Raw genomic sequence first — 54,873 nt, 5'->3', positions numbered from 1 at the left:
AATCCCCAGGAATTGTTCTGCACCACTGCGCCGAGGTCGGCGGCATGGTCCGTGGCCGCCGTTAGGTGGTCCAGGATGTCGTTCCCGCCGACATCGGCCCACGAGGTGAGGTGAAGGTCGGCTTCGGGGGCGACGCCCATGATGCCAGCCCCGTCCGCCCGGCCGGCGGCAATGCCGGCAACGGAGGTGCCGTGGTCCTCCACTGCAAAATTTGCGCCGCCGGTGAAGCTGTGCAGCGTTTTTCCGGCGAATTCCCGATGAGTGAGGCGAAAGCCGTCATCCACCACGGCAATCAGCGTGCCTTGCCCGCGCAGCTTTGTACCATCGGAAAGCGTGGCCGTGTGGGCGTAGTGGATGTTCTGCAGCGCGTAATTGGAGGCGCTGGCACAGTCCGGATTGCTCGTGCTGTCGCAGACCGGCGGCAGGCCGACCTCCTGGCGCAGCCACTCCTCATAGCTGGGCGGCGGATCTACGCGGTTGAACTCCGCGCCCTCGGCATAGGCTGCTGCCGCCGTCTCGTCCAACGCCGGATAACCGGTTCCGCCAGGCGTGGAAGGTGGCGTGCCGTCATCGAGCGTGGAATCGCCTCCGCCTCCATCACTTCCGCCCCCGCACCCGGCGGCTAGAAGGCACAATATGGCAGCAGTGGAAGAATACCGGAATCCCAAGTGCTTCATCCCCTCTCGTAGCGCCCATTCCCCTCGCGAGCGCATTTTTTAATAGTGCTGCTGAATTTTCTGTAAAGCAACGGAAGTCAAGATGCAGCCGCCGAGGCCGGGCACAAAACCCCGCCTTATGCCAGTTGTCGCGCCGAAACCGGCTGACGGAAACTCGGTGGCGAAGGAACACTGTCAGCCCGGCCCATCGATGTTGGCAAGAAGCGCTCTCAATTCGCCAAGATGGGCAAGCTCGCGAAAACGGTCCTCACCCGCCGGCGCTTCCGCGTGTTCGACCTCCCACGTCAGGTCGTGCGGCACGAAGACGCCCCAGCTTCCGGCGCGGATGGCCGGAATGACGTCGGATTTGAGCGAATTGCCCACCATCATGCTCTTCTCCGGCCCGTTGCCGTGCCGGGCGAAGACCCGTGCATAGGTCTCGGGCGTCTTGTCGCTGACGATCTCGACGCCGTCGAAATAGTCTCCCAGCCCCGATTGGGCGAGCTTGCGCTCCTGGTCGAACAGATCGCCCTTGGTGATGAGGACGAGTCGGTAGTCGCCGGTGAGCGCCTGGAGCGTCTCGACCGCATGCGGCAGCGGCTCGATCGGGTGCACCAGCATTTCCCGGCCGATCTCCAGGATATGCTCGATGGTCGCCGCCGGTGCCTTTCCCTCGGTCACCTCGATGGCGGTCTCGATCATGGAGAGAATGAAGCCCTTGATGCCGAAGCCGTAGATCTTGAGGTTGCGCTTTTCCGCCGCCAGCAGGCGGGCGGAAAGGTCGTTGCGCGCGGCATGTTCGGCAAGCAACTCGGCAAAGCGTTCCTCGGTGAGACGGAAGAAGCGCTCATTGTGCCAAAGCGTGTCGTCGGCATCGAAACTGATCGTCGTCAGTCGCACGGGTTGATCCTCCATCCATAAGATGGATGGATAGCGCATCGCCGCGTGCGCGCCAACCGCCGCGGTATCTACACGTAAGGCAGCTTGCCGAGCGCGGAATAATGGCTGTTGAGGTCGTCGAGCCGGGCCATCTCCTCCTCGCCGAGCGCGAAGTCGAAGACCGCGACGTCTTCCTCCAGATGCTCGCGCTGGTTTGCCTTCGGCAGCGGCACCGTCCCATGCTGGAGGTTCCAGCGGATGAGCACCTGCGCCGGCGATTTGCCGTGGTTCTTCCCGATCGCCTCCAGCGTGTCGTCGTCCAATCGCCTGGCGCGGGTCAAGGGACTATAGGCCTGGATGACCATCTGGTTTTCATCCGCGTGCGCCTTCACCGCCATGGAATGGCCGAAGGGGCTCCACTCGATCTGGTTGACGACCGGCACTTCCCCGGTTTTCTGCACCAGAGCGTCGATGAGACCGGTAGGATAGTTGCTGACGCCGATGTCGCGCGTAAGCCCCTCTTCGCGGGCGCGGATCAGGCCTTCCCACAGCGCCTCGCCCGCGCCGCTTCTCGGCGGGCGGTGGATCAGCATCAGGTCGGCATAGTCGAGGCCGAGTTCGTCCAGGTCCTTCTTTGTCGCCGCGAAGGCGTCGTCGGTTTCCTCGACCTTGGTGACAAGATAGAAATCCGACCGTTTCGCGCCCGCCCGGCGGATGCCCTCGCCGATGCCGGGCTGGGTCCCGTAGTCGCCGGATGTGTCGATCATCGGATAGCCGAGCGCGATCGCCGCGGCGATCGTCTCGGCCGTGTCTTTCGTCAGTTGCCAGGTGCCAAGCCCGAAAAGAGGCATTTCATTGCCGGTGCGCAGCGAGATGCGGGATGCTGGATCCATGGAAGAGTCTCCGCAGGTTCGAAGCCGCTTTGTCTGTTCCAACTTCCCCGGTGCGCCCGTGTTCCAGCGCCCGCCTGCGCTCAGTTCAGCGCCACCTGCTCGCCCGGAAGATCAAGGGAAAAGGCCGGGATGTCGACCTCGAAGAGGTCGCCCTGCCTGGTGCGCATGGTGTAGCGGCCGACCATGATGCCGGAGGAGGTCGTCAGTGGACAGCCTGAGGTGTACTGGAAGCTATCGCCCGGCTCCAGCTCCGGCTGCTCGCCGATCACCCCTTCGCCACTCACCTCCTGCACCCGGCCGAGCCCGTCGGTAATGTGCCAGTAACGCGAGATCAGCTTGACGGTGTCCTGGGAGAAATTGGCGATGGTGACCTGATAGGCCCAGACGTAGCGGCTTTCCTCCGGGTCCGAGTGGTCGGGCAGGAAGAATGGCTCGACCCGCACTTCTATGTCGTGGGTTACGGCTCGGTACATCTGTCTCGCGCCACCTGCCGGCCGCCTGTCGGGGGCCTGACGATATTGTGACATCTGATATGTGTCGGGCAAGGCTATAGATCAACGCGGGACAGCCAGAACGGAGCCGGAATGTGATCGACGGGTGGGGAAAACGCAAGCTCGAGCCGCTTCTTGCCAAGGTCGCCGCATGGCTGGCGTCGTTCGGGGTGACCGCCAATGCGGTGACCGTGGCAAGCTTGGCTGCGGGACTGGCCGCCGGTGCCGCGGCCGCCGCCGGTCAGTTCTGGGTCGCGCTGGCGCTCGTCCTTTTAAGCCGCCTGGGCGACGGGCTGGACGGCGCGGTGGCGCGCGTCAAGGCGCCGACCGACTTCGGCGGCTACATCGATATCGTCTTCGATTTCGTCTATTACGGCGCCGTGCCCCTCGGCTTCATCTTCCACGATCCCGCCGCCAACGGCATCGCCGGCGCTTTCCTTCTTTTCGCCTTCTATGTCAACGGCGCGAGCTTTCTCGCCTTTGCGGCGATCGCCGAGAAGCGCGGCATGCAGACCCTGGCCCGCGGCGAGAAATCCTTCTTCTTCACCACCGGGCTCGCCGAGGCCGGCGAAACCCTGATCGCCTTCGTGCTCGCCTGCCTCTGGCCCGCCTGGTTTCCGGTCATCGCCTGGACCTTCGCCGTGATCACCCTATACACCGCCGTCGCCCGCATCGTGCTGGCGGCGCGCGCGTTCCGGTAACCGACTGGCTACACGCGTGAAAGCGCCCGGTCGAGATCGGCCAATAGGTCGCCCGTGTCTTCCAGCCCCAGCGACAGACGCAGCGTTCCCGGCTTGATACCCGCCTCCGCCTGCGCCTCCTCGGAAAGGTTCTTGTGCGTGGTGGTGGCGGGATGGGTGATCAGGCTCTTGGCATCGCCCAGATTGTTGGAGATGCCGATGATCTTCAGCGCGTTCTCGACCGCGTACGCGGCCTGCTTGCCGCCCTCGACGTCGAAGCAGACGAGCGTCGAGCCGCCCTTCATCTGCCGCGCGACGATCCCGGCCTGCGGATGGTCGCTGCGGCCGGGATAGATCACGCGCGGCACCTTCGGATGTTCGGCCAGGTAATCGGCCACGCGGGAAGCGCTCTCCATCTGCTGGCGCACCCTGAGCGGCAGGGTCTCCAGGCCTTTCAGCAGCGTCCAGGCATTGAAGGGGGAGAGGCTGGGGCCCGTGTGGCGGAAATAATCGTGCAGATGCTCGTCGATCCAGTCCTTGTCGGAGAGCACCACGCCGCCGAGACATCGCCCCTGCCCGTCGATGTGCTTGGTGGCCGAATAGACCACCACATGCGCGCCCAGTTCCAGCGGCTTTTGCAGGAGCGGTGTGGCGAAGACGTTGTCGACCACCAGCCGCGCGCCGATGCTGTCGGCAAGCTGCGCGATCGCGGCGATATCGCAGACTTCCAGAGTCGGGTTGGTCGGGCTTTCCAGGAAGAACAGCTTGGTGTTGGTGCGAACGGCACTTTCCCACGCTTCGAGCGAGGCCCCGTCCACCAGCGTCGTCTCGATGCCGTAGCGCGGCATCAGCGTCTCCACCACCCACCGGCAGGAGCCGAACAACGCGCGCGCGGCGACCACGTGGTCGCCCGCCTTCAGCGAGCACAGCAGCGCCGCCGAGACGGCCGCCATGCCGGAGGCCGTCGCACGCGCGTCCTCCGCCCCCTCCAGCGCGCACATGCGCTTTTCGAACATGTCCACCGTGGGGTTGGCATAGCGCGAATAGATGAAGCCCGGTTCCTCCCCCTTGAAGCGCGCTTCCGCCGCTTCCGCGCTGTCGTAGAGGAAGCCCTGGGTGAGGTAGAGGGCCTCGGAGGTTTCACCGAAATGCGAGCGCAGCGCGCCACCGTGCACCAGCGCGGTCTGCGGTTTCCAGTCGTCGTTGTTGTCGTCGGTCATGGTCTCTGCTCAAAATAAAACCGGCCGCGAAAGGCGCGTGCCGGTGAGCATCGAGCGCGGCCTTTTAGCGACTTTTTTTACGTGGCTGCAAGCCGACCGGCCAAATCACCACGGGATAAAGCCTCTTTAGGCGCAGCATGTCCTTGCGTCAAGCGCATGGCGCAGTAAACCTCCCCGGTCAAGCTTTTGATGGAGTTTCGCGTGGCCATGACGGGCATTCTGCCGGATAGCGAGATCGCCGCGCTGTTCAAGGACGGCGCACTTGCCGCCGCGCGCCCGCTCGATACGGACCAGATCCAGCCGGCAAGCCTCGACCTGCGCCTGGGAGAGGTTGCCTATCGTGTGCGCGCCAGCTTCCTGCCCGGCCCCGGCCACCGCGTGGCCGACAAGCTGGAGCGGCTGAAGCTGCACCAGTTCCGGCTCGAAGAGGGCGCGGTGCTGGAGGTTGGCTGCGTCTACATCGTGCCCTTGATGGAGCACCTGGCGCTTCCCGATGACATATCGGCCTCGGCCAACCCGAAGAGCTCGACCGGCCGGCTCGACATCTTCACCCGCGTCATGACGGACAACGGCCAGGAGTTCGACAAGATCGCCGCCGGCTATTCCGGCCCGCTCTATCTCGAGGTCAGCCCGCGGACCTTCCCGATCGTCGTGCGCCCCGGCTCGCGCCTTTCGCAGATACGCTTCCGCAGGGGCAATGCGCTGCTCACCGAGGACGATCTCGCCGCGCTGCACGAGCGCGAGACGCTGGTGGCCTCCGAAAGGCCCAACATCTCGGGCGGCGGCATCGCCCTTTCGATCGACCTGCGCGGCGCCGACGGTGGCCTGATCGGCTACCGCGCCAAGCATCACACGGGCCTTGTCGACGTCGACCGCAAGGCGGCCTACGCGGTGCCGGAATTCTGGGAGCCGCTTTACAATCACGGCACGAACGACCTCGTGCTCGACCCGGACGAGTTCTACATCCTCGTCTCGCGCGAAGCCGTCCATGTGCCGCCGGCCTATGCCGCGGAGATGACGCCCTTCGACCCGCTGGTGGGGGAGTTCCGCGTCCACTACGCCGGCTTCTTCGATCCCGGTTTCGGCCATTCCGCCGCCGGCGGTACGGGCAGCCGCGCCGTGCTTGAGGTGCGCAGCCACGAGGTGCCCTTCATCCTCGAGCACGGCCAGATCGTCGGCCGGCTGGTCTATGAGCGCATGAGTACGCTCCCGGAAACGCTTTACGGCACCGGACTCAAATCCCACTACCAGGGCCAGGCGCTGAAGCTTTCAAAGCACTTCCTTCCGGGCTGAGTTTACGACTGCCTCTCCTTGCTGAGTGCCCGCACCTCTTCGCGCAGCGCCCGGACCTCATGCAGGATCGCCTCCTGCTCCTCCTGCAGCGCGCTGCGCTCGGCCGAGGCCTCGGCGTCGTGCTCGGCCTGCATGGCCGAGACGATGATGCCGATGAACAAGTTGAGCACGGTGAAGGTGGTCGAGACGATGAAGGGGATGAAGAAAAGCCAGGCCCACGGAAAAACCTCCATCACCGGCCGCACGATACCCATGGACCAGCTTTCCAGTGTCATGATCTGGAAGAGCGAATAGGCCGAGCGTCCGATCGTGCCGAACCAGTCGGGGAAGGCCGCACCGAAGAGCTTCGTCGCCATCACCGAGAAGACGTAGTAGACGAGACCGAGCAGGAGCATGATCGAGCCCATGCCCGGTAGCGCAGCCACCAGGCCGCCGACGACGCGCCTGAGCGACGGCACGATGCTGACGAGCCGCAGCACGCGCAGGATGCGCAAGGCCCGGAGCACCGACAGGTTGCCGGTCGCCGGAACGAGCGCGATGCCCACCACGAAAAGGTCGAAGATGCGCCAGGGATCGTGGAAGAAGCGCTGCCGGTAGACGGCCATCTTGACCGAGAGCTCGACTACGAAGACGCCGAGGATGAAGCGGTCGATCGCCAGGAGAAGGGGCCCGGCGGCTTCCACGGCCGTGGGCGAGGTCTCCAGCCCGAGCGTGATGGCGTTGATGACGATGAGGACGGTGATCGCCGCCTCGAAACGGCGGGATTCGATAAATTCTCTGAGCGCGGTCACGGGCGGCATCGTCGCTTGTTGTGGGACTGCGCACAGGTGGTACGTGATCGCGCTCGCGTCAAGCCGGATCAACGTCACGGGCGAGAAAGGGCGGCCGGTCCGCCCGCCCCTTCAGGCAGTCTGGTGCCGCCCTGCATCTTGAGGGCGGTCGCATCCCTCTCAGGCGAAGAAGGGCATCAAGAGGTTTGGAGCGGCTGAGCCTGCGCCATCGGTGCCGCCGTTTTCAGCCGCAGAGCCGGCTTTTCCACCAGGTGCCAGGAAAGATAGGCGAGGAGCGCCGTCGCCGGCAGCGCCAGAGCCGTCATCTCATAGCCCGACAATCCGTCTCCGACGAACGCCCGGATGACCTGCGTGACCGGCCAGCCGTAGAGATAGACGCCATACGAAATGTCGCTCCGGGTCCTGAGCCAGGTAAACGGTTTGAACTCGACAGCACCGAGCCAGATGAGCGGATACGCCGCGAGATAGCAGAAGGTCTCCGGCAGGACCTGGAAATGGACGGCCGGGACAAATCCGAGTGCAAACAGCGCGGCGATCCATCCCCGCGGTTTGTGAAACTGTACCACCCAATTCATGATGATGCCGCAGCACAGCGACGGAAGGACGAACAGCAGTGCGCCGAGCCATTCGACGGAGACGGTCTTGCCGTAGGCGACCGAAAGCCCGATCACACCGCAGGCGATCAGGAGAGCGATGATCTGCCGCCGTCCGTTCAAGAGTGACATCACCATCAATACCGCGATCAGGGCGTAGCCGATCACTTCCAGCCGGATCGTCCAGGCCACCCCGTTGGCGATGCCCGGCAGATAGTCCTCCTCGCCGGACGGCGAGTAGAACGCGACATTGGTGAAATACAGGTTGTCGGTGTGCAGGAAGATCACCTGCATTGCCCGGCTCAGGATTTCCGGGTCCAGTACGAATGCTACCGCGCCGTCGGTCGCGAAAGGCGGGCAGATCACATAGACGAGGAGAAGCGTGCCACGGCCAGAGCCGGTGCGATCCTCAAGAAGCGCTTTCGGAAATAGTCGGCGAGCCCTGCCGAGCGCTTCGCGCTTTCTGTCACCAGAAAACCGCTGAGAATGAAGAAGATGAAGACGCCGTAGACGCCGGCGACCAGTCCGGTTCCGTGCAGCGGCTCGGTTTCCTCCGATCCGGTGGCGATCAGGAATGCATGGGAGAACACGACGGAAGAAGCCGCGACAAGCCTGAGCGTGTCGAAATTGGGATACCGAACGGAGGACATCGTGTCTTCTCAAGCTCAACAGTTTACTATCACAGATAGAGGTGAATAGTTGAAGACACCTAAAAATATATGAAAAGCAACTGCAACAATGCTGTTTGGCGTCGCTGTAGCGCGTTCCTGCCGGGGAAGGGACGTGATTGCTTCCGCGCACCAACCTGCGGGGAGGGAAGTGCGGGAGATCGGGGTTGTCAGGGACTTGGAGCGGGTAGCGGGAATCGAACCCGCGCGTTCAGCTTGGGAAGCTGACAGGCTACCATTACATCATACCCGCAGTGCCGGTCTTGGTAGCCGAATCTGTCCGCCTTCGTCAATTCGATTCAAGACGTGCCGTTGCCGTTCCCGCCGCCCCGCTTCCGGCCTTCGCCGAAGCGCAAAGGGGCGGCGGGAAGAAACTGCCGGGCGCCCCCGCCCGGCGCAGCGAAGGCCTATTCGGCGTTCATGGCGCGGTTCATCACGTGAAAGATGAAATTCTGCTCGACCGAGCCGGCCATGAGATGCGCCCATGGGCCTTTCGACCAGGCGGCCACGTCGGCGCCCGAATGGGTTTCGGCCTCCATGGGAATCAGCGCCTGCTGGTGGAAGTCGGGATCGACCGCTTCCTCCTGGGAAAGCACCGCGCGGGTGCCGAAATAGGCGTGGTCGGCCTGTTCGGTGAGCACAGAACCGGCACCGTTGAGGTAGCCGATCACCGTATAGGGCTTCCCGTCGGCCGCCAGTTCCGGCTCTCCCGTATGTTCCACCTGGCCCGAGGCGATGCCCATGCACAGGCCGGTGATCGGCGTGCCGCGGCCACAATATCCGTTGAAGGAGATGCCGTGGTCGTGATCGGCGGTGACGATGATCAGCGTGTCGGCATCGTCGGTCATCCGGTCGGCTATGGCGACGGCCTCGGCGAAGGCCTCGCCATCCTTGAGTGCGCGATGGGCGTTGCCGGCGTGGTTGGCCTGGTCGACGCGCCCGCCTTCGACCATGAGATAGAAACCCTCCTCGTCGTCCTTGAGGCGGGTGATCGCGGCTTCGGTCATCTGCGCCAGTGAAGGCTCGCTGTCGGGGCGGTCCTCCTCGAAATTCATGTGGCTGTCGGTAAAGAGGCCGAGGAGCGGGGTAGCGCCGACGCTTTCAAGGGAGGATGCGTCGGTGACCACGGTTGCGCCGGGACCAGGGCCGTGTACGGGAAGCCCTCGTGGTGCAGGATGTGCTCCTCGCCGAGCTTGCCCTTTCGCTGTCCCTCGAACAGGCGAATGGCATAGTTCGTGCCCACTCCCATGCCGTCGGCGATGAAAAGAATGACGTTCCGCGCCCGCCCGGTGTTGGGCTGCTCGGCCATCTTGGCCGCGAGCGCGGCCTCGCCGGCGGCGTACCATGCACTGCCGGCCTGGACGACATCCTGCGCCGGGGCGGGTGACATGAGAAGAAGCATGGCCGTACCGGCCGAAATCAACGTGGCAATACGATTCATCTTTGAAAACCTGCGCTGTATAACTTATCTGACGCCGCTTAAAAAATGCGCGACGACGCCATTCTATGCCGGCGGGTGCCAGGCAACAAGGGCGAACTGCTGCCGTGGTCCGGGCGTTATGCCTGTTAAGCGGTGATCCGGGGCTGTCCGCCGTCCTTACAATCCGCAGGAACGGATCTGGCGCGCGTAGGAGTCGGCCATGGCCGCCGCCTTTTGTGCCGCCCTTCTGGTGCCGGAACCGAAGTTGCCTCGGGCGTAGCCGCCATGGCCGGCATAGTAGGCCAGGTAGAGATTGTAGGTGTCGTTGAGCGCGATGCCGTTTTTCTGGTTGCTGCGGTAATGGTACCAGCCGACGAAGTCGACGGCGTCGGCGAAGCTGCGGCGTGTCGCCATCGGTTTCCCGGTTGCACGCTTGTACTCCGCCCAGGTGCCGTCGAGAGCCTGGGAGTAGCCATAGGCGCTCGATGGCCGTTTCCACGGGATGAAGCCCAGCAGCTTCTTGCGCGGCGGGCGCGCATTGGCCTTGAAGCCCGATTCCACGCGGATCGTCGCCATGAGCACGGGAACGGGAACCCCGTAGGTGCGCTCGGTGCGCTTGGCGGCGCTGTACCAGTCGTTGAACCAGCCATCCCTCTGCTGGAAGACGGAGCAGGCGTTGTTGATGTTGTCGGGTGTGCTGGCACAGCCCGCAAGCACCAGCAACAGAAACAAAACCGCAGCACGCATGACCTGACCCTTCGCTCTCCTGCGGTCGTAGTGCGGAAAATCCTAAGATTTCGCATAAAGGGCCGTTAACGGTTGCGCCCGTCCGCTGCCGTTCCGGTTCGCGTCCGCAGGCTTGCGCTGTCGGCGCGCGATCAATATGCACGGGTTGAAAGAGCAGTCGAAGGTGAAGGCCGTGTCGGCACTGACAAGATTCCTGGGCGACAGCCCGCTGCGCGTGATCGTGAAGCTCCTGGTGGTCTCCTTCATCGTCGGCTTCCTCATGAGCGCGTTTCACTGGTCTCCCTGGGATATTTTCGATGCGTTGCGGGACATGGTCCTGCGCATCTGGAATATGGGCTTTGCCGCGCTCGGAAACTTCTTCGGCTACATCGTCCTCGGCGCGGTCATCGTCGTGCCGGCATTCCTCGTCCTGCGGCTGCTGAGCTATCGGCGCTAGACCATTTTGCAGCCAAGTGGGAATCACTTGGCATGGCACGAATGCGGCGAAAACAAACAGATAGAGCAGCCAAGCGAACGAATGTGAGCGCACACTGCTTTGGGCGGCTTCCTGGCTCATTGCAAAGGTGCCGTGAGCATCTTGCAAGCCGGCGCGAAGCAGGCCCTCATGCCGTCGCATGACAGATTCGGGAGAGGCAGTGGACCAGGCGACCTTGCATACGCGGCGCGGCCGCCCCTTCGAGGTGACGAACAGGCTCGTTCTCGCCATCGCCGTTCCGATGACGCTCGCCTATCTGACGACGCCGCTCCTCGGCATCGTCGATACGGCCGTCGTCGGGCAATTGGGCGATGCGGCACTGCTCGGCGGGTTGGCGGCCGGCGCGATCGTCTTCGACGTCGTCTTCAACACCTTCAATTCCTTGCGGTCGAGCACGACCGGGCTGGTCGCGCAGGCGCACGGGCGCGGCGACGTGCAGGAGGAGCAGGCGATTCTCCTGCGCTCCCTCGCCGTGGCCGCGGGCGTCGGCGTCGCACTCATCCTCCTGACGGCGGCGATCGCCTGGCTCGGCGTCCGGTTCATCGATCCGGAACCGGAGGTGGCGCGCGCCATGCATCTTTATATCGAGATCCGCATGCTTGCCGCGCCCCTCACCCTCATCAATTTCTCCATCCTCGGCTATGTGCTGGGGCGCGGGGAGGGCGGTATCGGCCTCATCCTGCAGGTTTTCCTGAACGGCTCAAACATCGTCCTGTCGATTCTGCTCGGTCTCCATCTCGGCTGGGGCCTTGAGGGCGTGGCCTGGGGCACCGTCGGCGGCGAGCTCGTCGGCGCGGCGGCCGGTCTTGTGATCCTGCTTCGGCGCTTTCGCGAGAGCCCGCGCCCGGTCCTTTCGCGCATATTCGACATGTCCAGCATGCTGGACATGCTCGCGCTCAACCGCGATATCATGGTCCGTTCCTTTGCGCTGCTCGCCACCTTCGCGCTCTTCACCCGGCAGGGTGCGCAGCTCGGCACGGTCACGCTCGCCGCCAATGCGGTTCTGCTGAATTTCTATCTCGTCGCCGGCTATTTCCTCGACGGTTTTGCCACCGCCGCCGAACAGCTGGCCGGCCGTGCCATCGGCGCGCGCCACGCGCCGGCCTTCCGCAAGGCTGTATGGCTCAGCACGCTTTGGGGCTTTGCGCTCGCCGTGGCGGCGACGGCGACTTTCCTGCTCTTCGGCGAGACCTTCATCCACCTGATGACCACGGCGCCGGAGGTGCGCGCGGCCGCCGGCGCCTATCTGCCGTGGGCCGCCTTCATCGCCGTCAGCGGCGTGCTCGCCTTCGCCATGGACGGTGTCTTCATCGGCGCCACCTGGTCGCGCGACATGCGCAACATGATGCTCTTGTCGCTGGCGGTCTATGTGGCGTGCCTGTTCTCGCTGGGTGCGGTCTTCGGCAATCCCGGCCTGTGGGCGGCGCTGCACATCTTCATGATCGCGCGCGGCCTCACCCTCGTCTCCATCCTGCCGAGAAGGGCGCGGGAGGCCTTCCGCTGAAGGCCTCCGCCAAGCTTCAGTCGAGCCGCCGTGCGGCCCATTCCTCCACGCGGCTGTCGCGGATCTCCGCGATGGAGGAGAGCCCCTCACGCTCGGCATAGGTGTCCAGGCCGCGCAAGATGCGGGCGGCAAGCCCCGGCCCTTGATAGATCATGCCGGTGTAAAGCTGCACCAGGTCGGCACCGGCCCGCATCTTCTCCAGCGCCGTTTCCGCAGAGCGCACGCCGCCGACCCCGATGATGGGGAGCCAAGGGCCGATCAGCTTCCGCATCCGCGCCAGGACGATGGTCGAGCGTTCGAAGAGCGGCGCGCCGGAAAGCCCGCCCGTTTCGTGCGCGGCCGCCGATTTCAGCCCGGCGCGTGCAAGCGTGGTGTTGGAGACGATGAGCCCGTCCACCCGCTTGTCCAGCACTTCGGCGGAGATGTCGGCCATGGCCTCATCGGATAGGTCGGGGGCGATCTTCAGGAAGACGGGTGTGCCTGTGTCGAGCCCCGCCGCCTGAGCGTTGCGCGCCCGCATCACCCGCTCGAGCAGCTCCGCGAGGCTTTCGCGGTCCTGCAAGGCGCGCAGGCCGGCCGTGTTGGGCGAGGAGATGTTGATGGTCAGATAGGACGCCACCCCGGCGAAGAGGCGCACGCCTTCCTCGTAGTCGGCCATGCGGTCGGCGCTGTCGCGGTTGGCGCCGATGTTGACACCGACGACGCCGCCCTGCGGGGCGCGCGCGAGCAGTCGCGCCAGCGCGCTTTGATGGCCTTCGTTGTTGAAGCCCAGCCGGTTGATCACCGCCTCGTCCTCGGCGAGGCGGAAGATGCGTGGCTTCGGGTTGCCCGCTTGCGGCCGCGGCGTGATGGTGCCGCACTCGGCGAAACCGAAGCCGAGCTTGAGCAGCGCGTCGGGAACCTCGGCGTTCTTGTCGTAGCCGGCGGCGACCCCCAGCGGATTGGGAAAGTCGAGTCCGGCCAGCGTTAGGGAAAGCTTGCGCGAAACCGGCGGCGGATCGGAAAGCCGAACGCCGGACTTCAGGGCGGCGATGGAAAGCCCGTGTGCCCGCTCCGGGTCGAGCCTGAAGAGCAGAGGGCGCGCGGCGAGGTCCAAGAGGCGCTTCATGGTTCGAGCGGCGGAAATGCATGCCGCCCGTCGGCGTCAAGCGGCAGCGGCTTCACCCAATGCACGGCGCCGAGCGGCAGCGGTGCGTAAAGATGCGGAAAGGGCTGGCCCCCACGCGAAATCTCGTATCTCAGCTTTTTACCGAGTTTTTCTTCGTCGACCGCGACGAGGAGGAGATCGTCCTGCCCGGAAAAATGCTTCGCGGCCGTCTCGCGCACCTGGGCGCCGGTGGAGAAGTGGATGAAACCATCGGCCAGGTCCACCGGTGCCCCGGCAAGCACGCCTTCGCGCTCGGCCTGCCGCCACAAGGATTGCGGACAGATTTTGTAGATCAGTTTTGCCATGAGCGCGCTATAGTCCCATTATCGCGCGTGCGCAAAGCGGGCGGTGCCTTTTGCACCATCCAATTTGCGGCGCAATCGTGCGCGACGATGACGGATCGACGTTCCTTGGGAGTAGAACCGATGCGAGTGACGGCTGCCGCCCTGGCGGGACTTTTCCTTCTTACGCCCGGCATCCTCGCCGCCCAGGAGGCAGGCGCCGGCGGCGAGCGCTATGTGCTGGAGAAGACGGATAACGGCTATTTGCGCATGGACGCGCGCACCGGCGCCATGGCGCTTTGCCGCGAGCGCTCGGGCGAGTTCGTGTGCACGCCGGCCGCCGACGAGCGCCGGCCCGACGACCCGCGGATCGAGGCTCTCCGTGAACGGATCGCGGCGCTCGAGGCGCGTGTCGAAGCGCTGGAAGGCGGCGCCGGTGAAGAGACGACGGGATTGCCCAGCGAAGAGGAGTTCGAGCGCACGCTCGGCCTGATGGAGCGCTTCTTCCGCCGCTTCATGGATGTCGTGCGCGGTTTCGAGGAGGAGCAACAGCAGGAGCAGAGCACCGACCAGGCGCCCGCCGAGCGGACCTGATCCTCACATTCCGAGCCCGCGCAGGACGAGCGAGGCGGCAAAGAACGAGCACGCGACGGCATAGCTGTTTCGCGCGAAACGACCGTAGACCTCGCGCAGCACCGCGGCGAAGGCCCTTCTGCCGGCCGCTGCCGCGGGTCGTGCGCGCTCGTCCAGGCAGCCCCAGACCTCCGTCTTCTTCGGGTTTTGCCATGGGGCGGCGAACGCCTTGAGGATGAGGATCTCCGCCATCACCAGCATGAGCACGGCGCCGGCGTAGAGCGCCAGCACCATGTCGAAGGAAAAGCTCAGCATCACCAGGACGACCGCAAACCCGCCGAACAGGACGGCGCGGCCGATGCACACGAATGCCGTCTCGCGTATCTTTTCCATTGCTTCGAACGTCCGCACAGTGCGCCGACTCTCGATGACGCAATGTCGTCCATCGGGATTTGTTCCGCCAGGGCCTGCCCACCACGGCGGTGCCGCCACCGCCGCGGGCGCATGTCCACGGAGTGGTGACCGATAGCGGCGATGTCGGCACGGCGTCACACTGCCCGGCCCACTATCCTGACGCACATGATCACGGTCGAGCGGCTTGTGGACCGTTGTCGCTCGGGCGCAGTCGTTGCGATAGGGTCCAGGCCGCGAAGCCAACGTCGCTCTTCCTTGCGGATTGATGTGGCGGAACTGTGCGAGCGGCAGCAGATCGTTGCTGATCTTGTGCGCGCCGCGGATCGCGCTCGCTGGACTGGCGATCCTCACCCTGGTCGGCTGAGGCGCTGTGTCCGCGACTATCAGCGCCTGAACGCACCGCCCGACCGCAACGGGCAATTGCAATGGCAGAGCTGATCATTGTAGCCATTCCGATGCTTGATCCTGGAGGAGACGCAGCATGGACCGTTTCACCGGCGGTTGCCTGTGCGGCAACGTCCGAATCGTGGCATCGGGGCTCCCATACCGGGTCGGCCTTTGTCACTGTCTCGACTGCCGCAAGCATCACGGGGCCCTTTTTCACGCTTCCGCGGTGTTCCCTCAGGATGCGGTGACGATCGATGGCGAAACGCGCGACTACGCCGGGCGGTTTTTCTGTCCCCGCTGCGGCTCGTCCGTTTTCGCACGCACCGCCGACGAAATCGAAGTGAACCTGGGATCCCTGGATATCCCTGACCAGCTGATGCCAACCTACGAACTCTGGACCGTCCGTCGCGAGTCATGGTTGCCACCGTTTCCGCTCGCGAGACGATACGACCGCGATCGTGACGCCACGTCTCGCTTTGAGGAGTAGGTCGCACGAGCGGTGCGAAGGCCTCATTAAGAGGTGGCGGAAATCTATGCCCTGATCCCTATTTGATCGCGGCGGGATACTGCCGATCGGCTCCAGCAGCGGCATCTGTTCCAAGGCATCAGGGACGAAGCCGGCATGGGCGGGCTTCATCGTACCGTCACTCAATGGTTAACGAACCGTCACCGGCCGCTGCTAGCGTCCGGACTGTTGGCCCGGCCGCGGGAGGCATCGGGGCCAGCTCACGGGTTGGGGATGGCCCGTCAGCGAATTTTTCCGGCGCCGTCGAGGGCGCATGCAGCGTGGGATGACACGTCTCGCCGGCGAAGCACATTGAGCTGAACGCATTAGGCAGGAGGGATTCTGATGGGATACGAGGGCACCTACCGAGGCCGGGGCAACGTTGACTTTTTCAAAGGCGATCCCTACCGCAGCGACGCTCCCTCCGAATACGACCGCAACGGCGAACGCGGACGCGATCATGCCCGCGACGACGATCATCGCGACCGCGGCGAACACCACCGCCGGAGTGACGACGACGGTCGTTGGGACCACGACAACTGGCGTTGGGGCAATGACGATGATCGCCATGGCCGCGGACGCGATCGCGATGGGAATGACGATCATCGCGGGGGCGGGAATGGTCGCGGCGATGATGATCGGCATGACTGGGACGATGACGATCGCGGCCCGGGCCGCGGGCGGAACGACGACTTCACGATCGAGCTGAGCGCGATCGCCACGTATGATTCAGGTCTCGGCGAAGGCGCGGCGGAGATCGTCGCCCACGATCCGCAGACCCAGCGCCTGTTCGTCGTCAACGCCGAGCAGGGCACAATCGACATCCTCGACATCTCCGATCCGAAAACGCCCACCAAGGTCGGCGCCATCGACGTGAACACGGTGAACGGGCAGCCGACCGGCGGCCCCAACAGCGTCGCGGTGGCGGGCGGCATCGTTGCAGTGGCGATCGAGGCCGATCAGGCGACCGATCCGGGTCTCGTCGGCTTCTTTGATGCGGACGGCAACTTCCTCGGCTCCGTCAAGGTGGGATCGCTGCCCGACATGCTGGTGTTCACGCCGGACGGCAACAAGCTGCTGGTCGCCAACGAGGGCGAGCCGGACGGCGACCTCGATCCGAAGGGCTCGATCAGCGTCATCGATCTGTCGGGCGGTGTCGCCGGGGCGACGGTCGCCACCGCCGGTTTCACGGCGTTCGATGCCCAGCAGGCGGCGCTCGAGGCAATGGGCCTGCGCATCTTCGAGGGCAAGGTGCTGTCGGACGACGTCGAGCCCGAGTATATCGCCATCTCCGAGAACGGCAAGAAAGCGTTCGTGACGCTGCAGGAGGCCAATGCGGTTGCCGTGGTCGACATCGAAACGGCGACGGTGACCGAGATCCAACCGCTGGGCGCCAAGGACCATTCCAAGCCCGGCAACGGTCTCGACGCTTCCGACCGGGATGGCGACACCATCGACATTGGCACCCAGCCGGTGAAGGGGCTCTACATGCCCGATGCGATCGCGTCCTACGAGGCTGGGGGCAAGACCTATTACGTGACCGCCAACGAAGGCGACTCGCGCGACGAGGAAGAGCGCATCGATGATCTGGAGCTCGATACCGATGCCTTCCCGAACGCGGCCATCCTGCAGCAGGATGGCATCCTCGGCCGTCTGGAGGTCTCCACCATCGACGGAGACACGGACGGCGACGGCGACTATGACGAGCTTTACGCCTACGGCGCCCGCTCGTTCTCGATCTGGGACGAGGACGGCAACCAGGTCTTCGACAGCGGCGACATGCTGGAGCAGATCACGGCGCAGCTGACGCCGGAACTCTTCAATGCCAACGACGCCGATCCGGACGAATTCGACAACCGCTCCGACGCCAAGGGCCCCGAGCCGGAGTCCGTCGTCATCGGCGAGATCGAGGGCCACACCTATGCCTTCGTCGGCATCGAGCGCGCCGGCGGCGGCGTGTTCGTCTTCGACATCACCAGGCCCTGGGACGTCGAGTTCACCCAATATATCCGCACAGAGGGCGACATCGCGCCCGAGGGCCTCACCTTCATCGCTGCGGAAGACAGCCCCAATGGCGTGCCCATGCTGGCGGTCTCGAACGAGGTTTCCGGCACCACGACCCTCTACCAGATTAATTTCAGCGGGGAGAAAATCAGGGGCGGCAGGCGCGACGACGAACTCACCGGCACCGCCGGCAACGACGAGATCGACGGCCGCAACGGCAATGACGAGATCATGGGCCTTGCCGGCAACGATGAACTGAAAGGCGGCAACGGGCGCGACGAAATTTTCGGCGGGGACGGCGACAATATCATCCTCGGCGGACGCGGCCGCGACGAACTGTACGGTGAGGACGGTGACGACGAGATCGACGGAGGCAACGGCCGCGACGAACTCTTCGGCGGCAACGGCGATGACGTGCTCGAAGGCGGAAAGGGCGACGACGAGCTGTTCGGCGGCGATGGCGACGATGTGCTCATCGGCGGAAAAGGCAATGACGAGCACGATGGGGGCGAGGGTCTGGACACGGTGGTCTTCACGGGCAACCGCGACGACTATCTGGTCGACACGGACCACAACATCGTCGTCGACCTGCGTGACGGGCGCCCCGACGGCGTCGACGGCATTCAGAACGTGGAGCGGCTGCAATTCGCCGATCAGACGGTGGAACTGCAGACGACCTTCACGCTGGAGTTGCTGCATTTCACCGACCAGGAAGCCGCGGTGGCGGCGATAGAGGACGCGCCGAACCTTTCGGCGGTGCTCAACGCGCTGCGCAATCAGGATCTGGGCAATGACGGCATCGCCGACAACACGCTGACCCTTTCCGCGGGCGACGCCTATATACCGGGTCTTTTTTTCGACGCCTCGGAAGCGGTGTTCGGCTCCGGCGGTATCGCCGACATCCAGATCCAGAACGAACTCGGGCTTCAGGCCGTCGCGCTCGGCAACCACGAGTTCGACTTCGGCACGGGCGTGGTCGCCGGTCTGATCAGCGGCTCGGCGCCGGGTTCGATCCTTGGCGAGGATTTCGCCGGCACGGCTTTCCCCTATCTGTCGGCCAATCTCAACTTCTCCGCCGATCCCAACCTAGCGCCGCTGGAGGTCGAAGGCGGCCAGGCGCCGCAGGGCAATGTCGTATCGTCCTCGACCGTGATCGACGTCAACGGCGAACAGGTCGGTGTGGTCGGCGCGACGACGCCGACGCTGGACGTGATCTCCGACGCCGGCGACCTCGGCATCCTGCCCGGCGATTTCGACACGACGCCGACGCCGGAACAGCTCGATGCGCTGGCCGCCGTCATCCAGGCGGAAGTCGACACGCTGCTTGCCGACAACCCCGGCCTGAACAAGGTGGTGCTGCTGGCGCACATGCAGCAGATCAGCATCGAGCTCGGGCTCGCCGAGCGACTGGAGAACGTCGACATCATCGTGGCTGGCGGCTCCAACACGCGGCTTTTCGACGATAACGACCGTCCGCGCGACGGCGACAGCGACCAGGGCCAGTACCCGCAGTTCGTCACCAATGCCGGCGGCACGACGACGGCGGTCGTTAACACCGACGGGAGCTACAAATATGTCGGCCGCCTGGTGATCGACTTCGACGCCGAGGGCAACATCATACCGGAGAGCTATGACGAGGACGTCTCCGGTGCATACGCGACCGACGACCAAGGGGTGGCCGATCTCGGAGCCGAGGATCTGGTCGATCCGGAGATCCAGCAGATCGTCGATCAGATCCAGGAACAGATCATCGCCACCGAATCCAACGTGTTCGGTGTGTCGGACGTGTTCCTGAACGGCAACCGCTCCGGCGTCGACGACCCGAATGACCCCGATGGTGTCCGCACCCAGGAGACCAATCTGGGCAACCTGACCGCCGACGCCAACCTCGCCACCGCGCAGGAGCAGGACGCCGACGTGGTGATCTCCATCAAGAACGGCGGCGGTGTCCGGGCCTCGATCGGCCAGACCGTGGTGCCGCCCGGCGGCACCGGGCCCGAGCGCCTTCCCAACGAGGCGGTTGTGGACAGCGACGGCAACATCGTGAAGCCGGAAGGCGGTATCTCGCAGAACGACATCCAGACCGCGCTGGCCTTCAACAACGGCCTCACGCTTCTCACGCTCACCAAGCAGGAGCTCGTCGGCGTGCTGGAGCACGGCGTCTCAGCGCTCCCCGAGGTGGCCGGGCAGTTCCCGCAGATTTCGGGTGTGAAGTTCTCCTATGACCCGGATTTGCCGGCCGGCGAGCGCATCGTGAACGCGGGCGTGTTCGACCAGGACGGCAACCTGATCGCCGAGCTGGTGCGTGATGGCGAGATCGTCGGGGATGCCAGCCAGACCTTCCGCATCGTGACACTGAACTTCCTGGCCGACGGCGGCGACGGCTATCCGTTCCCGACCGGGCCGCAGGCCAACCGGGTCGATCTCTACGACCTCGACGGCGACGGGACGGCCGATGGCCTCCAGACGGGCGACGCGACCTTTGCCGACGACGGCACCGAGCAGGATGCGCTGGCCGAGTACCTCGAGGACAATTTCGGCGACGCGGCCAACGCCTACGCGCAGGAGGACACCGGCCGGGCGGAGGACACGCGCATCCAGAACCTCGATTACCGCGACGACGCGGTGTTCGACGGTGCGCCGGGAGCGACTCAGCCTGCCATCAACGAGATCCGCATCGACCAGGACGGTACCGACAACGACGAATATTTCGAGCTGTTCGGTGAGGCCGGCATGTCGCTGGCAGGCTACACCTATATCGTCATCGGCGATGGCGCCGGCGGCAGCGGCGTGATCGAGGAAGCGATCGACCTTTCTTCCTTCTCGCTCGATGCCGACGGCTTCTTCGTCGGCGCGGAGAGCACGTTCTCGCTCGGCGCGGCGAATGCCACGCTTGACCTCAATTTCGAGAACTCGGACAACGTCACTCATCTGCTGGTGCAAAACTTCACCGGCGCGGAGGGTGATGATCTCGACGCTGACGACGACGGCACGCTCGACACCACGCCATGGGACGAGGTGACGGACTCGGTGGCGCTCGTGGAGGATCCTGCCGGCGGCGAGCAGGTCTACAGCGCCGCGCGGGTCGGTCCGGACGGCTCCTTTGTACCGGGCCACGTGTACCGGTCGCCAGACGGCACGGGCGACTGGCAGATCGGCTCCTTCTCGCCGCTCGGCCAGGACGATACGCCGGGCGCGGCCAACGCCGCCGGCAGCCCGGTCGAGCCGACGGATCTGACCATCTCCCAGATCCAGGGTGCCGGCCACCGTTCACCCTACGAGGGCAGCTTCGTGCGCTCCTCGGGCATCGTGACCGCCATCGCCGCCAACGGGTTCTACATGCAGGATCCGGAAGGGGACGGCGACATCGCCACCTCCGACGGCATCTTCGTGTTCGGCGACACGTCGGGGCTCAACGTGGGCGACGGCGTCACCGTCGAGGGGGATGTGACCGAGTTCCAGTTCCCGCCTGCGCTGAGCGTCACCCAGATTTCGGCGCGCAGCACCAGCGTCGAGTCCACCGGCAACGATCTGCCCGACACGGTGGTCATCGGCGACGACCGTATCCAGCCCGACAACATCATCGACGACGACGGCCTTGCGAGCTTCGATCCGACGACTGACGCCATCGACTTTCTCGAAAGCCTCGAGGGGATGCGCGTCGAGATCGACGATCCGCTGGTCGTGGCCGGTACGAACCGTTTCGGAGAGGTGGGCCTCAGAGCCAACGCGACGGCCGCGGAGTACGGTTCGCAGTCGGCCAATGCGGTGGTGCAGGAAGGTGACTTCAACCCGGAGATCCTGCTCACCGACGACACGCTGATCACCGCGCCGGACGCGACCACGGGCGACATCTTCGCCACGGACGCGGTGGGCGTGCTCGACTACACCTTCGGGGCTTACAAGCTGCAGCTGACCGAAGCCCCGATCGTGGTGCCGGGCGGCCGCACGCCGGAGAGCACGACGCTCGCCGGAGACGACACCCACGCGACCATCGCCACCTACAACACCCTCAACCTGGACCCCAATGATCTCGACGGCGACACGGATGTGGCCGACGGCCGCTTCGAGGCGATCGCCCACCAGATCGTCAACAACCTGGGTATGCCGGACATTCTCGCCCTGCAGGAAATCCAGGACGGCTCGGGCCAGACCGACAATGGCGTCACCGATGCCGCGGCCACGCTCCAGTTGCTGATCCAGGCCATCGAGGACGCGGGCGGTCCGACCTATGCTTTCGCCAGCATCGATCCCGTGGACAACGCCGACGGCGGCGCGCCGGGCGCCAACATCCAGAACGCCTTCCTCTACAATCCCGACCGGGTGACGCTGGACGCGCTGTCGCGGATCGAGGATGACGCCTTCGAGGAGAACGGCGACGGCACGCCAGCCGAGGCCCTCTACGAGGGCACCCGCAAGCCGCTCGTGGGGACGTTCACGTTCAACGCCACCGGAGAACAGGTCACCGTCGTCGGCAATCACCTGAAGTCGAAAAGCCAGGACGACGGTCTCTACGGCGAAAACCAGCCGCCGGAGGAGATCACCCTGCCGCAGCGGGTGGAACAGGCCGGTGTCATCAACGACTACGTCTCCGACCTGCTGGCCGGCGACCCCGACGCCAACGTGGTCGTGCTCGGCGATCTCAACGACTTCCAGTTCTCCGACACGCTCGACACCCTGAAGGATGGCGGCGACGGGACGGACGAACTCATCAACCTGGTCGACAGCCTGCCGACGGAGGATCAGTACTCGTTCATCTTCAACGGCAACAGCCAGGCCCTCGACCACATTCTGGTCAGCAACGGGATCGCCGACAGGGCGCCGGAAGTCGACATCGTCCATGCCAACCTCGACTACGGCTTCGAGGATGGCACGGCGAGCGATCACGACCCGATCCTGGCGCGGATCGATCTGTCCGACGATGTCGCGATCGCCTGACGCCGGCGCCGGACGGGGTCCGGCGCCATTTTCCGTGGCCCGCGGGGAGGGACCGGCTGCAAGCCGCTTCCTCCCTGTTCGGTTTGATAGCGAACGATCCCGGCAGTATCACGCGTGAGTAAACCATCCGAAGCCAATGCACTGAAAAAGGCACTTGCCTCGGCGCGGCGCCTGTTCACGGCCGTCGGCGCCTTCAGCTTCTTTATCAATCTTCTGATGCTGGTCGCGCCGCTCTATATGCTGCAGGTCTACGACCGGGTGCTCGCCTCGCGCAGCCAGGAAACGCTCGTGGCGCTCACGGTCCTTGCGGTCAGCCTGATCGGCGTCAGCGCACTTCTGGAGCTGGTCCGGTCGCGTATCCTCGTCAGGCTGGGCGCCCGGTTCGAGCGCAATTTGCAGTCCCCCATTTTCGCGGCCCTGTTCGATCACCAATTGCAGGGGCGTACCGCCAATGGCGGCCAGTATCTGCGCGACGTGGAGTCGCTGCGGGGCTTTTTGACCGGACCCGGTGTCATCGCCTTCTTCGACTGTCCGTGGACGCCGGCGTTCATTGCGCTCATTTTCTTTTTTCACCCGCTGCTCGGGGCGGTGGCGCTCACTGGCGCGCTGCTTCTGTTCATCGTCGCCGTCATCTCCGAACTTGCAACACGCGGGCCTTTGCAGCGCTCGGTCTCGCGCATGCACGCCGCGCACGAGTTCGCCAGCTCCGCCCTGCGCAACGCCGAGGCCATCCGCGTGATGGGCATGTTGGGCCACGTGCGCGATCGCTGGATAAAGCTGCAGTCCGGCGGCATGGCCCTGCAGGGCCGGGCCTCCGACTACGCCGGGTCTCTCACGGCGGTGTCGAAGTTCATCCGCCCCTGCCTGCAGATCGCCATGCTGGGCGTCGGCGCCTGGCTGGTGCTTCAGGAGGCGATCACGCCGGGCGTCATGATCGCCGGCTCCATCATCATGGGGCGGGCCCTGGCGCCGGTGGAGGCCGCCATCAACAACTGGCGCCAGTTCATCGCCGCCCGTGGTGCCCACGCCCGCCTGACGGACCTGCTGGAGACCAATCCGCCGGCGCCGGACACGCTGCCGCTGGAAGCGCCTGAAGGCCGGATCCGCTTCGACAATGTGACGGCCGTGGCACCGCAAGGCGGCAAGCCCGTCCTGCAAGGCGTCAGCTTCGATCTGGAGCCCGGCCAGATGCTTGGCGTGATAGGGCCGAGTGCGGCCGGCAAGTCTACGCTCGCCCGCCTGATGGTCGGCGTGTGGCCGCCGGCCTCGGGGCATGTGCGGCTGGATGGCGCGGACCTCGACAACTGGCACCCTGAGCAGCTCGGCGTTCATATCGGCTATCTGCCCCAGGATATCGAGCTGCTTGCCGGGACAGTGGCCGAAAACATCGCCCGCATGCGGGAGCCGGAGGCGGACAAGGTGATCGCCGCCGCCAGGCTGTGCGGCGCTCATGACATGATTTTGAAGCTGCCGAAAGGCTACGACACCCATATCGGCGAAGGTGGCAGCGTGCTGTCCGGCGGACAGCGCCAGCGCATCGCGCTTGCGCGAGCGCTCTACGGCGGGCCCACGCTGATCGTCCTCGACGAGCCCAACGCCAATCTCGACAGCGACGGCGAGGCCGCGCTTCAGGCGACGCTGATGCGCCTCAAGGACGAGGGCCGAACGGTCGTCATCGTCTCGCACCGGTCCGCCATTCTGACCGCGGTCGACCAGGTCGCCGTGCTGCGCGGCGGGCGGCTCGAGACATTCGGGCGGCGCGATGAAGTGCTGCCGCGGCTGATGAGCGGTATCCGGTCCCTGCAGGGAGCGGGGCAACAGAGGAAGGAGCGCGCATATGCCGGCGGCATCGAGCGAACATAACGGCTCCGGCGGCGACAACACGTCCGCACACACGCGCGTCTGGCCGTGGATCCTAGCCGGCGTTGCGGTGATCGCGATCGCCTTTGGCGGCGCTGGCGCATGGGGCGCCACGGTGCCGCTCGCCAGCGCCGTCGTGGCGTCCGGCCAGATCACGGTCGACACCAACCGCAAACAGGTCCAGCACCTGGAGGGGGGCATTGTCGCCGACCTGCACGTGCGCAACGGCGATACGGTCGCGGGCGGTGACATCCTCATCCATCTGGACGGAACCAAGGCGAAGGCGCAGCTCGCCATCGTGGAAACGGCCCATCGTGAGGAACTGGCCAAGGAAGCGCGCCTCGTCGCGGAGCGTGACGGCAGGGAAACCATCGACTGGCCGGAGGCGCTCGCCACGGCGGACACAGATCCGGAGGTGGTCGCGCTGCGCCGGAGCCAGACGGCCATCTTTCATTCCCGCCGGGAAACGCTGGCCGGCGAGACCGGGATCCTGCGCGAGCGGGTCGAGCAGCTCAAGCAGGAGATCGAAGGGCTTAGCGCGCAACGCGATTCCACCGACAAGCAGATCACCTTGATCAGCGACGAGCTCGAACCGCTGCGGGGTCTTTTCGAGGGTGGCCATACCACCAAGCAGCGGCTGCTTGCGCTGGAGCGCGAGGCCGCGCGGCTGCAAGGCGAGCGCGGCAAGCTGACGGCCGACATCGCCCGCGCGCGCAATTCCATCGGCGAGACCAAGCTGGCAATTCTTCAGAAGAAAAAGGCGTTCCTGAACGAGGTCGTCAGCACGTTGCGCGAGGTGCAGTCGAAAACGGTCGACCTGCGCGAAAGGATGATCGCGGCGGAAGACGTGCTGCGACGTCTCGATATCCGCGCGCCCGTCTCCGGCAAGATCGTCAATATGGCGGTGCACAGCGAAGACGCGGTCATAAAGGGCGGCGAGACCATTCTCGAGATCGTGCCGAGCGGCGACAGGCTGCTCGTGGAAGTGCGCGTGCGGCCGCAGGACATCGACAATGTGGCCATCGGCCAGCCCGCCGACGTGCGCATGTTGGCCTTCAAGCAGCGTACGACGCCGACGCTCGCCGGCAGGGTCTCCTACGTCTCGGCCGATGCGCTCACCAGTCCCGAGAACGACGCGACGTTCTATCTGGCGCGCATCCGCGTTCCCGAAGCCGAGCTGGCGCGCCTGAAAGGGCGGGAGCTTCAGCCCGGCATGCCTGCGGAGGTGATGATCCGCACCGGCGAGCGGACGGCGGTCGCCTACATGCTCCAGCCCCTCATCGACAGCATGAGCCGCGCCTGGCGCGAGGAATAATCGGCAACGGAAGCGTATGGGCAGCGACGGCGGCCGATGCGACCGCGGTCGAAACGGAGCGGCCATACATAGCCCGTTGCACGCCGCCGTTCGCAGCGATGCTCGCTACGCACGCCATGACTTCAGGTGGGTATGAACAAGGTGCGTCCCATTGAGCCGCCGGATGAAGCGCTGGCGAAGCCCACAACGTCACTACAGATTATCGACATCGGAAGTTGTTCAGGCGCTGCACCGCCATCTGGAGTGCCGTCTGGTCGACGAGATCAAGGCCGCCGGGCCTTGCTGGCGGCGGTTCGTGCAAGAAAGCCGCCGCTGGCAGAGTGCCAGCGGCGGACGTGGTTAGCCAACTATGTAGAGCCAGGATCAGACTTTGATGAAGTCGAGCACGTCGCCGTTGAAGCGCTCCGCATCGATCTGGGCGAGGCCATGGCTGCCGCCCTCGTATACCTTGAGGGTCGCGCCTTCGACGAGCTTCGCGGCCTTCTCCGCGGAAGCCTTGATCGGGACGATCTGGTCGTCGCCGCCGTGGATGATCAGGGTGGGCTTGTCGATGGCCTTGAGATCGTCGGTGTAGTCGACTTCCGAGAACTCATGGACGCAGTCGTACTGGCCCTTGATGCCGCCCGCGAGCCCCTGCAGGCGAAAACTCTCGCGGAAGCCTTCATTGACCTCGACACCATCGCGATTGAAGCCGTAGAAGGGGATGGTCAGATCATAGTAGAACTGCGCTCGGTTGGTCGCGACACCAGCCCGGATGTCATCGAACACCTCGATGGGCGTGCCCTCCGGATTGTCGGCCGTCCTCAGCATGAGCGGGGGCACCGCACCCACGAGCACGACCTTGGCGACCCGGCGCGAGCCATGCCGCCCGACATAATGGGCGACTTCTCCGCCGCCGGTGGAGTGTCCGACCAGGACGGCGTTGCTGAGGTCCAGTTTCTCGAACAGCTCGGCTAAATCGTCTGCGTACTGATCCATGTTGTTGCCGTCCCACGGCTGGTCGGAACGGCCATGCCCGCGAAGAAGAGCATCTGCGCATCCCAGGCATCTGCCGATAGCGGCCAGCCATGGGAGAAAACAATCGGCTGGCCGTCCCGGGGTCCCCAGTCCTTGTAGAAGATTTTCGTGCCGTCCTTGGTGGAGATGGTGTTCATGATCAGGTTTCCTTTCGCTTCGAGGTTTTGGGCTGCGGCGCGGAATTGCGAGGCAGCGAGGAGGAAAGTGGCGGCGCCTGCGCCAAGAGCGAGAGCGCCGCGGCGGGTGAGATCGGGGGTCAGTGACTTCATGACAGGTCCCTTTTAGACGTGCACGATTTAATCGTGCACGATCTATATGCGCCGGGATGGATGGCCTGTCAAGCGCTTGCGATTAAATCGTGTGCGATATATCTTGTTCGTAAGTGTCAACCAGGTGAAGAAGGGCGTTCCCCATGCCGGACAACCTCCAGCTCGATCAGTTCCTTTGCTTTTCGATCTATTCCGCCGAGCACACCTTCAACGAGTTCTACCGGCCCCTGCTCGCCGAACTCGGTCTGACCTATCCGCAGTACCTGGTCATGGTGAGCCTTTGGTCGCGCGACGACCGGACCGTCAGGGAGATCGGCGCGGAACTATCGCTCGAATCCAATACGCTGACGCCTCTACTGAAACGGCTGGAAGCCTTGGGCCTTGTCTCTCGAACCCGCGACGCCAAGGACGAGCGGCAGGTTCGCATCCGCCTGACCGAGAAGGGGCGGCAACTGAAGAAGCGAGCCGAACCTGTCCCGGCCTGCGTCGCCGACGCATTGGGCTTGTCCGGCGAAGAGCTCGAAGACCTGCGGCAGAAGCTTCTGCTGGTTCAACAGCGCCTGAAGGAGACCATGGAAAAGCAGGGCTGAAGCACAAGAACGGCGCGCTATGATGAGAACCACGTCTACGCTGTTGCCCTTTGAAATGCTTACCCCACCCGGTCAACCCGCGCAGCACGAGAGTTTCGCCACGTCTTTGGCGAAGCCCTGCGCGGCGAGCTTCAAGCCCTCCACCGTGGTGAGATAGGGGAAGATCGTCTCGCCAAGCTCCTTCGTCGTCATTCCGAACCTGATCGCCAGAACGATGGTCTGGATGCTGTCCGCGCCTTCCGGGGCCAAGATCTGCGCGCCGAGAAGGCGGTCGCTTTCGACATCCGCCACCAGCTTGATGAGCCCACGCGTGTCACGCGCCGCAAGCGCACGCGGCACCAGGTCCAGCGGCACGACCGAGATTTTGGTCTCGAAACCCGCAGCTCGTGCCTGGCGCTCGGACAGCCCTACACCGGCAACCTGCGGATCGGTGAAGACCACCCAGGGCATGGCGGTATCGTCGTAGACAAGGCTGTCGCCATTGAGTGCATTGGCCGACGCGAGTTTGGCGCCATAAGCTGCCATATAGACGAACTGATCGCGGCCCGTGACGTCGCCGGCCGCATAGACGCCGGCCCGCGTCGTGCGCATGCGGCTGTCGACGACGATGCCGCCATTGGCCGCGACCTCCACACCAGCTTCCGCCAGCCCAAGACCGGCGGTATTGGGCGTGCGCCCGGTCGCAACCAGTACCCTGTCAGCAGCGAGCGTCTCGGAACGGCCATCCGCGTCGATGCTCAGAAGGATTTCGCCGTCTGAATGAACGATGGAAGAATAAGAAAGCCCCGAGCGCACCGTAATGCCCTCGTCAGCAAGATATCGGGAGAGCCTCTCCGCGACCTCCGGCTCCGCCTCGGGCAACAGGCGCGAGCGCGTGACCAGCGTCACGGCGGTGCCCATACGCGCGAACATCTGCGCCAGCTCACAGCCGATATAGCCACTGCCGACAACGAGCAGGGAACGTGGCAGGTCTTCAAGTTCAAGCGCATTCTTGCTCGTGAGATAGGGCACGGTTTCGATACCGGGAATGCCGGGGATGGCAGGCGAAGCGCCGGTCGCAATGATCGTTTTGCCCGCAGGGATGGCAAGCCCATCCACCGCAACACCGGTCCCGTTCAGCCTCGCGGTCCCTTCAAGATAGCTGATGCCCTTATAGTCTCTCAGCAGGTCGACATATTTCTCCTGCCTGAGCGTCCAGACAAGATCGTCCTTGGCCGCGACGAGAGCCCGCCAGTCGCTGACGTGTGCTTCGCCGGCAAGTCCCGGAAACCGTCCCGCCCTGTCGGCACCATGCACGGCCTCGGCAGCGCGGAGCATAGTTTTGGACGGCACGCAGCCGACATTGACGCAGGTGCCGCCAATCGTGCCATGACCGATCAGCGCGACACTCGCCCCTTGTTCGGCGGCTGTAATCGCGGCGGAAAAGCCCGCTGAGCCTGCCCCGATGACGGCAAGGTCATAGCTACCTTCGGCGCGTGGCGCGCAGCTGTCACTCATCTGTGATTCCTCTCAACATGGCTGTTGCGGAGCCTCGCGCGCCAGCCGAAATGGTTGGCCAGGGCGCTGAGCGGGACGCCATCACTCGACGAGGCAGCACAGCACGATCACCGCCCCGACCAGCCCAAGGCTCCAACACGGGATGGATAGCCCATCGGATCAGCTTCCGGAGATGTGCGCCGGATAACCGGCGTTGGCGGAGGCGGCGGCGATGGCCTCGATTGTCGTCATGGAAGGATCGAACACCACGGTTGTCGTCTTGGCGTCGAAATTGACCTCGACCGATATGACGCCTGCAACGCTCTCCATCGCTTTTCGCACCGTGACGGGGCAGAGCGCACAGGTCATGCCCGGCACGTCGAAGGTCGCGACGTGCTCGGTCTCGGCCGCGTGTGCGACTGAAGCAGGGAACGGCGAAGGGACAGGCGCGATGAAGGACATGGCGGACACCGCCAGCGCAAGGAATCCGGTCGCAATGGCGCGTGTTGGTTTCATGCCGATCTTCTCCTCAGTAGAAAAACGGTGCCCACCAGTTGGTGGTCAGCACCAGGATGACCAGCGCGGTCGAAAGCCATAGGGCGGACTTGGTGATGAGAGCGGATTCGGGACGGGCGCAGCAGGAGCCGTCCTTGCAGGCTGGTTTGGCCCGGAAATAGACCTGCCGAAAGCCGAGCCCAATGGAGACGAGCGCCACGCCGGTGAAGATCGGTGTGTAAAGCTCGAGCGCGGCCAAATTGCCGATCCAGGCACCCGAAATGCCGAGCGTCAGCAGTACGAGCGGCGCGATGCAGCACGTCGAGGCGAGGACCGCACCGATGACGCCTCCGGCGGCGAACCAACTCCTTTTGCGATCTGACAACTGCGTTGGCGCATCGAGTATCGCCTTCTCCGTTTCTATATCACTCATGTGGTTCGCCCTCGATTCTCACTCGAAAGCAGGCTACGGTCTGTAGCTCCTACAGACTCAAGGGAAATTTCGAGCTATGACCGATCACGTTTCCGGGAAGCGATTGCAGCGGGCCGAATTGGCCCGGCGCACAGGCTGCAATCTGGAGACTATCCGCTATTACGAGAAAACGGGCATGATGCCCGACCCGCCGCGCACGGCATCGGGCTACAGGATCTATGATGAGACCCATGTCTCGCGGCTGCGCTTCATCCTGCGCGCCCGCGAACTCGGCTTTTCCATCGGCCAGATCCGCGGGCTGCTCGATCTCGTTGACGGTGGCACCCAGACCTGCGCCGAGGTGAAGGAACGGACCGAGAGTCATCTTGCCGAGGTGCGTACCAAGATCGCTGACCTCAAGCAGATCGAGAAAGTGCTGGCGGCGACCGCCGCGCAATGTTCCGGCGAGGATGTGCCGGAATGTCCGGTGCTGGAGGCGTTGGCGTCGTGATGGCGGCGCTCGCAATCGATACCGGCGCGGCGCTGGCGGAAATTGCCCGCCAGGATCCACAGGCCGTAGCGAAATTCGTCTGAGTTGCGTTGTTCTGGATGATGTCGGTCTTTCCCGGGGGAGCTCCCGCCCGGGCCTGCGGTCCAGGCGGGGTGGGTCTCCGGCGTCCTACTGGTCTGGCGCTGCCTTCATGTGTTCTGTCATGTCGGCCATCATCCTGGTGCACTGCTCCATCATCGGTCCCATCTGGGCCATCATCTTCATCATGCCCATCATGCCGTTCATATCGCCCATGCCGGACATTCCATCCTGACCCATCGTGCCGTTCATGCCGCCGTCTCCCATCATGGAACCCTGTCCGCTCGGGGTTTCCGGCTCCTGGGCATGAAGGGTCGTAGCGGCAGCGAAGCCGATGATCAGCATGGCGGCTATCGCGAGTGCTTTGATCGGATTACGCATCGGTTGCTCTCCTTGTCTGGGTGGTTGGGGGGTGGAAATGCGGGGATGAAGCCGTCACACGCGCGGCCATGTGTTTCCTGTGTCGTCCGGCAACCCAGGCCAGCACGATGGCAAGGCGGTGGCGACGGTCAGTGGGAGGAAGGCCAGGACACTACGGCCGCGCATTCCGGCGGTACATTGTTTCACAACGGCGCTCATGACCCATCCTCGTCGTCGGCCGTCACTCGCGCCTGTATTTCCCGTTGGCGCTCGGGCCAGGTGCTCTTGATAAAAGCGAGCACCGCGGCGATCTCATCGTCGCTCAAGATGTCTGCGAAGGCCGGCATGTCGCTCTCATAGCCCGGGACGACGCCGCCGACGCCGAGCTTGGTGATGGCGAACAGGTCCCGATCCGAGTGATGCCAGGTGTGGCCGCTTTCGTCATGCGGCGGCGCGGGCATGCGGCCATTCTCCAGCCTGCGCTTCCAATCCGGCTGACCCTCGAGATCGGCGCCGTGGCAGGAGGCGCAGCTTTGCGCATAGACCTCCTGGCCGAGGGCGATCTGCTCGCCCGTCACGGGCTGGCCAAGAAATGTCAGGCCATCAGGAGGCACCTGGTTTCCCGCGCCCCCTGCCTGTGCTGCGACCGTGGTGAGCACCACCAGGCCGGCAACTGCCATGAGCAATCGCTTTGCATTCATGCCGCGATGGCCTCACTCATCGGAATAGACGGAAACACCGCCGTCGCCGAAGGCATAGGTCTTCAGCGTGCCGGTTTTCGCCGGCGCCATACCCGGCGCATTGGCCGGCATCCCCGGCAACGTGATCCCGGTGATGTCCGGGCGTTCGCTGACCAGCCTCTCGATGATCTCGACCGGCACGAGCCCGCTCACGACATAGCCGTCGATCTTGGCCAGGTGGCATCCAATTCCCCTCTCGGGAACACCCATCTCGACCGAGCGCTTGTCGAAATCACGGTCGTCGACGCGCGTCACGGAAAAGCCGTTCGCCTCCAGATAGTCGGCATAGGCATCGCAGCATCCGCAGCCAGGATCGCGCCAGATGGTGATCGCTTTTGCTTCTGCTGCGTTCTGGCTCGTTTCTTGTGGGTCCTGGGCCGCGGTCAACGCGGTAAAGGCCACACCACCGGTAGCGGCCAAGACGGCAACGGTTGCGATGACAATGATCTTTTTCATGATGTTCTCCATTAAAGGTCCGCAAGCGCGGTCCAGGTCATACCGCCATTACGACTTTGGATGAGACCGTCCTCAGTGAGGGCGGCGACGTGATCGGCGTTTTTCGGGGAGACGGCGACCGCTTCGGCGCGGGATGTTGAGCGTTGTACCCAGACAACGCCGGCACCCTCGGAAACCCAGACACTCGAAGGCAAGGCGGCATAGAGCTTGGTCGGAAGCGATGCCGCGCTCACCAAGGCGAGGATCGGCTCTCCAGCCGGCAGCGGTTTTTCGGGTGAGGGCGCTGCCCCGGATATCAATGCGTCCATCGCATCTCCAGGCTGCACGTCCTGCCAGCGGCAGAGACAGTCGGGAACGCGGGTCAGGCCCATCTCGGTTCCGGCATAGATCCAGATGCCGCCCATGCCCGTGGCCAGGTCGACCGAGGCCAGTGCAGTCAGGTCGCGCTCGGCGCCTTCCAGCCACGGCCGGTCCATTGCCAAAATCCAGGACCGGCCGGCATCCTCGCTCTTCCACAGACCGTCGCCATGAACGGCCGCATACAAGGTGTCGAGGCTTAAAGCCGCCATCGTGACAGCCGTAACCGGAGCGTCGGGCAAACCCCGGTGCCCCACCTCCCAGCTCTGCCCGCCGTCTTCAGACAGTGCGACGCCCCCGCTCTTGAGCCCCGCCGCAATTCGACCGGCGCGATCCTTGTGCGTCGCGAGCGAGAGAATATTGCCGCCCGTCGGACCTCGCAGCGGTGTCAGAGCTCCACCGCCGTCGCGGCGGGACAGCGTATCGTGAGCCACGATCAACCCATCGCCGTCGAAGGCCATTGCGGAACTGGTTATGCCGAGACCCGATGCGGCGCGAAGTCTCGAAGGCAGGCTGATCAGCCCGGCCCCCGCGGCGACTGCGCCGAGGAAGGCGCGTCTGGAAAGCCGTGTGGAGCATCTGGACGTGATTGCCTTGTCGGTATCGTTCATGTTCAACGGGCCTCACAACGTTCCGTGACAAGGTTCGTCAGCGCCGAAAGGCTTGGGAAGATCACCGAGAATCGGTCGCCGCCCATGCCGGCCCCAAGGATCACGGCGGTTCCGGCCGGCGGACCGGTTTCGACGCTGTCGATCTTGAGCCGGATGTTCTTCTCCCAGTAGGCTGTTTCCCGGCCGTCCCCGGTGGTGATGAAATAGCTGTCGCCGCAGTGGCGAATTGCCGTGACATGTATTTCCGGCTGCGGATCGCCGATCGGTTCCGGCGCTCCGGCGCGCAGCCAGGCGGCGGGGATAAGACCTTCGCCGACGACTTTCTTGCCGCCGCCCGGCTGACCGGCGATTTCGAGGAAGGCGACGAGGTCGGCGCGTGCCTGGGGGTCATCGATCCCACGGAATGTCATGTAGGTGTCAGGGATCATGCCCGCCGGGTCTTTCAGCCAGCCGTCGAGCGCGTCCGCGTTCCAGGAAAAGCCCGCCTCCTTCAATCCCGTCGAATAGCGCACGAACCCCTCGGCCGTACCCGCCATGCGCCCCATGAACCCGTCGAGGCTCGGACCGCTAAGATGCAGGTCAGGCTCAAGCGCGTGACAAGCGACGCAGGCGCGATAAACCTGTGCGCCGCGTCTCGCGTCCCCTTCGGCAGGAGCGCCCGAACTGAACGTCAGAAGGATCAGTGCGGCGCCGAGGAGCGTGCCGGAAGCGTTCCGAAGTTTTGAGACGGGGAGTACCACCCGGGCCGCCAATGCCACGGCGGATGTGGGAAAGGCTCGACGCGTCGGCGTCGGCGGATACAAGACCATGATGTTTCAACCATCCTGAAGGGCGTTCGAGCCGCAGCGCGCGGGTAGCGCGATGCGAGGCAGGATCATGGGCGGCCAGACTGACAGCGCATGACATCAGACGCCGCTAGCCGGAACGGAGTCCGGGCAGCGTCAGCTCAGGATGATGGATCGTGGAGGGTAAGGATCTGGCAGACCGGTACGCCCGGTTACGCTGCGCGGAACCGTGCTTTCGGCAGTCGTCTCGGCCGCAGGCATTCCGGGCGGGCCGGATGGCACAAGGGCCAGAATGGGAGAAACGCAGACATCGTCGCACGCTTGCATGTCGTCACTGCCGTCAGGGCAATCCTGGCAGTCGCCCATGTCGCCGCTGTCGACGGCGGCAAGCGCCATCTTCACGCTCATGCTGGCGGCATTCGCGGCATGTACAGCCGATCCCGCTGCGAAAACGGCGAGCACCAGGATCGTTAGAACGCGGACATACCTTTCCATCTCGTAGTAAATACCCTGAACCCTGTGCCCTGTCGATATAGTTCTGTCGTTGCCATGACCAGAAACGGATCGACTGATCGCCATACTTCAAACGTTCCAAGAGGTCCGAGCGCCGATCACGGCGACGAATTTGGCCGGACGCCTCAACGTCAGCGAACGCACGATTGACCGGGATTAAGACGCTGGTCCGCCGTGATGGGTGCCACGGGCAAAGTATGGCGAAGGTCCGAAACGATACACGGCTCTTCAGGCTGCCGAGACTTTTCCCAGGCATTGAATCGCAAGGTTGATCTCGAGGTCGCGTGGGGGGAGGTATTCCGAGACATGGGCTTATCGCAACCCGATACGAAAAGACGGCGAGAAACTCGCCGTCTTCATCTTCGCACGTTCATGCATCTGGATGCGTTCTTATGGGCCCCCAACCTGGGCCGCGGACTCGCGCCACCCGACGGTCGCCCGCAGCGGCGTCGCTTCCGAGGACTCGACGAGGTCGACCATGGCCACGGCGAAGTCCGCATAGGATATCTGCGAAACGCCCTCGGCATTGGTGACGAGCGTATCTGTCCCCCACGCATAGGCGCCGGTGCGCGGCCCGTCGATCAGCATCGCGGGCGGCAGGAGGTGGCTCCAGCGCGCGCCGGTGATGGTGTCGAGCAGGGCTTGTTGCGCAGCGCAGGCCTCGGCGATGGGCCGCACGGCGTCAGGCAGAAATCCCGGCGCTGTCAGCACGGTATGTCCGCCGCCATCGGGAAGCTTGAGCGTGGCAGCCCCGCCCGTCACGAAAACCGGCACGCCGCTGGCCGCGGCGCCGTCGACCACCGCCCGCGTCAGGTCGACGAGCTGCGACTCCCGGCCCTGGGGCGGACGCAGCGCCGAGATCGCTGCGTGGTGTCCGGCGATCAGTCCGGCGGCTTTTTCAGGAGCGGCGAGAAGGTCGGCATCAACCCTCGCGATATTTTCCATGTCGGTGAGCGGTGCCGTCTCGCGGGCCACGGCGGTCACGCTATGGCCGCGTGCCAGCGCCTCGTTTACGACCGTGCGTCCGACGTCGCCGGTTGCGCCGAATATGATGAGTTTCATGCTGTTGCTCCTTCGGGATTTTCGGTTGCAGTGGCGCGCCGCCCGGCCCGCTGGCCGAACCACACGCTCAAAAGGACGATTGCCGCGCCAAGCCCTTGGAGGGGTGTCAGCGCCTGGCCGAGCACGAGCCAGCCGAGAACGACGGCGCTCAAAGGGCTGAGAAAGCTGAAGGCCGTGACGGTCGGCGGCCCGAGCCGCGCAATGCCGCGGAACCAGACGACATAAGCCAGCGCACCGCCGATCAGCCCGAGCCAGACGAGGCCCGCGAGATTGACGGCGTTGGGCATGGGGAAGCCGGGTTCGAGCAGGAGCGCGACCGGCAAGAGCAGCAATCCCCCGGCGGTCAATTGCCAGCCCGTGAAGGTCAATGGAGAAACCGGCGGCTGCCACCTGCGGGCGAGCACATTGCCCGTCGCCATGGAGAGTGCCGCGCCGAGCGCTGCGGCGATACCGATGGGATCGGGCGATGCTTCGGGTCCAAGCACCAGCAGCCCGACGCCGGCAATCCCGGCGAGCGCCGCAGCCACGCCGAGGGGCTGGACCGCCGCGCCCAGAAAGGCACGCGAGAGCATCAGTACCATCAAGGGCTGGATCGCGGTCAGTGTCGCCGCGAGCCCGCCCGGCAAGCGGTACGCGGCGACAAAGAGCAGTGTCAAAAAAATCGAGATGTTGAGGGCGCCCAGCAGCAGCACTTTTGGCACCCACTCGAGTGGCGGCAGCCGCCGCGCGATCAAAAGCAGAAGCAGCCCCGCAGGCAGCCCGCGGAGCATGGCGACGGTTATGGGAAAGCCTTCGGGCAGCATTTCGGTGGTGACGATGTAGGTGGTGCCCCAGACGGCCGGGACCATCGCCGTGGCCAAGAGATCGAGAGAGCGGATCATGCGAATCTCCATTACCTTGACATCAAGATAGTTAGAATGAATCTTGACGTCAAGATAATAATCCGCAATGATCACGGTTATGGATCAAGTCGACCGTATTCTCGCGCAATGGCGGGCCGAGCGCCCGGACCTCGATGTCGGGCCGATGGGAACGCTCGGACGGATGAGCCGGCTTGTCCGGCATTTGAGGGAGGGGATGGATCGGGTCTTTGCCGCGCATGGCCTGAACCGTGCGTCCTTCGACGTCCTCGCGACGCTGAGGCGGTCCGGTCCGCCCTTCGCGCTCAGCCCATCGGAACTGATCGAGTGGACGATGGTGACCTCGGGCACCATGACCAACCGCATCGACAGGCTTGAAGCCGCCGGGCTCGTCGAGCGCTGGCGCAACCCCGACGACAAGCGCGGTTTTCTCATCGGGCTCACGGACAAGGGGCATGCGCTGATCGAAGAGGCGGTCACCGAGCACGTCGCCAATCAGCGCCGCCTCACCGCCGCGCTCAGCGACGACGAGCGCGCGGCGCTCGACGCGCTCGTCGCCAAATGGCTTGCGGCGTTTGAGACGGACTAACCTTCCCTAGATGCTGTCAGGTTTCCCGATCCGATCTGCGGCGGCATCTCTCCGAGCATGCGGAAAGCACGCCAGGCGGGAACATGTGCGTTTGCTCAAGACGCATCCCGTGATCTGCATAAGGAACTCACCGAATGCGACTATCGCTGCAAGAAGCCGGGTTCTCGGACGTGGGCGTGTGCCTGGAAAGACTGATGACGCGACGCCTTGTTCTTCTGCACGACTTAAGCGCTGCTCCGCCATTTGAGCAGCGTTTTACCGGGGAATGGTGAGCTGGGACGAGACCGGCGCTAAGAACCTGATCTGAAGTCTAAGGTGAGTGATATCAGCGGGTTAACTTGACGGCTGTAAAGGTCGCTGATTCAGGGCAGGATTTAACCTGCGACCATCAGGTTTGAGGGTGGCGCACCCGACAGGATTCGAACCTGTGACCTCTGCCTTCGGAGCTGGTCTAAGGGCCTATCCGAATTGCACGATAGGGCACGCCAGAGCACGATAACAACCTGAAATACGTTGATTTTCAGGATCCTGTCTCCGAAGTCCCTATCCGAGAATGCGCCCGAATTTGCCGCCAAGTGCTTACGTGGTGCTTACGCGAGAATCGGGCCCGGCTGGGACTGGGACCATGGCAAAGATCACCAAACGGGTTGTCGATACGGCCGAAATAGGCAGCAAGGACTACGTCATCTGGGACGATGAACTCCCGGGATATGGTCTTCGCGTCTTCGCATCCGGAAAGCGGAGCTACGTGATCCAGTATCGTTCACGAGGGCGGTCGCGTCGTTATCCTTCCCGAAGCAGACCTCCCGCTTCCGGCCCCCAATGAGACGGAAATCGCTTTCCGTTTTGAGCGCGACCGGATCATCTGCTCGACGTCGTCGATGGTGTAAAGCGGAACGTCCGTTTTTGGACAAGTGTTCTGGGATGCTGTCGCCCGTCGAGTTCGAACGGCAACTGGAAATGTAATCCGAGGGCGTCCAAGAAACTCTGGGCTATTCACTAATCGTTGCTGGATGACACTTCAGTGGCAGGTCAGTGCAGCCAAGCTCTCCTCAAAGCGAACAAAGATGAATTACTGACTTATTTGTCCCCCCGTTGTGAGCGAATTTGGTCATCGGTGAATAAAGACCAAACGGCGAAGAACAGGGCAGCAATCAGTGGGCCGATGACAAACCCGTTCATTCCAATAATCGAGATCCCGCCGAGGGTGGAGATGAGGACTACGTAGTCGGGCAGGCGCGTACCCTTTCCAACCAGTGGTGGCCGTAACAAGTTGTCGATCATGCTGATGATCAACACGCCCACCGCAAGCAGAATGGCACCCTTCAGATACTGACCCGATATCAGCAGATAGGCTGCGACAGGTCCCCAGACTAGAAAGGCACCTATGGCCGGCAGAAGCGACAACACCGCCATGAGAACACCCCAGAGAAGCGCGGCCTCAATCCCGAGCATCCAGAACGCGATGCCTCCGATAGCTCCTTGGATAATCGCGATAATCACGTTTCCCCTGACGGTTGCCTTCACGACCTCACTGAACTTTCCCAGTATGTGATTGGTATGATGGTCGCTGAGCGGACTGGCTTTGCGGATCGTGGCCGCCAACCTAGGGCCGTCCCGAAACAGGAAGAAGAGCAGATAAAGCATTACACCGAGGCTAATGAAAAGCTGAGCTGTTCCCTGCCCAATGGACACTACTCTTGTGGCGATAGCTTGGGCGGCCTCGCCCAGGAATGAGGTCAGCCGAGTTTGAATCTCCTCAAAACTGCCGAGATTGAATACTGCGAGCCCATCCACAATGAAGGAGGGCAAAGCGCTATGAAAATTCTCCAGTATTAGGGCGAGATCCAACTCTCGCGTACTGATGCGATTATAGAGGCTGGTCGCCTCCTGGGCGAGCGACGCGAGGATCAGCGAGCCAGGGATGACCACAATGCAAATGCAGGCCAACAGAGTTAGCATAGCGGCAAGGTTTCGCCGACCACCAAGTCGTCTCTCGAGACTGCGATGCAGCGGATTGAACAGCAGCGCGAGAATTACAGCCCATAGCACTGCCCCGTAAAATGGCAGGAGCAACCAGACGAAAGCTGCAGTCACGAAGACCACTACAGTAGCAAAACTGATTCCCTGCACAGTCGGCGTCAAAATCAGATATCCCTTCCTGCGACCTAGGCCCAGTAATCCTTATCATGCCTACAACAGGCGCTGTCGTACACTCTGGAATGTAGAGGCCTCTCACGTGAAGGACGCGTGGCGGCGATGTCTGGAGAAAGTCCCACTTTTACCGTGCCGGGTTCGTTCCTCGGCGACTTTCGTACGCCTCCGGCACCCGAAACTCTTCACGCGAAACGACCGCTTGTTGCTAACTCCATCCTGATAGCGGACGGGCAGCTTTCGGCCCCCAAGGTGCTTAGCTCGAGCGCGTTACACTGCCCGTCAATGCAATTAAGGCCATGCCTGCCAAAACGAGAGTCGCGCAGAGGAACAATCCATCAAACCCAAGGCCTAAGATCATTGGCGTGCTGAGTAACGGCGAGCAGAACTGTCCAGTGAAGACCGATGCCGTCAGAACGCTGCCTGCAAGGCCTCGTCGCTGCGGTGGCGCGAGATTGAGCGTTATTGCGACGAAACTGGGCGAGACCACCGCATAACCAGCCCCGATCAACGCAGCGCCGGCGAAGCTCAGCAACGTGGCCTGCGGCAGAATCAGCAGTAGGAAACCAGCAGCCATGGCGGCATATCCCAAGGCGAAGACACGGGCATAGCCGATGGCGCGCTGAATTCGAGAGTAGAGCAGCGCGAGACACCCGCCGGTGAGCATCAGCACACTCAGGGTCAAGCCCGTCATTATGGCGCTGTCGTAGCCCCGGGCGTCGAAATAGAACGGCAGCTGCGTTGGCATGATGAAGAAGAACATGTTCGTCAGCGCCTGGAGAAAAACTAACCCGAAAAACAGTAAACGCCAGGCGGGCGGCTCTCCGGCGCCTACTGCCGGACGTTCTTCCCGATCTGACAAGACACGGTGCGGCTCGACAATCACTTTCCACATCAGCGGCAGCACCAGCAGCGCCAGCCCATAGACGGCAAAGGGGAAACGAGGCGAGATCGCCGCAACCCAGCCGGCCAGCAAGATGAACAGCAACCCGCCAAAGTTCCGCGCCGAGATCTGCAATCCGGTCAGCGCGCTTCTGGCCTCGCCGGCGAAATAGTCGCCGATCAACGCGGTCTGTGCTGTCATGATCAACGCAACAGCGACTCCAAGGATAATGCGGCTCATGAAAATCGTCGGAAGATCAGGCAGGAAAAGCCCGGCACTTCCGGCGACCACGAAAAGCATGACGCCGGCGAGCAGCAGGCGGCGCCGTCCGAACCGGTCGGCTGCCAAGCCTGCCAGCGGAGCCAGCAGGGCAATGCTCAACGACGGCGCCGGCACCAACAGGCGCGTCAGCATGGCCGCGTTGGGATCGCCCGCAAACAGGCGCTGCAGTCCGGGCAATGCCGGGCTGATTGCTGCATTCGCCATCACCGTCAATGTCGCTGCCATCAAAAGCGCGATCGCCCGGCTGTCCCGCCACACCGCCATTCCCCTCGTATCCACCACGCTCGCCATCGCCATTCCTCTTGCTGAAATCGTCATCTTGAGGGATGCTACGACTTCAAGCCAACTTGAGGTCAAGCATGAAAATGTTGGATATCGGCGAAGTCGCCGAGCGCACCGGTGTAAGGCCTTCGACCCTGCGGTATTACGAGGAAATCGGTCTCATCCGCTCCTTTGGTCGACATGGGCTTCGGCGGCAGTTCGACCCGGATGTGCTGTTGAGGCTGTCTCTCATCGCCCTGGGCAAAACAGCCGGCTTTTCGCTCGTTGAGATCGCAGCGATGTTCCGCCCGGATGGCCAAGTCGATCTTCCGCGCGCAGAGCTGCGTGCCAAAGCGGATGAGTTGCAGCGGCAGATGGTGGACCTGCGCTTATTGCGTGACGCGCTTCGTCATGTCGCCGACTGTCCGGCGCCGAGCCATCTGGAATGCCCGTCTTTCCGGAAGCTGATGAAGGCCGCAGCGCGCACCCGTAAGCTCTCGGGAACTGCCGGAAAAGCCCGCACCGAAACGAGTTCGAACTGACTTCTGCTACCCACCAGGAACGTCAGCCGCCCCGTATCAGGGCTGTGGCTTAAGACCGGATCCGGGCAGTGACTCAAACAGGACGACGGTCCGAACTGGGTCAGCTTGCGCAGCGTGTAAAGGGGCCGGATATCCGCAAAGGATCGTCAGCGGATTGGCCGCTATCCGGTGGTTTCGTCCTGATTGCGGACGGTCAGTTTCCGGCCCCCATCGCGACCGTGCACGTGAATAGAGGGCGAGGCGCAATTCGCTGCGTGGCACAGCGAAATCAATGGGCCTCATCCGGCGGTCACCTGCGTGCTTTGCGGGACGTCCGATCCGGATCCACATGAGCGACAATCTCGGGGCGATGCGCGGCCCCTTGCCGGACGAGGCGATGCGCCGGCGGATGGTGCGCCACATGGAAACAATCCCTGGCTTCGACGCCATTGGCACCATGCCCTGGTATCCAGGCAAGGATGCACTTTACCAAGGACAAATCCGGCAGGCACAGTCGCTCGCCCGCGCCAGGCTGGCGGACTGATCAGCAGCAATCTCCTGAACAGGTATCCTTCTGCCTTGAAGATCGCCTCGGTTGATCCATTCGCCGCCAGTTAGCCGACTGCAGATGGCGGCTGTCCCGGCGGTGAATCCGGGCTACCCTGCACCAATGCCGGTTACTGCTAAAGAGGTGGAGCTGACCATTCAGCGTCTCCTTCTGCTAAATACCTGCCTGAAAGCTGCCCGTCCGCTTTCACCACTTTGCGACGCCGGTGCGCAGGGGCAATTTACCTTGGCAAAAAAAGCAAAATAACTGATAGCGCCAGTATCTTACTCTTTTATTTTCAATGCGTTATGATGAGGACAGGAGCAAAAAAGCATGTCACTTAACAACAATGTTGTCGATTGCCACGATAAATTACCTTCTTGGACACTATCGTGCCCTTGAGACAACCTTACTTACCAAGTTTCCACGACCGCGCAATTGCGTTGATGCTTAGAGGAGAGGCCGAGACGGTAGAGCGTGACGTTCTGGCCGCGTGACGAAGGACAACCTCTCCTTTAGGACTTCGCCGGATCAGGCTAGCCGTGCTTTTGCTATGTCCGTCGCGGATACCCATTCATCGGGCGAGATTTCCGCGCAGGTATTGTCCGGGGAAATGGCTGAAAGCACGACATCGGGCCTTAGCGTTGCAAGTGCATCCAGGCTGGAGCGGTGCGCGGATTGTTTCGCGTCGTCCTCGAAAGTCGCGCTCGTCCAACTGCCGCGAGCGGGCCAGATCGTATCCCCTGTGAAGAGGTAGGTTCTGTCGTGGGGCGAGCGGTACAGATAGCAGGCACTGCCGACCGTGTGACCGGGCGTAGGAATCGCCTCAACACCCGCGTGAAGCATGTGACGATCCCAAAAGATTATGTCCGGCGCGACCCCGGAGTATTTCTCGACCGGCGCAGCATCACGTGCATGGACGACGATTTCTGCCCCGAAACGGCCCTTGATCTCCTTGAGAGAGGGTGACGCCTCATGCCAGTGGCCAAGGAGAACCTGGGTGATGCCGCCAAGGTCAGCGATGTGGTCGAAGTCGGCCTGCTCGTTGCTCTGGCCGATGGCTTCGCGCCCAGTGCAATAGAACAGGATATTTCCTGTTTCCTGCAACAGTAGGTAGGCGTTGGATGTCGAGTGCGGAAAGGCAGTCATCGGGTGCTCGGATGTTGTCTGCCAGAGATCGGGATAGAGCTCACGCATATCGTTTCTCCCATCGTGAAGTGATCTGTGGGTGTCGCTGTCGGCGCGAGATCGATCGCGCCGGCAGTTGCCTCGCTGATCCGAGTATCCGTTTCATGCGGTCTCAGGTCTGCGCGGGCAGCGCCCGCCAGGCGAGTGCGATCGCGGCAATCAAGACGGCAGCTACGGCGATCGCCACACTGCCCCAGCCATAGCTCGCCGCCAGTGCGCCGGCCGTGACCGGACCCGCCAGCATCCCGACATTGTTGCCCTGGATAGCGAATCCCATCGTCGCGCCGATCAAATCGGGCCGCGGTGCGAGCTTGGGCAAGCATCCCATCAACACCACCGGGACAAGCCCGGCCATGAAGGACAGGAGAACCGCGAAGCTGGCGACAAACGGCCAGGCCAGATCGACGGCCAGAACGCCAAAGCCGAAGAGCATCATGGCAAGGAACCCTGCTATCAGGACGTGAAGCGGGCGTCGCCCTGCAGAAAGGAGATGACCGGCAACGAGATTGCCAAACCCACTTGCCGCCACGGAGACAGCCGCAACCATGCTCGCGAGGTTCTGGCTTAGCCCGAAGCGTTCCGTAAGGAGTGTCGGCAAGAAACCGAAGATGGCGAAGAAGGCAGCTGAAAAGGCGGCGAACAGGAGGGCCAGAATCCAGGGGCCGGGCGCGACAGCGACACGCGCCAGTTGTTCCTTGATATTCTGGTCGTGCCCGGTCGCTGTTCTCGCAGGGGTCGAAGCAGCGAAGAATAGGCCATAGCCGAGCAGGATTGCCGCATTGAGCATCCAGAACCCGCGCCATTCGAGATAGGTGAACAAGGGTGCCGAAAGCATCACCACCGTCATGCCGACCGGCATAACGGTCGCCCAGACCGCGATCGCGCGATCCCGGAGACCCGGGGAGACTGTGGCGAAAATAATCGTGGGCGCCGCCACGAGCACTGAGACGAAGCCTAGCCCCTCGACGACACGCGACAGGATGAGCGGGCCGGCACCCCCGGCGACACCGCCGAGACCTGAGCCGAGCGCCTGCAAAAGAAGTCCGCCCACGACCATACGCTTGGCACCGATCCGGTCCACTGCCAATCCGATGGGTGCGCCGAAACCAGCACCGACTATGGCGAAGGCCGAAATGAGCCAGGACACCACGGCAAGGCTTAGACCGAGATCGCTCTGTATGGCGTTCAGCGCCATGGGCGCTTTTCCGACCTGAAAGGCGGAAACGGCGCCCGCGCCCGCGATGATGAGGACCATGGGCCAGCCTGCCGTTCTGTCTCGGCCGTCTTCAAGGCTATGTGCTACGGACATGGTGTTCGTCTCCGTCTAAGGTGGGTTGTACTGGCTGGAGAATTGCTTGGGCCGACATCATGCGGCGTCGAACGACTGCTGTTTCTCCGGAACGGCTGGCGCTTCGGTATAAGGCTCGGCGACGCGCGCGTTGCGCAGTGCGGTTGCCCACCATTTCAACTGGTGGAGCATCACGGCCGCCGCCCTTGCGCAGCCGCCGGGGCTGACGGGGCGTCCCTCATCATCGAACGCGTCCCACGGATTCTGGAAGCTGACCGTGTCCCGCATGGTCATGGCGTGCAGCTCCGCCATGACGCCGCGCAGGTGCTCGACCGCCCGCAGGCCGGCGGCAAACCCGCCATAGGAGACGAAGCCGACCGGTTTGGCTTGCCATTCCTGGTAGCCGAAATCGATGGCGTGCTTGAGAACCGCTGGAAAGCTGTGATTGTACTCGGGCACCACCATGACGAAGGCGTCCGCCGCCGCCAACCGCTCACAGAAGGACACTGCCTCGGTGCTTGGCGTTTCCGTTATAGCCGCAGGCAGGGCGACGTCTGCCAGATCGATGACATCCACCGAGAACTCGGCGTTCGACTGGACCTGCTGCGTGAACCACCGCGCGATTACCGGAGCAAAACGGCCTTCGCGATTGCTGCCGACGAGGATGGCGAGATGGATCGGCTTGTCTGACATGGTCTGTTCTCCCTTTGCATTGGTTGCTGGAAACGAGCGGAAGCATTCGCATCGCGACGTCGGTCCGATGCGTTTGGGGGCTTGATGTTCGTGGTTGTTCGAAGGCGATGCGCGTAGCGTGCGCGGTGCTAGGTCGGCGTCGGTATCTGCATGTGTCACGGCCCTTTCACTGGGATTGAGGCAAGATACATTTCCCAGTTAGATGAAATAGCGCAAAGATTCGGCTGTTATTATCGGATGGATAGATGAATTTGATCTCGTTGGAGCAGTGGCGCGCCCTGGTTGGCGTCGTCGATGCCGGAAGTTACGCCCTCGCCGCAGACGCGCTCGGCAAGAGCCAGTCCTCGGTCAGCTATGCCGTGGGACAAATCGAGGAGCGGACGGGCGTCGAACTCTTCCGAATCCAGGGGCGGAAGGCTGTCCTGACCGCCGAGGGAAAGGCGCTATATCTTCGCGCCAGGTACCTTCTGGCCGAGGCAGGGCGCATCGAGAAAGCCGCTGCCGAGATGGCCGTCGGTCATGAGGCCGAGTTGCGCCTGGCGGCGGACATCATGTTCCCACCGGCCATCCTCCTCGACGGTATCAAGAGTTTCGCCGCCGAGCGTCCGACGACTCGTCTCGAGGTCTATGAAACCGTCGTGGCCGGCTCCATGGAACTGCTTGAAGATGGGCAGGTCGATCTCGCAATCGCACCCGAAGTCCCGAACGGGCTCCTGGGCGAGCCGATCATGCGCGTCCAGTTCCTGCCGGTTGCCGCCCCGTCGCATCCCCTCCATCGCCTCGATCAGGTCTCGCTGAACGACCTTCGGGATCACCATCATCTCATCATTCGCGACAGCGGTGAGCGCCGGGTTGACCACGGCGCCTGGCAGGTCTCTCAGAACCGGATCATCTTTTCCCAGACGTCGACATCGATCGACGCTGCACGGCGCGGTTTGGGCTTCAGCTGGTATGCGGAAACGCTGATCGAGGCGGATATCAAGGCCGGCACATTAAAGGAACTGCCGATTGCGGAGCGTGCACGCAGGTCGGCCGAGCTTTTTCTTGTTTTCCGTGATGCGGTTGGCGCGAGCCCCGGTGTGCGTCTGCTGGCGGAGGTGCTGCGACGCACGGTGCGCGATGCCGATGACTAGAGTGCGTGGAATGTCCGGTATGTCCGCTTCTTGCCCGTTCCAGCAGACAAGATGAAAGGCAACTTCCACCCCTTGCCGCGAGCGGCCGCTTGCGCGGTGAATGACGCGATCGAGCCCCCTCCACGACATTATGGTGGTGCAGCAGGTCTGGCTCTGAGGCTACAGCGCCGGATACACTGGAAGGTTCATGCAACAGCCTCGTTCTGCGCCGCTGGAATTGGCGTCGGCGCTGGCCGATGGATCGCAATGCCAATCATAACCAGAGCAATGCCCAGAAGATCTTGTAGAGTTGGTATCTGAGCCAGCACGATTGCGGCAATGATTGTGGCCGTCGCGGGCAACAGCGCGAGAAGCAGCGCGAAAGAGGCCCGAGGGAGGCGTGACATCGCAAGCTGGTCGCAGACATAGGGGATCACGGAGGAACAAACGCCCACGCCGATCCCCGCCAGCACCACCAGCGGCATCCCGAATGCGCGGACGGCTTCCATGAAGCCGATGGGCATGAGGATCAGGAGGGCAATCGCCATCGCCGCGCCAAGGCGCTCCACGCCCCCGCTCGCACCGCCTTCAGAGGCCTTGTGGCCAAGAATAATGTAGCCCACGAACAGCGCAGCATTAAGCGTAGCCCAAAACAGCCCGAGCGGGTCTGACGACCATTTCACGTCGATCAGGACAAAGACGCCGATAACGGCGAGAACGAGTGCCACCACGTTCCGTTTTGTCCGCAGCCCCCAGAGCGCCACGCCGATCGTTCCAACAAACTCCATCGCGGCCACGAGGCTCATCGGCAGCTTGTCGAGTGCGAGATAAAAGGACGTGTTCATCACGGCGAGACAGACGCCCAGACCGATCAGAAGCCAGCGGGTTTTTGCATCTGCCTCACGGATCGTGCGCCAGGGTTTCGTGATAGGCGCGAACACCAAGGCTGCGGTCGCGATCCTGAACCAGGCGACACCCACCACGCCGACGACCGGAAACAGCAGAACCGCGAAGGACGGCCCGAGATAGTGGAAAATCGCGCTGACCCCGAACCAGGCATGGGGGGGCACGGCTTCGGCCGCGCGGTTGAGACCATTAGGAATGGCGACTTCAGATGACATGGCAAATCCCCTTTCATTTCTAAATTATGAAGGGTAAATTGCTGGCAATACATGGAATAACGCAGGTATATTTTGTATTATTCCTGCGCAAGAAAGGTGAATAGATATGAAGCGTCTTGGATATGAAAGTGGTCATCTGGACAGGATTGACGAGACGATTCTCACGACTCTGATGGAGAACGGCCGGACAACCACGGCAGAGCTTGCCCGCAAGGTGAAGCTGTCTTCGCCAAGCGTGGCCGAGCGCGTCAAACGGTTAGAAGAGGCAGGGATCATCACCGGCTACAGTGCGAACGTCTCCGCCGAAGCCGTCGGCCTTCCGATTGCCGTCTGGTTCCGTGTCCGACCCGTTCCCGGTGAAATGCAGCGTGTGGCGGAGATCATCCAGGGGATCCCCGAGATCACGCAATGCGACCGCGTGACCGGTGAAGATTGCTTTCTAGCACGCGCAAACCTCGCATCCATCGCAGATATGGAGCGGGTCATCGACCTGATTGTCCCCTATGCCATGACCAACACATCGATCATCCAGTCATCGCCGGTCCAACGGCGATTGCCTCCGTTGCCAATCGCTGAACAAGACTGATCGCAGTCGGGTACTTTCGGATATTCGCCCAACGGCAGAATTGTCCGCTTACTGCCCAATTCGGGCTCAGCAGCGTCAACGCGTACTTTCCACCCTGTCGCGACGTTGGCGCATCTGAGACTTTGACCCAACCGCGACGTTCCGGCCCACTCCGGTTTTCTTCTGAGCGCTCCATTTCACTTGTGAAATTGACAACTAGATTGCGGACTGAGCGTTCATCGCCAAGCCGATTGCCGAATGACGTGTTCGGGCCGGAAGCGGTCTGTCCGCTATTTGATCGAGTTTAGCAGATAATTGCCATTCCGCTGCCGACCCCCTAGTCGGTCATTCCCGTTCGTGCGGCCAACGCATATAACTGGACATAGGAAAGCAGCCGAAAGCACTCCATATGCTTATCATCGTCAGCGGATTGCCGGGTACGGGTAAGACGACCATCGGAAAGGCGTTGGCCGCCAAGCGGTCCGCCACCTACATTCGAGTCGACGAGATCGAACACACCCTCGTGCACAACGCGGACACAGGCTGCGATATCGGTCCCGCGGGATACCTTGTAGCCTTCGCCATTGCTTCCTCGAACCTCAAGCTAGGCAATCTTGTCATCGCCGATAGCGTCAATCCGGTGCCGGAAAGCCGACAGGGTTGGCGGGATGTAGCTCAAAAGGTTGGAGTAACCTTCCTTGAGGCCGAGATGATTTGCAGTGACGAGGACGAGCACAGGCGGCGTGTGGAAACACGGGCTGCAGATATAGCTGGGTTCGAGCTTCCGTCATGGGCGGCGGTGAAAGCCCGCGAATACGTCCCGTGGACCACCGACCGGTTGGTGGTTGATACTGCGCTTCTATCTGCTAGCGATGCCGTTGACGCGATCGAAGCACGCTTAAACGCTATAATTAGAAGCAGCGCTTCCGAGCTGTAGCAGGCCGTCCGCTTTCCACCAGATTGAGCCATTGGGGAACTGCGATCAGCAGTTTGGCGGCAACCGACCTCAAGTCCGTCGTTCAAAATGCACGCTGCTGCGCCGGAAGGCACACATTGCTCGCCGTGTTCATGGCGCTGCTGTTCCCAGCGCTGCGGCTAGTACGTCGGCTAGGCCGCGCCCGGCGCTGCCGTCCTCATCAAGGCGCGGATTGTAGATGGTGATCTCGAGGCCGACTGCCTTGCCGTTTGCCAAGGCAACCCGGAGCGCGGCTCTCAGCTCGTCCCACGACAACCCGCCCGGCACGCGGAAATCGACAGCCGGCATGATGACGTCGTCGAGGCAGTCGGCGTCGAGGTGGATGAAGAAACCGTCCAGTTCCTCTCGCGTCAGGTGGTCGACCGCTTCGCGCGCGGCGGCCTCGATGCCCGTCGCGCGCACGGCGGGAAGGTCAAGCGCCTTGAGCTCTTCGGGGAGCGGCTGGCTTCCGTACTCCTCCTGATCCTTGTGATCGCGATACGCGAAGGCGACAGCGTCTTCAGGGCGGACCAGAGGACCGCGACCTTCGATGTCGGTCAGGAGCGACGGGCCGTAGCCGGTGACGAAGGCAAGGTCCATCGAGGCGGCTTCACCATTGGGTTCCGCCGCGGGCTGGAAGAAATCGGCGTTGCCGTCGATGAAGAACAGGCCGTAGCGGCCGCGCCGTCGAAACGCGAGCATCGAGCCCAGCAAGATCGTGCAATCTCCGCCCAGCACCACCGGAAACTCGCCCGCGTCAAGCACCGCTTCCACCGCGTCGGCGAGCTTGGGCGACCACGCTGCAATCGCCCTGGCGTTCAGGGTGCCGGTCTCGGGATCGGGCGTAGGGTCCTTCGGAGGCACAGTCAGCCGCTCGACGCGGCGCGCATGGATGCGCTCCGCAAGACCGAGGTCCAGGAGCTGGTCGGGTAAGCGCTCCACACCGGCGGTCGCCAAGCCCAGCGTGGAAGGGGCTTCGAGAATTGCATAGGGGAGGGTCGGCATGGGCGCCTCCGTCAGCGACTATTTTGCGGAGTAGGTCACTGCCTCGATTTTGAGACCGTCTGGATCGCGGATGAACGCCCCATAATAGTTGGCATCGTAATCCGGCCGCAGTCCCGGAGCGCCATCGTCGCTGCCCCCATGTTTCAATGTTGCTGCGTGAAATCGATTGACCATCGAACGGTCCTCGACGGCAAAGGCGATATGAGTGCCATTGCCCACGGTCGCAGGGTTTCCGTCAATCGGAACCTGAACGCTGAAGTGAAATGTGCCGCTGCCGTTACCCAGCCCACCTTCGTCTTCTGCCATTGGCAGTATGCCGACGATGGGCAAGACAGCGTCGTAGAAGCGCTTTGACCGTTCAACGTCATTTGTCCCAACCGAGACATGGTGGATCACAACGACCTCCCGTTCCGACCTTGTTCCGTAACGGCAGCTTCCGATCATTGTTCCCTCAAAGCCGACCGTCGTTTATCCACCCACGGTTGTCAGCTTCTCAACCGTTTCTCTTTCGGCCAATCAAGGCCAAGGAGAACTGAAATGGGTTACACTCGATATGATGCCGCAACGCGCGGTCGGGCGGCCTGGAATGCCGGAAAGACGGTTGGAACCAAGCGCCCTTTGACACAAAAGCAGATCTGAACAATCCGCTTCTTCCTGGATCGGGAAGGCCGGGTTCGAGACCGGGCTCTTTTCGATCTCGCGATCGACAGCAAGCTTCGCGGCTGCGATCTGGTCAAGATCAAGACTGGAGATCTGGTAACGGGACCGGAGATCCGAACGCGGGCGTCGGTCGTACAACAGAAGACCGGACGTCCTGTCCAATTCGAACTGACCAGTGACGTGCGTGCCAGCCTATTGTCGTGGTTGGAGCGGCGTGGAGGCACCGTCGATGACCATGTCTTTCCCAGCCGGGTCAATCATGAGCACCACATGAGCACGAGGCAGTATGCCCGACTGGTTGACGAATGGATCACTGCAATAGGTCTGCGGCCATCGGAGTATGGCACGCACTCCCTGCGAAGAACGAAAGCTGCCATGATCTACAAGGCGACCGGTAATTTGCGTGCCATCCAGATTCTGCTTGGGCACACCAAGATCGAGAACACGGTGCGGTATCTCGGTGTCGACATCGAGGACGCGTTGCTCCTGGCTGAACGAAACGAGATCTAACCGTGAAGCGGTCATCCCTCCACTGCGGGTGATCGCTTACCGCCGCAGATTCTCCGACCAAGGGATCCGATTTGGGTGGACAGCGGACTGTCTGCTTTTGGCCGGAACACGGTGAGAGTCGACGTTCACGGCAACCCATTCCTCGTTCAGGCGATGGCGCCTTCAAATTCCTCTGCCGCGGTGCCGGGCAATGCCGCGGCAGTCTCGCGCGCATAGCGTGCCGGCGACACGCCTACGTCGCGCGTGAACGCCACGCTGAAGGCGCTGGCAGAACGGTATCCGACCTGTCGGGCAATCTCGCCTACACTAGCTTCCCGCTTGCGCAAAAGGTCCTTGGCCAAAGCCAGCCGCCAAGCTTTCAGATACTCCATCGGCGCCATGCCCACCGCGCTCTGGAACCGCTCATGGAAACCTGATCGCGACAAAGCTGACTCCCGCGCCAGTTCGGCTACAGTCCAGCTGCGGTCGGGCTTTGTATGCATACCCCTTATCGCCACGGCCAGCCGCTCGTCCGACAAGCCGCGCAGCAATCCCGGGGAGTTGCCCAGTTGGGCTGTTGACCGCAGCGCCTCGATCAGCAGCACTTCAAGGAGATGCTGCAACACAACCTCCCGCCCCGGCTTGCTCCCCACAGCCTCCTCGCCCAGCAACTGCATCAGCATGGCCAAGCGATGCTCGCCACGCACGACCACCAGTTTGGGCAGCAGCGAGGACAGCAAAGTCGCATTGTCGGACTGGAAAATACAGTAACCGACCAGCGCCCGCATATCGATCGGACCATTGATGCTGCCGACGCGATATCCGCCTCCCGGCAGGATGACCGGATCGATCACCATGTCGATGTCTTTGCTGGGCACCTCACTCCACATCATGAAGTCCTGGGCCGATGGAATGAGGATGAAGTCGCCTGCATTGACGATGACCTCGCCGCTCTGGTGATCCCGGTAACGCAGGCTCCCCTCGAGCACGGCGACGTAATAGGGATTGGGCGACTGCGTCCGCCTCACTCGCCATGGTCCCGAGCCGGAGACACATTTGGAAAACGGCGCGCCCGGCTGCAGCAAACCGACAATCTGGGCAAGGGGATCAGCCATTCTGGACTCATTCGAAATTTCCCTGGACTTCTGGATATAGAACGTCCAATCGCCTATGACCATCTCCTGTTCGGTCAATCAAGAACAGGATCATGTCATGACTGAAAACTCACGCATCGCACTCGTGACCGGCGCCAACCAGGGCATCGGGCTACAGATCGCGACCGACCTCGCCGCCAGCGGGCTCACGGTGCTGCTCGCCTCGCGCAATCTCGACCGCGGCAAGGCAGCAGCTCAAACCGTCGACGGGGATGTTCATCCCATCCAGCTCGATGTCACCGATGAGGCTTCGATCCGCGCCGCCGTCGCGCAGGTCGAGCAGCAGTTCGGCCGCCTCGATATTCTCATCAACAATGCCGCCATTTCCCGGGCCAATGGTCAGGAAAGCGAAACCATGCACGATTATATCCAGCGCTCGCGCGCGACGCTGATTTCGGTCGACGAAGTGCGCACCATATGGGAAACCAATGTCTTCGGCGTTCTCGCCGTCACCCAGGCCTTCGTTCCCCTGCTGCGCAAATCGGAAGCCGCACGCATCGTCAACGTCTCGAGCGGCCTCGGCTCGCTCACCATCAATTCCACGCCCAATCCCTATCGGGCGACATTCAACCCCGGCTATGGCGCTTCCAAAACCGCGCTCAACGCCATTACGCTGGCTTTTGCCATCGATCTCGAATCCGAAGGTATAAAGGTCAATGCAGTGACACCGGGCTTCACCAGCACTGCGCTCAATAATTACGAAGGCACCGAGACCGTCCAGCAAGGGGCTGCCGAAGCCGTTCGTGTCGCCCTCAGCAGCGAAGGCCCAACGGGCACCTTCACGGGTTCGGTCAACGAAACCTACCCCTGGTAGTCGAACCAAGGCCCGCCGGCACAATGCCGGCGGGCCACGCCCTGATGCCTGCGTTCAACAGATGACGTGGTCGCACACTCTCTGTGAAGCCGCCCGGCAAATCAAGGGCCGCGAGGCGAGCGACCCAAATTGGTGGGAAACAGACCGGCCGCTTTTGATGGGTATGGCGTTGATGCAGACGTCTGGCGCGTCAGAAGGGCGCTCACTAAGAAGCGCCCTCAGAGGTGTTACCTCAGCGACCGGGGGAGTTCTTCCGATTGCCAAAGGCCCAGACCAAAGCCATCCGGGTCCAGAAAATCGGCGCTCCAGCCGCCGGGCGCTTCGCTGACCGGCGTGACAATGGTCACCCCCTTGGCCGCGAGATCAGCGATCACGTCGTCGATCCCGCCATCGGGCACGGTGAAGATAATGGCCGGCGTATTGCCGCGCACACCCTCCTGCTGAAAAAAGACCAGTTCCAGCCCGCCTTCGAGCGTGCCCTGCAGCCAGTAGGGCTCTGCTCCCTCCATGCGTTCGAGTTCGAGCCCGAAGGTCTCGTTGTAGAATGCTTCGGTGCGTGCAATGTCGCTGACATAATAGACCAAGCTGGCGCTTTTTGGCTTAAAGCTCATCGTGAGCCCTCCTGTTTGAGTTGCACCGCCTGTTGCCGCCGATCGGCATTTTGTGAGCGCCGCACCAAAAATATATGTCCATCCGGATCATGACTGGCAAAAACCCCGCCATGGCGCAGCAATGCGGGCAGCAGCGTATCGCGAACGCGGCCATAGGCGATATCCAGTCCAAGCCCCGGTAGATCCGAGGGGAGCGCAAGCCCGGCCTGTACCACCTTGCGTTTTAGCGCCACGATGCGCTGGCGTAGCGCGGTATCGGAAAGGCCCAGTAGGTATGCGATTTCACGTCGGTTGTGACCTGAAAGCGTGAGCGCCGCAACCGCCTTGAGTGATTTCGGCAGACCAGCGAGAAAGGTGGTGGTATCGCTTTGCTCAACTCTTTCGGCCAGTTCGGTCAGGAACAGCCACTGGCCCTCCCGCCGACGACGTCGACTTGCGCTACGGGCGATCATCCGTGCCTGATTGCGCACCGTGCCGGTTAGCCAACGCGCCGTTTCGGGTGCCTCAAATTCGGTGCGGCCGGTGAGGACCGCAGCTAATAACGCTTCCTGCACCACATCCTCAGCCACGCTGTTGTCGCGGCTCTCGCGACGGGCAATGGCGTGAAGCTGAGCGTAAAGGGTTGAGCGCACCGGGCTAAAACTCGTCAAACTATGGGAAGGCAATTACACTTAGTGCACTATGATCGCGCATCATAGCGCATTGTGCCAGAACGGCCATTTGTGGGTGGAGAGCGGCTAGGCAGCTCTTGGAGGCCGAACCGGCTAAGCGGACGCGTGTGCTTCAAGCCAGCAGCTGGAAGCATCGTGCGCGACATCGTCTATGGCTATAAGGCGATCAGCACCTTCTTCCGCATAGCAAAGTCGGAGGGGATCATCCCGGCTCTCGAAAGTTCTCACGCGCTGGCGTTCGCGATCAAGTTGGCAGAGCGCAGCCCTTCCTCGGAAAGCATTTTGATGAACCTGTCCGGCCGAGGCGACAAAGATGTCGAATTCGTTCTAAAGCACTATCGGGACGAGTACGATTCTGAGAGATAGACCAGCCGCAAAGTTCACATTTAGACAGTGGCGACGCCGTGCACTCAAGCGCCTGTCCGGCGATGAGATAGAAATCGCTCGCTACCATACAGGCAAGTCGGCATCGTATGCGGCGACGCCGCCAGACGCGAATTCCAGCCATTTCCATCTCAGTTGCGCTGAACGGAGTCGCTTGTGCCACCCCATTTGCACGCATCGATCCTCTCCTGAATTTCTTCGGTCCGACACCCACCGCGCTTCCGCCTCACTCTGCCTTCGATACGAGGCGAGATGGAAGAGCTATGCCTCCAATTCCGGCTCGACCCGCAATGGCGCTCGATGCCGGGGTCGGTAAAGGTGGCTAGCCATATTGCGGCGGATGCGGGGAGCATGTCGCCGCGCCCTTCGCTGCGCGCGCATTCCGCGATCATTTCCTCGTGATCCGAAAACGAAAAGTGACGAGCGCTGAAGCGCAGGGCGGAGACAGGAACTTGGCCGATATCTTCAAAAAGAATCCTGAGCAGTCGCAGCGAGCCAAGCTGGATGGCGACGCGCGGAGGATTGTGATCGCCGCGATGCGTAGCGACGAACGCCCGATCAGTGTAAGAGGTGAAGATGAGGGCAGTGCGGCGATTTTGC

At 62.9% G+C, this 54,873-nt stretch carries 58 protein-coding genes, 1 tRNA gene, 3 pseudogenes and 1 riboswitch (1 of these 63 only partly in view); of the genes and pseudogenes, 23 read left to right on the top strand and 39 right to left on the bottom strand.

The annotated features are described in order from the left end of the window. The 4 genes from SIN08_RS07545 to apaG all read right to left on the bottom strand — a co-directional run. Positions 1-524 carry the start of a S8 family peptidase gene (locus tag SIN08_RS07545; RefSeq protein ID WP_322450962.1) on the bottom strand. 1,699 nt of this gene lie to the left of the window's left edge, so only the first 524 of its 2,223 coding nucleotides appear in the window; its start codon is at positions 522-524; its stop codon lies beyond the left edge, outside the window. Positions 525-851: 327 nt separating this feature from the next. Continuing rightward, complete coding sequence (locus SIN08_RS07540; protein WP_322451265.1) at positions 852-1,571, bottom strand: HAD family hydrolase; 720 nt, start codon at positions 1,569-1,571, stop codon at positions 852-854. A gap of 53 nt (positions 1,572-1,624) precedes the next feature. Further along, positions 1,625-2,428, bottom strand: a complete 804-nt coding sequence (locus SIN08_RS07535) for an aldo/keto reductase (RefSeq protein WP_322450961.1) — start codon at positions 2,426-2,428, stop codon at positions 1,625-1,627. An 80-nt stretch (positions 2,429-2,508) separates the two neighbouring features. Then, on the bottom strand, positions 2,509-2,901 hold the full coding sequence (gene apaG / locus SIN08_RS07530; protein ID WP_322450960.1) for a Co2+/Mg2+ efflux protein ApaG: 393 nt from the start codon (positions 2,899-2,901) through the stop codon (positions 2,509-2,511). Between the two features lie 113 nt (positions 2,902-3,014). On the opposite strand from apaG, the gene SIN08_RS07525 reads away from it, so the two are divergent. Continuing rightward, positions 3,015-3,620: a CDP-alcohol phosphatidyltransferase family protein gene (locus SIN08_RS07525; protein ID WP_322450959.1), complete on the top strand. Its 606-nt coding sequence runs from the start codon at positions 3,015-3,017 to the stop codon at positions 3,618-3,620. A gap of 8 nt (positions 3,621-3,628) precedes the next feature. Here the strand turns inward: SIN08_RS07525 and SIN08_RS07520 are convergent, their stop codons facing one another. Next, the gene (locus SIN08_RS07520) at positions 3,629-4,819 is read right to left on the bottom strand and encodes an O-succinylhomoserine sulfhydrylase (protein ID WP_322450958.1); all 1,191 of its coding nucleotides are present in this window, start codon (positions 4,817-4,819) and stop codon (positions 3,629-3,631) included. Positions 4,820-4,863: 44 nt separating this feature from the next. Next, positions 4,864-4,941: riboswitch (SAM riboswitch) on the bottom strand. Positions 4,942-5,020: 79 nt separating this feature from the next. Here SIN08_RS07520 and SIN08_RS07515 point away from each other — a divergent pair. Then, positions 5,021-6,112 carry a 2'-deoxycytidine 5'-triphosphate deaminase gene (locus SIN08_RS07515; RefSeq protein ID WP_322450957.1) on the top strand — a complete coding sequence of 364 codons (1,092 nt, stop codon included), beginning with the start codon at positions 5,021-5,023 and terminating at the stop codon, positions 6,110-6,112. A gap of 2 nt (positions 6,113-6,114) precedes the next feature. On the opposite strand, the gene SIN08_RS07510 is transcribed toward SIN08_RS07515, so the two are convergent. The 7 genes from SIN08_RS07510 to SIN08_RS07480 form a co-directional block, all read right to left on the bottom strand. Continuing rightward, entirely contained in the window at positions 6,115-6,903 is a 789-nt protein-coding gene (locus SIN08_RS07510) for an ion transporter (protein WP_322450956.1), read from the bottom strand. Between the two features lie 176 nt (positions 6,904-7,079). Next, positions 7,080-7,790, bottom strand: a complete 711-nt coding sequence (locus tag SIN08_RS07505; RefSeq protein WP_322450955.1) for an acyltransferase family protein — start codon at positions 7,788-7,790, stop codon at positions 7,080-7,082. A 68-nt stretch (positions 7,791-7,858) separates the two neighbouring features. After that, positions 7,859-8,146 carry an acyltransferase family protein gene (locus SIN08_RS07500; RefSeq protein WP_322450954.1) on the bottom strand — a complete coding sequence of 96 codons (288 nt, stop codon included), beginning with the start codon at positions 8,144-8,146 and terminating at the stop codon, positions 7,859-7,861. 197 nt (positions 8,147-8,343) lie between these two features. Then, positions 8,344-8,417 (bottom strand) — tRNA-Gly (locus tag SIN08_RS07495). A 154-nt stretch (positions 8,418-8,571) separates the two neighbouring features. Then, complete coding sequence (locus SIN08_RS07490) at positions 8,572-9,291, bottom strand: alkaline phosphatase (RefSeq protein ID WP_322450953.1); 720 nt, start codon at positions 9,289-9,291, stop codon at positions 8,572-8,574. Next, positions 9,216-9,605 (bottom strand): alkaline phosphatase, encoded by a 390-nt coding sequence (locus SIN08_RS07485; protein ID WP_322450952.1) that lies wholly within the window; start codon positions 9,603-9,605, stop codon positions 9,216-9,218. The genes SIN08_RS07490 and SIN08_RS07485 overlap by 76 nt, the downstream gene beginning before the upstream one ends. A 156-nt stretch (positions 9,606-9,761) precedes the next feature. Next, on the bottom strand, positions 9,762-10,331 hold the full coding sequence (locus SIN08_RS07480; protein WP_322450951.1) for a transglycosylase SLT domain-containing protein: 570 nt from the start codon (positions 10,329-10,331) through the stop codon (positions 9,762-9,764). Positions 10,332-10,503: 172 nt separating this feature from the next. Between SIN08_RS07480 and SIN08_RS07475 the strand changes: the two genes are divergently transcribed. Then, on the top strand, positions 10,504-10,767 hold the full coding sequence (locus SIN08_RS07475) for a DUF6460 domain-containing protein (RefSeq protein WP_322451264.1): 264 nt from the start codon (positions 10,504-10,506) through the stop codon (positions 10,765-10,767). A gap of 178 nt (positions 10,768-10,945) precedes the next feature. Further along, entirely contained in the window at positions 10,946-12,310 is a 1,365-nt protein-coding gene (locus SIN08_RS07470; protein ID WP_416208029.1) for an MATE family efflux transporter, read from the top strand. A gap of 16 nt (positions 12,311-12,326) precedes the next feature. Here SIN08_RS07470 and SIN08_RS07465 read toward each other — a convergent pair whose 3' ends face one another. Together SIN08_RS07465 and SIN08_RS07460 are read right to left on the bottom strand one after the other, a co-directional pair. Then, complete coding sequence (locus SIN08_RS07465; protein WP_322450950.1) at positions 12,327-13,418, bottom strand: quinone-dependent dihydroorotate dehydrogenase; 1,092 nt, start codon at positions 13,416-13,418, stop codon at positions 12,327-12,329. After that, positions 13,415-13,762 carry a DUF952 domain-containing protein gene (locus SIN08_RS07460; protein ID WP_322450949.1) on the bottom strand — a complete coding sequence of 116 codons (348 nt, stop codon included), beginning with the start codon at positions 13,760-13,762 and terminating at the stop codon, positions 13,415-13,417. Before SIN08_RS07460 ends, SIN08_RS07465 begins: the two co-directional genes overlap by 4 nt. 120 nt (positions 13,763-13,882) lie before the next feature. Between SIN08_RS07460 and SIN08_RS07455 the strand changes: the two genes are divergently transcribed. Further along, entirely contained in the window at positions 13,883-14,332 is a 450-nt protein-coding gene (locus tag SIN08_RS07455; RefSeq protein ID WP_322450948.1) for a hypothetical protein, read from the top strand. A gap of 3 nt (positions 14,333-14,335) precedes the next feature. Here the strand turns inward: SIN08_RS07455 and SIN08_RS07450 are convergent, their stop codons facing one another. Beyond that, the gene (locus SIN08_RS07450; RefSeq protein ID WP_322450947.1) at positions 14,336-14,704 is read right to left on the bottom strand and encodes a hypothetical protein; all 369 of its coding nucleotides are present in this window, start codon (positions 14,702-14,704) and stop codon (positions 14,336-14,338) included. Positions 14,705-15,206: 502 nt separating this feature from the next. Between SIN08_RS07450 and SIN08_RS07445 the strand changes: the two genes are divergently transcribed. The 4 genes from SIN08_RS07445 to SIN08_RS07430 all read left to right on the top strand — a co-directional run bounded on the left by SIN08_RS07445 (position 15,207) and on the right by SIN08_RS07430 (position 25,734). Beyond that, positions 15,207-15,599: a GFA family protein gene (locus SIN08_RS07445; protein WP_322450946.1), complete on the top strand. Its 393-nt coding sequence runs from the start codon at positions 15,207-15,209 to the stop codon at positions 15,597-15,599. 363 nt (positions 15,600-15,962) lie between these two features. Then, on the top strand, positions 15,963-22,559 hold the full coding sequence (locus SIN08_RS07440) for a choice-of-anchor I family protein (RefSeq protein ID WP_322450945.1): 6,597 nt from the start codon (positions 15,963-15,965) through the stop codon (positions 22,557-22,559). A gap of 114 nt (positions 22,560-22,673) precedes the next feature. Further along, entirely contained in the window at positions 22,674-24,422 is a 1,749-nt protein-coding gene (locus SIN08_RS07435) for a type I secretion system permease/ATPase (protein ID WP_322450944.1), read from the top strand. Continuing rightward, positions 24,397-25,734 carry an HlyD family type I secretion periplasmic adaptor subunit gene (locus SIN08_RS07430; protein ID WP_322450943.1) on the top strand — a complete coding sequence of 446 codons (1,338 nt, stop codon included), beginning with the start codon at positions 24,397-24,399 and terminating at the stop codon, positions 25,732-25,734. The genes SIN08_RS07435 and SIN08_RS07430 overlap by 26 nt, the downstream gene beginning before the upstream one ends. 363 nt (positions 25,735-26,097) lie before the next feature. On the opposite strand, the pseudogene SIN08_RS07425 reads toward SIN08_RS07430, so the two are convergent. Beyond that, a pseudogene (locus SIN08_RS07425) lies at positions 26,098-26,888 on the bottom strand (alpha/beta fold hydrolase). A 275-nt stretch (positions 26,889-27,163) separates the two neighbouring features. Between SIN08_RS07425 and SIN08_RS07420 the strand changes: the two are divergent. Further along, positions 27,164-27,610, top strand: coding sequence for a MarR family winged helix-turn-helix transcriptional regulator (locus SIN08_RS07420; protein WP_322450942.1), 447 nt, complete (start codon positions 27,164-27,166; stop codon positions 27,608-27,610). Positions 27,611-27,682: 72 nt separating this feature from the next. Here the strand turns inward: SIN08_RS07420 and merA are convergent. The 3 genes and pseudogenes from merA to SIN08_RS07405 all read right to left on the bottom strand — a co-directional run. Continuing rightward, positions 27,683-29,086, bottom strand: a pseudogene (merA, locus tag SIN08_RS07415) (mercury(II) reductase); the annotation flags it as partial. Between the two features lie 180 nt (positions 29,087-29,266). After that, positions 29,267-29,602: a heavy-metal-associated domain-containing protein gene (locus SIN08_RS07410; RefSeq protein WP_322450940.1), complete on the bottom strand. Its 336-nt coding sequence runs from the start codon at positions 29,600-29,602 to the stop codon at positions 29,267-29,269. A gap of 13 nt (positions 29,603-29,615) precedes the next feature. Then, complete coding sequence (locus tag SIN08_RS07405) at positions 29,616-30,014, bottom strand: mercuric transporter MerT family protein (protein ID WP_322450939.1); 399 nt, start codon at positions 30,012-30,014, stop codon at positions 29,616-29,618. A 76-nt stretch (positions 30,015-30,090) separates the two neighbouring features. On the opposite strand from SIN08_RS07405, the gene SIN08_RS07400 reads away from it, so the two are divergent. Then, positions 30,091-30,504 carry a MerR family transcriptional regulator gene (locus SIN08_RS07400; protein WP_322450938.1) on the top strand — a complete coding sequence of 138 codons (414 nt, stop codon included), beginning with the start codon at positions 30,091-30,093 and terminating at the stop codon, positions 30,502-30,504. 168 nt (positions 30,505-30,672) lie between these two features. On the opposite strand, the gene SIN08_RS07395 is transcribed toward SIN08_RS07400, so the two are convergent. The 6 genes from SIN08_RS07395 to SIN08_RS07370 form a co-directional block, all read right to left on the bottom strand. After that, complete coding sequence (locus SIN08_RS07395; RefSeq protein ID WP_322450937.1) at positions 30,673-30,963, bottom strand: hypothetical protein; 291 nt, start codon at positions 30,961-30,963, stop codon at positions 30,673-30,675. A gap of 194 nt (positions 30,964-31,157) precedes the next feature. After that, positions 31,158-31,622, bottom strand: a complete 465-nt coding sequence (locus SIN08_RS07390; RefSeq protein ID WP_322450936.1) for a cytochrome c — start codon at positions 31,620-31,622, stop codon at positions 31,158-31,160. Positions 31,623-31,655: 33 nt separating this feature from the next. Next, the gene (locus SIN08_RS07385) at positions 31,656-32,138 is read right to left on the bottom strand and encodes a DUF411 domain-containing protein (protein WP_322450935.1); all 483 of its coding nucleotides are present in this window, start codon (positions 32,136-32,138) and stop codon (positions 31,656-31,658) included. Positions 32,139-32,149: 11 nt separating this feature from the next. Then, positions 32,150-33,106, bottom strand: a complete 957-nt coding sequence (locus tag SIN08_RS07380) for a hypothetical protein (protein ID WP_322450934.1) — start codon at positions 33,104-33,106, stop codon at positions 32,150-32,152. 2 nt (positions 33,107-33,108) lie between these two features. Further along, a complete protein-coding gene (locus tag SIN08_RS07375; protein ID WP_322450933.1) occupies positions 33,109-33,915 on the bottom strand; it encodes a c-type cytochrome in 807 nt (268 codons plus the stop codon). 132 nt (positions 33,916-34,047) lie between these two features. Beyond that, a complete protein-coding gene (locus SIN08_RS07370) occupies positions 34,048-34,470 on the bottom strand; it encodes a hypothetical protein (protein ID WP_322450932.1) in 423 nt (140 codons plus the stop codon). Here SIN08_RS07370 and SIN08_RS23620 point away from each other — a divergent pair. Continuing rightward, positions 34,460-34,564, top strand: a complete 105-nt coding sequence (locus SIN08_RS23620) for an HTH domain-containing protein (protein WP_416208040.1) — start codon at positions 34,460-34,462, stop codon at positions 34,562-34,564. The two genes, SIN08_RS07370 and SIN08_RS23620, sit on opposite strands and share 11 nt — an antisense overlap. 230 nt (positions 34,565-34,794) lie before the next feature. Here the strand turns inward: SIN08_RS23620 and SIN08_RS07365 are convergent, their stop codons facing one another. Together SIN08_RS07365 and SIN08_RS07360 are read right to left on the bottom strand one after the other, a co-directional pair. Then, the gene (locus SIN08_RS07365) at positions 34,795-35,466 is read right to left on the bottom strand and encodes an NAD(P)-dependent oxidoreductase (protein WP_322450931.1); all 672 of its coding nucleotides are present in this window, start codon (positions 35,464-35,466) and stop codon (positions 34,795-34,797) included. Next, positions 35,463-36,347, bottom strand: coding sequence for an EamA family transporter (locus SIN08_RS07360; RefSeq protein WP_322450930.1), 885 nt, complete (start codon positions 36,345-36,347; stop codon positions 35,463-35,465). The genes SIN08_RS07365 and SIN08_RS07360 overlap by 4 nt, the downstream gene beginning before the upstream one ends. Positions 36,348-36,414: 67 nt before the next feature. On the opposite strand from SIN08_RS07360, the gene SIN08_RS07355 reads away from it, so the two are divergent. Together SIN08_RS07355 and SIN08_RS07350 are read left to right on the top strand one after the other, a co-directional pair. Then, positions 36,415-36,915 carry a MarR family transcriptional regulator gene (locus SIN08_RS07355; protein ID WP_322450929.1) on the top strand — a complete coding sequence of 167 codons (501 nt, stop codon included), beginning with the start codon at positions 36,415-36,417 and terminating at the stop codon, positions 36,913-36,915. Between the two features lie 625 nt (positions 36,916-37,540). Continuing rightward, a pseudogene (locus SIN08_RS07350) lies at positions 37,541-37,702 on the top strand (integrase); the annotation flags it as partial. A 293-nt stretch (positions 37,703-37,995) separates the two neighbouring features. Here SIN08_RS07350 and SIN08_RS07345 read toward each other — a convergent pair. Both SIN08_RS07345 and SIN08_RS07340 read right to left on the bottom strand, forming a co-directional pair. After that, on the bottom strand, positions 37,996-39,060 hold the full coding sequence (locus SIN08_RS07345; RefSeq protein WP_322450928.1) for an AI-2E family transporter: 1,065 nt from the start codon (positions 39,058-39,060) through the stop codon (positions 37,996-37,998). A 265-nt stretch (positions 39,061-39,325) separates the two neighbouring features. Next, entirely contained in the window at positions 39,326-40,525 is a 1,200-nt protein-coding gene (locus SIN08_RS07340) for an MFS transporter (RefSeq protein ID WP_322450927.1), read from the bottom strand. Positions 40,526-40,593: 68 nt separating this feature from the next. Here SIN08_RS07340 and SIN08_RS07335 point away from each other — a divergent pair, with 68 nt between their 5' ends. The 3 genes from SIN08_RS07335 to SIN08_RS07325 all read left to right on the top strand — a co-directional run bounded on the left by SIN08_RS07335 (position 40,594) and on the right by SIN08_RS07325 (position 41,830). Then, a complete protein-coding gene (locus SIN08_RS07335; RefSeq protein ID WP_322451262.1) occupies positions 40,594-41,037 on the top strand; it encodes a helix-turn-helix domain-containing protein in 444 nt (147 codons plus the stop codon). Between the two features lie 328 nt (positions 41,038-41,365). Then, positions 41,366-41,560, top strand: a complete 195-nt coding sequence (locus SIN08_RS07330) for a hypothetical protein (RefSeq protein ID WP_416208028.1) — start codon at positions 41,366-41,368, stop codon at positions 41,558-41,560. Between the two features lie 84 nt (positions 41,561-41,644). Continuing rightward, positions 41,645-41,830 carry a hypothetical protein gene (locus SIN08_RS07325; RefSeq protein ID WP_322450926.1) on the top strand — a complete coding sequence of 62 codons (186 nt, stop codon included), beginning with the start codon at positions 41,645-41,647 and terminating at the stop codon, positions 41,828-41,830. Positions 41,831-42,094: 264 nt separating this feature from the next. On the opposite strand, the gene SIN08_RS07320 is transcribed toward SIN08_RS07325, so the two are convergent. From SIN08_RS07320 to SIN08_RS07310, 3 genes are all read right to left on the bottom strand, one after another. Next, on the bottom strand, positions 42,095-42,760 hold the full coding sequence (locus SIN08_RS07320) for an MBL fold metallo-hydrolase (RefSeq protein ID WP_322450925.1): 666 nt from the start codon (positions 42,758-42,760) through the stop codon (positions 42,095-42,097). Positions 42,761-42,863: 103 nt separating this feature from the next. After that, positions 42,864-44,006 carry an MFS transporter gene (locus SIN08_RS07315; protein ID WP_322450924.1) on the bottom strand — a complete coding sequence of 381 codons (1,143 nt, stop codon included), beginning with the start codon at positions 44,004-44,006 and terminating at the stop codon, positions 42,864-42,866. Positions 44,007-44,117: 111 nt separating this feature from the next. Further along, complete coding sequence (locus tag SIN08_RS07310; RefSeq protein ID WP_322450923.1) at positions 44,118-44,732, bottom strand: NAD(P)H-dependent oxidoreductase; 615 nt, start codon at positions 44,730-44,732, stop codon at positions 44,118-44,120. Between the two features lie 245 nt (positions 44,733-44,977). Here SIN08_RS07310 and SIN08_RS07305 point away from each other — a divergent pair, with 245 nt between their 5' ends. After that, positions 44,978-45,865: a LysR family transcriptional regulator gene (locus SIN08_RS07305; RefSeq protein ID WP_322450922.1), complete on the top strand. Its 888-nt coding sequence runs from the start codon at positions 44,978-44,980 to the stop codon at positions 45,863-45,865. A gap of 185 nt (positions 45,866-46,050) precedes the next feature. On the opposite strand, the gene SIN08_RS07300 is transcribed toward SIN08_RS07305, so the two are convergent. Further along, the gene (locus SIN08_RS07300) at positions 46,051-46,965 is read right to left on the bottom strand and encodes an EamA family transporter (protein WP_322450921.1); all 915 of its coding nucleotides are present in this window, start codon (positions 46,963-46,965) and stop codon (positions 46,051-46,053) included. Between the two features lie 106 nt (positions 46,966-47,071). Between SIN08_RS07300 and SIN08_RS07295 the strand changes: the two genes are divergently transcribed. Beyond that, complete coding sequence (locus SIN08_RS07295) at positions 47,072-47,551, top strand: Lrp/AsnC family transcriptional regulator (RefSeq protein WP_322450920.1); 480 nt, start codon at positions 47,072-47,074, stop codon at positions 47,549-47,551. A 388-nt stretch (positions 47,552-47,939) separates the two neighbouring features. Beyond that, the gene (locus SIN08_RS07290) at positions 47,940-48,467 is read left to right on the top strand and encodes an AAA family ATPase (RefSeq protein WP_322450919.1); all 528 of its coding nucleotides are present in this window, start codon (positions 47,940-47,942) and stop codon (positions 48,465-48,467) included. Positions 48,468-48,596: 129 nt separating this feature from the next. Here SIN08_RS07290 and SIN08_RS07285 read toward each other — a convergent pair whose 3' ends face one another. Then, the gene (locus SIN08_RS07285) at positions 48,597-49,490 is read right to left on the bottom strand and encodes an arginase family protein (protein ID WP_322450918.1); all 894 of its coding nucleotides are present in this window, start codon (positions 49,488-49,490) and stop codon (positions 48,597-48,599) included. Between the two features lie 18 nt (positions 49,491-49,508). Continuing rightward, positions 49,509-49,886, bottom strand: coding sequence for a VOC family protein (locus tag SIN08_RS07280; RefSeq protein ID WP_322450917.1), 378 nt, complete (start codon positions 49,884-49,886; stop codon positions 49,509-49,511). 246 nt (positions 49,887-50,132) lie between these two features. On the opposite strand from SIN08_RS07280, the gene SIN08_RS07275 reads away from it, so the two are divergent. Next, complete coding sequence (locus SIN08_RS07275) at positions 50,133-50,660, top strand: tyrosine-type recombinase/integrase (RefSeq protein ID WP_322451261.1); 528 nt, start codon at positions 50,133-50,135, stop codon at positions 50,658-50,660. Between the two features lie 146 nt (positions 50,661-50,806). On the opposite strand, the gene SIN08_RS07270 is transcribed toward SIN08_RS07275, so the two are convergent. Further along, a complete protein-coding gene (locus tag SIN08_RS07270) occupies positions 50,807-51,832 on the bottom strand; it encodes an AraC family transcriptional regulator (RefSeq protein ID WP_322450916.1) in 1,026 nt (341 codons plus the stop codon). A gap of 19 nt (positions 51,833-51,851) precedes the next feature. On the opposite strand from SIN08_RS07270, the gene SIN08_RS07265 reads away from it, so the two are divergent. Next, positions 51,852-52,607 (top strand): SDR family NAD(P)-dependent oxidoreductase, encoded by a 756-nt coding sequence (locus SIN08_RS07265; protein WP_322450915.1) that lies wholly within the window; start codon positions 51,852-51,854, stop codon positions 52,605-52,607. A 227-nt stretch (positions 52,608-52,834) separates the two neighbouring features. Here the strand turns inward: SIN08_RS07265 and SIN08_RS07260 are convergent, their stop codons facing one another. After that, a complete protein-coding gene (locus SIN08_RS07260) occupies positions 52,835-53,218 on the bottom strand; it encodes a VOC family protein (protein ID WP_322450914.1) in 384 nt (127 codons plus the stop codon). Beyond that, positions 53,215-53,850, bottom strand: a complete 636-nt coding sequence (locus SIN08_RS07255; protein ID WP_322450913.1) for an RNA polymerase sigma factor — start codon at positions 53,848-53,850, stop codon at positions 53,215-53,217. The genes SIN08_RS07260 and SIN08_RS07255 overlap by 4 nt, the downstream gene beginning before the upstream one ends. 174 nt (positions 53,851-54,024) lie before the next feature. Between SIN08_RS07255 and SIN08_RS07250 the strand changes: the two genes are divergently transcribed. Next, the gene (locus SIN08_RS07250) at positions 54,025-54,255 is read left to right on the top strand and encodes a hypothetical protein (protein WP_416208044.1); all 231 of its coding nucleotides are present in this window, start codon (positions 54,025-54,027) and stop codon (positions 54,253-54,255) included. A 149-nt stretch (positions 54,256-54,404) separates the two neighbouring features. Here the strand turns inward: SIN08_RS07250 and SIN08_RS23615 are convergent, their stop codons facing one another. Then, positions 54,405-54,851, bottom strand: coding sequence for a DUF4158 domain-containing protein (locus SIN08_RS23615; RefSeq protein WP_416208039.1), 447 nt, complete (start codon positions 54,849-54,851; stop codon positions 54,405-54,407). Positions 54,852-54,873 lie beyond the last annotated feature (22 nt).

This window comes from Chelativorans sp. M5D2P16 (assembly GCF_034427935.1).
GTDB lineage: Bacteria > Pseudomonadota > Alphaproteobacteria > Rhizobiales > Rhizobiaceae > Chelativorans.
The sequence above is the reverse complement of the archived record's forward strand: the minus strand, read 5'-3'. Positions and strand labels throughout refer to the sequence as shown.

Excerpts from the sequence above, each read along its gene's own strand:
- SIN08_RS07540 (WP_322451265.1), bottom strand. The coding sequence starts at position 1,571 with ATGGAGGATCAACCCGTGCGACTGACGACGATCAGTTTCGATGCCGAC.
- SIN08_RS07535 (WP_322450961.1), bottom strand. The coding sequence starts at position 2,428 with ATGGATCCAGCATCCCGCATCTCGCTGCGCACCGGCAATGAAATGCCT.
- apaG (WP_322450960.1), bottom strand. The coding sequence starts at position 2,901 with ATGTACCGAGCCGTAACCCACGACATAGAAGTGCGGGTCGAGCCATTC.
- SIN08_RS07520 (WP_322450958.1), bottom strand. The coding sequence starts at position 4,819 with ATGACCGACGACAACAACGACGACTGGAAACCGCAGACCGCGCTGGTG.
- SIN08_RS07505 (WP_322450955.1), bottom strand. The coding sequence starts at position 7,790 with ATGCAGGTGATCTTCCTGCACACCGACAACCTGTATTTCACCAATGTC.
- SIN08_RS07500 (WP_322450954.1), bottom strand. The coding sequence starts at position 8,146 with ATGTCCTCCGTTCGGTATCCCAATTTCGACACGCTCAGGCTTGTCGCG.
- SIN08_RS07485 (WP_322450952.1), bottom strand. The coding sequence starts at position 9,605 with ATGAATCGTATTGCCACGTTGATTTCGGCCGGTACGGCCATGCTTCTT.
- SIN08_RS07480 (WP_322450951.1), bottom strand. The coding sequence starts at position 10,331 with ATGCGTGCTGCGGTTTTGTTTCTGTTGCTGGTGCTTGCGGGCTGTGCC.
- SIN08_RS07470 (WP_416208029.1), top strand. The coding sequence starts at position 10,946 with ATGACAGATTCGGGAGAGGCAGTGGACCAGGCGACCTTGCATACGCGG.
- SIN08_RS07465 (WP_322450950.1), bottom strand. The coding sequence starts at position 13,418 with ATGAAGCGCCTCTTGGACCTCGCCGCGCGCCCTCTGCTCTTCAGGCTC.
- SIN08_RS07460 (WP_322450949.1), bottom strand. The coding sequence starts at position 13,762 with ATGGCAAAACTGATCTACAAAATCTGTCCGCAATCCTTGTGGCGGCAG.
- SIN08_RS07455 (WP_322450948.1), top strand. The coding sequence starts at position 13,883 with ATGCGAGTGACGGCTGCCGCCCTGGCGGGACTTTTCCTTCTTACGCCC.
- SIN08_RS07450 (WP_322450947.1), bottom strand. The coding sequence starts at position 14,704 with ATGGAAAAGATACGCGAGACGGCATTCGTGTGCATCGGCCGCGCCGTC.
- SIN08_RS07445 (WP_322450946.1), top strand. The coding sequence starts at position 15,207 with ATGGACCGTTTCACCGGCGGTTGCCTGTGCGGCAACGTCCGAATCGTG.
- SIN08_RS07440 (WP_322450945.1), top strand. The coding sequence starts at position 15,963 with ATGGGATACGAGGGCACCTACCGAGGCCGGGGCAACGTTGACTTTTTC.
- SIN08_RS07430 (WP_322450943.1), top strand. The coding sequence starts at position 24,397 with ATGCCGGCGGCATCGAGCGAACATAACGGCTCCGGCGGCGACAACACG.
- SIN08_RS07420 (WP_322450942.1), top strand. The coding sequence starts at position 27,164 with ATGCCGGACAACCTCCAGCTCGATCAGTTCCTTTGCTTTTCGATCTAT.
- SIN08_RS07410 (WP_322450940.1), bottom strand. The coding sequence starts at position 29,602 with ATGAAACCAACACGCGCCATTGCGACCGGATTCCTTGCGCTGGCGGTG.
- SIN08_RS07405 (WP_322450939.1), bottom strand. The coding sequence starts at position 30,014 with ATGAGTGATATAGAAACGGAGAAGGCGATACTCGATGCGCCAACGCAG.
- SIN08_RS07400 (WP_322450938.1), top strand. The coding sequence starts at position 30,091 with ATGACCGATCACGTTTCCGGGAAGCGATTGCAGCGGGCCGAATTGGCC.
- SIN08_RS07395 (WP_322450937.1), bottom strand. The coding sequence starts at position 30,963 with ATGCGTAATCCGATCAAAGCACTCGCGATAGCCGCCATGCTGATCATC.
- SIN08_RS07390 (WP_322450936.1), bottom strand. The coding sequence starts at position 31,622 with ATGGCAGTTGCCGGCCTGGTGGTGCTCACCACGGTCGCAGCACAGGCA.
- SIN08_RS07385 (WP_322450935.1), bottom strand. The coding sequence starts at position 32,138 with ATGAAAAAGATCATTGTCATCGCAACCGTTGCCGTCTTGGCCGCTACC.
- SIN08_RS07380 (WP_322450934.1), bottom strand. The coding sequence starts at position 33,106 with ATGAACGATACCGACAAGGCAATCACGTCCAGATGCTCCACACGGCTT.
- SIN08_RS07375 (WP_322450933.1), bottom strand. The coding sequence starts at position 33,915 with ATGGTCTTGTATCCGCCGACGCCGACGCGTCGAGCCTTTCCCACATCC.
- SIN08_RS07370 (WP_322450932.1), bottom strand. The coding sequence starts at position 34,470 with ATGGCGATCAGTCGATCCGTTTCTGGTCATGGCAACGACAGAACTATA.
- SIN08_RS07365 (WP_322450931.1), bottom strand. The coding sequence starts at position 35,466 with ATGAAACTCATCATATTCGGCGCAACCGGCGACGTCGGACGCACGGTC.
- SIN08_RS07360 (WP_322450930.1), bottom strand. The coding sequence starts at position 36,347 with ATGATCCGCTCTCTCGATCTCTTGGCCACGGCGATGGTCCCGGCCGTC.
- SIN08_RS07355 (WP_322450929.1), top strand. The coding sequence starts at position 36,415 with ATGATCACGGTTATGGATCAAGTCGACCGTATTCTCGCGCAATGGCGG.
- SIN08_RS07340 (WP_322450927.1), bottom strand. The coding sequence starts at position 40,525 with ATGGCGAGCGTGGTGGATACGAGGGGAATGGCGGTGTGGCGGGACAGC.
- SIN08_RS07335 (WP_322451262.1), top strand. The coding sequence starts at position 40,594 with ATGAAAATGTTGGATATCGGCGAAGTCGCCGAGCGCACCGGTGTAAGG.
- SIN08_RS07330 (WP_416208028.1), top strand. The coding sequence starts at position 41,366 with ATGAGCGACAATCTCGGGGCGATGCGCGGCCCCTTGCCGGACGAGGCG.
- SIN08_RS07325 (WP_322450926.1), top strand. The coding sequence starts at position 41,645 with ATGGCGGCTGTCCCGGCGGTGAATCCGGGCTACCCTGCACCAATGCCG.
- SIN08_RS07320 (WP_322450925.1), bottom strand. The coding sequence starts at position 42,760 with ATGCGTGAGCTCTATCCCGATCTCTGGCAGACAACATCCGAGCACCCG.
- SIN08_RS07315 (WP_322450924.1), bottom strand. The coding sequence starts at position 44,006 with ATGGTCCTCATCATCGCGGGCGCGGGCGCCGTTTCCGCCTTTCAGGTC.
- SIN08_RS07310 (WP_322450923.1), bottom strand. The coding sequence starts at position 44,732 with ATGTCAGACAAGCCGATCCATCTCGCCATCCTCGTCGGCAGCAATCGC.
- SIN08_RS07305 (WP_322450922.1), top strand. The coding sequence starts at position 44,978 with ATGAATTTGATCTCGTTGGAGCAGTGGCGCGCCCTGGTTGGCGTCGTC.
- SIN08_RS07300 (WP_322450921.1), bottom strand. The coding sequence starts at position 46,965 with ATGTCATCTGAAGTCGCCATTCCTAATGGTCTCAACCGCGCGGCCGAA.
- SIN08_RS07295 (WP_322450920.1), top strand. The coding sequence starts at position 47,072 with ATGAAGCGTCTTGGATATGAAAGTGGTCATCTGGACAGGATTGACGAG.
- SIN08_RS07290 (WP_322450919.1), top strand. The coding sequence starts at position 47,940 with ATGCTTATCATCGTCAGCGGATTGCCGGGTACGGGTAAGACGACCATC.
- SIN08_RS07285 (WP_322450918.1), bottom strand. The coding sequence starts at position 49,490 with ATGCCGACCCTCCCCTATGCAATTCTCGAAGCCCCTTCCACGCTGGGC.
- SIN08_RS07265 (WP_322450915.1), top strand. The coding sequence starts at position 51,852 with ATGACTGAAAACTCACGCATCGCACTCGTGACCGGCGCCAACCAGGGC.
- SIN08_RS07260 (WP_322450914.1), bottom strand. The coding sequence starts at position 53,218 with ATGAGCTTTAAGCCAAAAAGCGCCAGCTTGGTCTATTATGTCAGCGAC.